At 70.7% G+C, this 55,375-nt stretch carries 52 protein-coding genes (2 of these 52 only partly in view); 25 read left to right on the top strand and 27 right to left on the bottom strand.

The genetic code is table 11. The features are described 5' to 3' along the window. Both ACTIF1_RS10180 and dctP read right to left on the bottom strand, forming a co-directional pair. Positions 1-204 carry the 5' end (the start) of a TRAP transporter small permease gene (locus tag ACTIF1_RS10180; RefSeq protein WP_439596293.1) on the bottom strand. It extends 276 nt beyond the left edge of the window, so only the first 204 of its 480 coding nucleotides appear in the window; the start codon lies at positions 202-204; the stop codon falls past the left edge of the window. Between the two features lie 4 nt (positions 205-208). After that, entirely contained in the window at positions 209-1,198 is a 990-nt protein-coding gene (gene dctP / locus ACTIF1_RS10175) for a TRAP transporter substrate-binding protein DctP (protein WP_439596292.1), read from the bottom strand. A gap of 159 nt (positions 1,199-1,357) precedes the next feature. Between dctP and ACTIF1_RS10170 the strand changes: the two genes are divergently transcribed. From ACTIF1_RS10170 to ACTIF1_RS10160, 3 genes are all read left to right on the top strand, one after another. Beyond that, positions 1,358-2,092 carry a GntR family transcriptional regulator gene (locus ACTIF1_RS10170; protein ID WP_439596291.1) on the top strand — a complete coding sequence of 245 codons (735 nt, stop codon included), beginning with the start codon at positions 1,358-1,360 and terminating at the stop codon, positions 2,090-2,092. After that, positions 2,089-2,754 (top strand): GntR family transcriptional regulator, encoded by a 666-nt coding sequence (locus ACTIF1_RS10165; RefSeq protein WP_439596290.1) that lies wholly within the window; start codon positions 2,089-2,091, stop codon positions 2,752-2,754. The genes ACTIF1_RS10170 and ACTIF1_RS10165 overlap by 4 nt, the downstream gene beginning before the upstream one ends. Positions 2,755-2,860: 106 nt before the next feature. Further along, positions 2,861-3,466: a TetR/AcrR family transcriptional regulator gene (locus tag ACTIF1_RS10160; protein WP_439596289.1), complete on the top strand. Its 606-nt coding sequence runs from the start codon at positions 2,861-2,863 to the stop codon at positions 3,464-3,466. 3 nt (positions 3,467-3,469) lie between these two features. On the opposite strand, the gene ACTIF1_RS10155 is transcribed toward ACTIF1_RS10160, so the two are convergent. Beyond that, positions 3,470-4,342: a shikimate dehydrogenase gene (locus ACTIF1_RS10155; protein WP_439596288.1), complete on the bottom strand. Its 873-nt coding sequence runs from the start codon at positions 4,340-4,342 to the stop codon at positions 3,470-3,472. 121 nt (positions 4,343-4,463) lie between these two features. Here ACTIF1_RS10155 and ACTIF1_RS10150 point away from each other — a divergent pair, with 121 nt between their 5' ends. Continuing rightward, positions 4,464-6,362 (top strand): bifunctional sugar phosphate isomerase/epimerase/4-hydroxyphenylpyruvate dioxygenase family protein, encoded by a 1,899-nt coding sequence (locus tag ACTIF1_RS10150; protein ID WP_439596287.1) that lies wholly within the window; start codon positions 4,464-4,466, stop codon positions 6,360-6,362. Between the two features lie 3 nt (positions 6,363-6,365). Here ACTIF1_RS10150 and putA read toward each other — a convergent pair whose 3' ends face one another. Beyond that, positions 6,366-9,968, bottom strand: a complete 3,603-nt coding sequence (gene putA, locus ACTIF1_RS10145) for a trifunctional transcriptional regulator/proline dehydrogenase/L-glutamate gamma-semialdehyde dehydrogenase (protein ID WP_439596286.1) — start codon at positions 9,966-9,968, stop codon at positions 6,366-6,368. A 126-nt stretch (positions 9,969-10,094) separates the two neighbouring features. Between putA and ACTIF1_RS10140 the strand changes: the two genes are divergently transcribed. Then, the gene (locus ACTIF1_RS10140; RefSeq protein WP_439596285.1) at positions 10,095-10,547 is read left to right on the top strand and encodes an Lrp/AsnC ligand binding domain-containing protein; all 453 of its coding nucleotides are present in this window, start codon (positions 10,095-10,097) and stop codon (positions 10,545-10,547) included. Positions 10,548-10,657: 110 nt separating this feature from the next. Here ACTIF1_RS10140 and ACTIF1_RS10135 read toward each other — a convergent pair whose 3' ends face one another. The 4 genes from ACTIF1_RS10135 to ACTIF1_RS10120 form a co-directional block, all read right to left on the bottom strand. Continuing rightward, positions 10,658-17,416, bottom strand: a complete 6,759-nt coding sequence (locus tag ACTIF1_RS10135; RefSeq protein ID WP_439596284.1) for a right-handed parallel beta-helix repeat-containing protein — start codon at positions 17,414-17,416, stop codon at positions 10,658-10,660. Positions 17,417-17,955: 539 nt separating this feature from the next. Next, positions 17,956-18,342 (bottom strand): helix-turn-helix domain-containing protein, encoded by a 387-nt coding sequence (locus tag ACTIF1_RS10130; protein WP_439596283.1) that lies wholly within the window; start codon positions 18,340-18,342, stop codon positions 17,956-17,958. A 347-nt stretch (positions 18,343-18,689) separates the two neighbouring features. After that, a complete protein-coding gene (locus ACTIF1_RS10125) occupies positions 18,690-19,733 on the bottom strand; it encodes a 5-methyltetrahydropteroyltriglutamate--homocysteine methyltransferase (RefSeq protein ID WP_439596282.1) in 1,044 nt (347 codons plus the stop codon). Between the two features lie 40 nt (positions 19,734-19,773). Next, a complete protein-coding gene (locus tag ACTIF1_RS10120; RefSeq protein ID WP_439596281.1) occupies positions 19,774-20,529 on the bottom strand; it encodes a GntR family transcriptional regulator in 756 nt (251 codons plus the stop codon). A gap of 104 nt (positions 20,530-20,633) precedes the next feature. On the opposite strand from ACTIF1_RS10120, the gene ACTIF1_RS10115 reads away from it, so the two are divergent. From ACTIF1_RS10115 to ACTIF1_RS10095, 5 genes are read left to right on the top strand one after another with little or no spacing between them, the layout of a single operon-like run. After that, complete coding sequence (locus ACTIF1_RS10115; RefSeq protein ID WP_439596280.1) at positions 20,634-21,491, top strand: fumarylacetoacetate hydrolase family protein; 858 nt, start codon at positions 20,634-20,636, stop codon at positions 21,489-21,491. Positions 21,492-21,495: 4 nt separating this feature from the next. Then, the gene (locus tag ACTIF1_RS10110) at positions 21,496-22,182 is read left to right on the top strand and encodes a polysaccharide deacetylase family protein (RefSeq protein WP_439596279.1); all 687 of its coding nucleotides are present in this window, start codon (positions 21,496-21,498) and stop codon (positions 22,180-22,182) included. After that, positions 22,167-23,147, top strand: coding sequence for a Bug family tripartite tricarboxylate transporter substrate binding protein (locus ACTIF1_RS10105; RefSeq protein ID WP_439596278.1), 981 nt, complete (start codon positions 22,167-22,169; stop codon positions 23,145-23,147). Before ACTIF1_RS10110 ends, ACTIF1_RS10105 begins: the two co-directional genes overlap by 16 nt. 40 nt (positions 23,148-23,187) lie before the next feature. Further along, a complete protein-coding gene (locus ACTIF1_RS10100) occupies positions 23,188-24,129 on the top strand; it encodes a dioxygenase (RefSeq protein ID WP_439596277.1) in 942 nt (313 codons plus the stop codon). A gap of 55 nt (positions 24,130-24,184) precedes the next feature. Beyond that, positions 24,185-25,153, top strand: a complete 969-nt coding sequence (locus tag ACTIF1_RS10095; protein WP_439596276.1) for a tripartite tricarboxylate transporter substrate binding protein — start codon at positions 24,185-24,187, stop codon at positions 25,151-25,153. Here the strand turns inward: ACTIF1_RS10095 and ACTIF1_RS10090 are convergent. The 9 genes from ACTIF1_RS10090 to ACTIF1_RS10050 form a co-directional block, all read right to left on the bottom strand. Next, positions 25,086-25,514 carry a DUF6525 family protein gene (locus ACTIF1_RS10090; protein WP_439596275.1) on the bottom strand — a complete coding sequence of 143 codons (429 nt, stop codon included), beginning with the start codon at positions 25,512-25,514 and terminating at the stop codon, positions 25,086-25,088. The two genes, ACTIF1_RS10095 and ACTIF1_RS10090, sit on opposite strands and share 68 nt — an antisense overlap. 64 nt (positions 25,515-25,578) lie before the next feature. After that, the gene (locus tag ACTIF1_RS10085) at positions 25,579-25,944 is read right to left on the bottom strand and encodes a HesB/IscA family protein (RefSeq protein ID WP_439596274.1); all 366 of its coding nucleotides are present in this window, start codon (positions 25,942-25,944) and stop codon (positions 25,579-25,581) included. A 14-nt stretch (positions 25,945-25,958) separates the two neighbouring features. Then, positions 25,959-26,354: an SUF system Fe-S cluster assembly protein gene (locus ACTIF1_RS10080; protein ID WP_439596273.1), complete on the bottom strand. Its 396-nt coding sequence runs from the start codon at positions 26,352-26,354 to the stop codon at positions 25,959-25,961. Beyond that, positions 26,323-26,802: a Fe-S cluster assembly sulfur transfer protein SufU gene (gene sufU / locus ACTIF1_RS10075; RefSeq protein WP_439596272.1), complete on the bottom strand. Its 480-nt coding sequence runs from the start codon at positions 26,800-26,802 to the stop codon at positions 26,323-26,325. Before sufU ends, ACTIF1_RS10080 begins: the two co-directional genes overlap by 32 nt. After that, the gene (locus ACTIF1_RS10070; protein ID WP_439596342.1) at positions 26,799-28,040 is read right to left on the bottom strand and encodes an aminotransferase class V-fold PLP-dependent enzyme; all 1,242 of its coding nucleotides are present in this window, start codon (positions 28,038-28,040) and stop codon (positions 26,799-26,801) included. Before ACTIF1_RS10070 ends, sufU begins: the two co-directional genes overlap by 4 nt. Beyond that, positions 28,040-29,362: a Fe-S cluster assembly protein SufD gene (gene sufD / locus ACTIF1_RS10065; RefSeq protein ID WP_439596271.1), complete on the bottom strand. Its 1,323-nt coding sequence runs from the start codon at positions 29,360-29,362 to the stop codon at positions 28,040-28,042. The genes ACTIF1_RS10070 and sufD overlap by 1 nt, the downstream gene beginning before the upstream one ends. After that, on the bottom strand, positions 29,359-30,108 hold the full coding sequence (gene sufC, locus ACTIF1_RS10060) for a Fe-S cluster assembly ATPase SufC (protein ID WP_439596270.1): 750 nt from the start codon (positions 30,106-30,108) through the stop codon (positions 29,359-29,361). Before sufC ends, sufD begins: the two co-directional genes overlap by 4 nt. 12 nt (positions 30,109-30,120) lie before the next feature. Beyond that, positions 30,121-31,617: a Fe-S cluster assembly protein SufB gene (gene sufB, locus ACTIF1_RS10055; protein WP_439596269.1), complete on the bottom strand. Its 1,497-nt coding sequence runs from the start codon at positions 31,615-31,617 to the stop codon at positions 30,121-30,123. An 11-nt stretch (positions 31,618-31,628) separates the two neighbouring features. Continuing rightward, positions 31,629-32,078: an SUF system Fe-S cluster assembly regulator gene (locus tag ACTIF1_RS10050; RefSeq protein ID WP_439596268.1), complete on the bottom strand. Its 450-nt coding sequence runs from the start codon at positions 32,076-32,078 to the stop codon at positions 31,629-31,631. Between the two features lie 153 nt (positions 32,079-32,231). On the opposite strand from ACTIF1_RS10050, the gene ACTIF1_RS10045 reads away from it, so the two are divergent. Beyond that, on the top strand, positions 32,232-33,116 hold the full coding sequence (locus tag ACTIF1_RS10045) for an alpha/beta fold hydrolase (RefSeq protein ID WP_439596267.1): 885 nt from the start codon (positions 32,232-32,234) through the stop codon (positions 33,114-33,116). On the opposite strand, the gene ACTIF1_RS10040 is transcribed toward ACTIF1_RS10045, so the two are convergent. Beyond that, entirely contained in the window at positions 33,097-33,912 is an 816-nt protein-coding gene (locus ACTIF1_RS10040; protein WP_439596266.1) for an alpha/beta fold hydrolase, read from the bottom strand. The genes ACTIF1_RS10045 and ACTIF1_RS10040 overlap by 20 nt on opposite strands. Positions 33,913-34,095: 183 nt before the next feature. Here ACTIF1_RS10040 and ACTIF1_RS10035 point away from each other — a divergent pair, with 183 nt between their 5' ends. From ACTIF1_RS10035 to ACTIF1_RS10025, 3 genes are all read left to right on the top strand, one after another. Then, positions 34,096-36,048 carry an FAD-dependent oxidoreductase gene (locus ACTIF1_RS10035; protein WP_439596265.1) on the top strand — a complete coding sequence of 651 codons (1,953 nt, stop codon included), beginning with the start codon at positions 34,096-34,098 and terminating at the stop codon, positions 36,046-36,048. 92 nt (positions 36,049-36,140) lie between these two features. Beyond that, positions 36,141-36,461: a c-type cytochrome gene (locus ACTIF1_RS10030; protein ID WP_439596264.1), complete on the top strand. Its 321-nt coding sequence runs from the start codon at positions 36,141-36,143 to the stop codon at positions 36,459-36,461. Between the two features lie 105 nt (positions 36,462-36,566). Continuing rightward, the gene (locus tag ACTIF1_RS10025) at positions 36,567-36,989 is read left to right on the top strand and encodes a CBS domain-containing protein (RefSeq protein ID WP_439596263.1); all 423 of its coding nucleotides are present in this window, start codon (positions 36,567-36,569) and stop codon (positions 36,987-36,989) included. Between the two features lie 2 nt (positions 36,990-36,991). On the opposite strand, the gene ACTIF1_RS10020 is transcribed toward ACTIF1_RS10025, so the two are convergent. After that, complete coding sequence (locus ACTIF1_RS10020) at positions 36,992-37,504, bottom strand: hypothetical protein (protein ID WP_439596262.1); 513 nt, start codon at positions 37,502-37,504, stop codon at positions 36,992-36,994. 93 nt (positions 37,505-37,597) lie between these two features. Here ACTIF1_RS10020 and mtgA point away from each other — a divergent pair, with 93 nt between their 5' ends. From mtgA to ACTIF1_RS09985, 7 genes are all read left to right on the top strand, one after another. After that, positions 37,598-38,317 (top strand): monofunctional biosynthetic peptidoglycan transglycosylase, encoded by a 720-nt coding sequence (mtgA, locus tag ACTIF1_RS10015; protein WP_439596261.1) that lies wholly within the window; start codon positions 37,598-37,600, stop codon positions 38,315-38,317. A gap of 116 nt (positions 38,318-38,433) precedes the next feature. Continuing rightward, positions 38,434-38,724 (top strand): acyl carrier protein, encoded by a 291-nt coding sequence (locus ACTIF1_RS10010; protein ID WP_439596260.1) that lies wholly within the window; start codon positions 38,434-38,436, stop codon positions 38,722-38,724. Positions 38,725-38,748: 24 nt separating this feature from the next. After that, the gene (locus tag ACTIF1_RS10005; RefSeq protein WP_439596259.1) at positions 38,749-39,204 is read left to right on the top strand and encodes a 3-hydroxyacyl-ACP dehydratase FabZ family protein; all 456 of its coding nucleotides are present in this window, start codon (positions 38,749-38,751) and stop codon (positions 39,202-39,204) included. Next, positions 39,204-40,391 (top strand): beta-ketoacyl-ACP synthase, encoded by a 1,188-nt coding sequence (locus ACTIF1_RS10000; protein ID WP_439596258.1) that lies wholly within the window; start codon positions 39,204-39,206, stop codon positions 40,389-40,391. The genes ACTIF1_RS10005 and ACTIF1_RS10000 overlap by 1 nt, the downstream gene beginning before the upstream one ends. Further along, positions 40,388-41,713, top strand: a complete 1,326-nt coding sequence (locus ACTIF1_RS09995) for a beta-ketoacyl synthase N-terminal-like domain-containing protein (protein ID WP_439596257.1) — start codon at positions 40,388-40,390, stop codon at positions 41,711-41,713. Before ACTIF1_RS10000 ends, ACTIF1_RS09995 begins: the two co-directional genes overlap by 4 nt. After that, positions 41,713-42,735 carry a zinc-binding dehydrogenase gene (locus tag ACTIF1_RS09990; RefSeq protein WP_439596256.1) on the top strand — a complete coding sequence of 341 codons (1,023 nt, stop codon included), beginning with the start codon at positions 41,713-41,715 and terminating at the stop codon, positions 42,733-42,735. The genes ACTIF1_RS09995 and ACTIF1_RS09990 overlap by 1 nt, the downstream gene beginning before the upstream one ends. A 1-nt stretch (position 42,736) precedes the next feature. Then, positions 42,737-43,639, top strand: a complete 903-nt coding sequence (locus ACTIF1_RS09985) for a lipid A biosynthesis lauroyl acyltransferase (protein ID WP_439596255.1) — start codon at positions 42,737-42,739, stop codon at positions 43,637-43,639. A gap of 146 nt (positions 43,640-43,785) precedes the next feature. On the opposite strand, the gene ACTIF1_RS09980 is transcribed toward ACTIF1_RS09985, so the two are convergent. From ACTIF1_RS09980 to ACTIF1_RS09945, 8 genes are all read right to left on the bottom strand, one after another. Beyond that, positions 43,786-44,892 carry a THUMP domain-containing class I SAM-dependent RNA methyltransferase gene (locus ACTIF1_RS09980; protein WP_439596254.1) on the bottom strand — a complete coding sequence of 369 codons (1,107 nt, stop codon included), beginning with the start codon at positions 44,890-44,892 and terminating at the stop codon, positions 43,786-43,788. Continuing rightward, positions 44,889-45,983, bottom strand: a complete 1,095-nt coding sequence (gene ychF, locus ACTIF1_RS09975; RefSeq protein WP_439596253.1) for a redox-regulated ATPase YchF — start codon at positions 45,981-45,983, stop codon at positions 44,889-44,891. Before ychF ends, ACTIF1_RS09980 begins: the two co-directional genes overlap by 4 nt. Positions 45,984-45,996: 13 nt before the next feature. Next, on the bottom strand, positions 45,997-46,476 hold the full coding sequence (locus ACTIF1_RS09970; RefSeq protein WP_439596252.1) for a hypothetical protein: 480 nt from the start codon (positions 46,474-46,476) through the stop codon (positions 45,997-45,999). A 4-nt stretch (positions 46,477-46,480) separates the two neighbouring features. Then, the gene (gene pth, locus ACTIF1_RS09965) at positions 46,481-47,050 is read right to left on the bottom strand and encodes an aminoacyl-tRNA hydrolase (RefSeq protein WP_439596341.1); all 570 of its coding nucleotides are present in this window, start codon (positions 47,048-47,050) and stop codon (positions 46,481-46,483) included. 141 nt (positions 47,051-47,191) lie between these two features. Then, a complete protein-coding gene (locus tag ACTIF1_RS09960; RefSeq protein WP_439596251.1) occupies positions 47,192-47,887 on the bottom strand; it encodes a 50S ribosomal protein L25/general stress protein Ctc in 696 nt (231 codons plus the stop codon). Between the two features lie 165 nt (positions 47,888-48,052). Continuing rightward, a complete protein-coding gene (locus ACTIF1_RS09955; protein WP_439596250.1) occupies positions 48,053-49,033 on the bottom strand; it encodes a Tim44 domain-containing protein in 981 nt (326 codons plus the stop codon). Between the two features lie 78 nt (positions 49,034-49,111). Further along, positions 49,112-50,338, bottom strand: a complete 1,227-nt coding sequence (locus ACTIF1_RS09950) for a histidine kinase dimerization/phospho-acceptor domain-containing protein (RefSeq protein ID WP_439596249.1) — start codon at positions 50,336-50,338, stop codon at positions 49,112-49,114. Positions 50,339-50,356: 18 nt separating this feature from the next. Then, complete coding sequence (locus tag ACTIF1_RS09945; protein ID WP_439596248.1) at positions 50,357-51,175, bottom strand: alpha/beta fold hydrolase; 819 nt, start codon at positions 51,173-51,175, stop codon at positions 50,357-50,359. A 186-nt stretch (positions 51,176-51,361) separates the two neighbouring features. Between ACTIF1_RS09945 and ACTIF1_RS09940 the strand changes: the two genes are divergently transcribed. The 4 genes from ACTIF1_RS09940 to ACTIF1_RS09925 all read left to right on the top strand — a co-directional run. Further along, entirely contained in the window at positions 51,362-53,005 is a 1,644-nt protein-coding gene (locus ACTIF1_RS09940; RefSeq protein WP_439596247.1) for an ABC transporter substrate-binding protein, read from the top strand. A 251-nt stretch (positions 53,006-53,256) separates the two neighbouring features. After that, positions 53,257-54,273 (top strand): Bug family tripartite tricarboxylate transporter substrate binding protein, encoded by a 1,017-nt coding sequence (locus ACTIF1_RS09935; RefSeq protein ID WP_439596246.1) that lies wholly within the window; start codon positions 53,257-53,259, stop codon positions 54,271-54,273. Between the two features lie 36 nt (positions 54,274-54,309). Then, positions 54,310-55,212: an MBL fold metallo-hydrolase gene (locus ACTIF1_RS09930; protein WP_439596245.1), complete on the top strand. Its 903-nt coding sequence runs from the start codon at positions 54,310-54,312 to the stop codon at positions 55,210-55,212. Between the two features lie 35 nt (positions 55,213-55,247). Continuing rightward, positions 55,248-55,375, top strand: the 5' end (the start) of a protein-coding gene (locus ACTIF1_RS09925) for a protocatechuate 3,4-dioxygenase subunit beta (protein ID WP_439596244.1). 589 nt of this gene lie beyond the right edge of the window; the window shows 128 of its 717 coding nt (coding positions 1-128); it begins with the start codon at positions 55,248-55,250; the stop codon falls past the right edge of the window.

The following is a 55,375-nucleotide window of genomic DNA, read 5'->3' as shown; positions in this document are numbered from 1 at the left end:
CCGCAGCACCAGGGCGGCGCCCCAGAGCACGCCCCAGACCCAGGTCAGTGTCGAGAGCTCCGCCGTCCAGCTCAGCGGCGCGTTCAGCACGTAGCGCGTGACGATCTGCAGCAGGAAGGCCACGAACATGGCGATCAGCAGCAGGGAGAGCAGGTTCTCGGCGCGCCGCCTGGCCCAGCCGAACAGGCGGCACGCCAATTCCATCGGCTCAGCGCACCGCGGCGACGCGATCGAGGATCCCGGCCGGCCAGCTCTGCGACTGCGCGGAGGCCAGGTAGCGGCGCTGCGCCTCGGCGCGGAAGGCATCCTGGTTCGGCGTATAGACCTCCAGCCCCTGGCCGCGGAAGAAGGCCAGCATCTCCTCCTCCTGCGCCACGTGGCGGCGCGTGCTCTCGTCGATCGCCTTGTCGGCGGCGGCCTGCACCGCCTGCTTCTGCGCCGGGGTCAGCGCATCCCAGACGCGGGCGGAGACGGAAAGCAGGTCATAGGCGACCAGGTGGCTGGTCAGCACGAATTGCGTCGTCACTTCATGAAAGCGCATGGTGCGGCTGGTGGGCAGCGGATTGTCCTGGCCATCGACGGTGCCGGATTGCAGCGCGGTGTAGAGCTCGGCGAAGGCCACCGGCGTCGGGTTCGCGCCCAGCGCCTCGCCCAGGAACTGCCAGGTCTCGCCCGGCGGCATGCGCAGCTTCAGCCCGCGCATATCGGCCGGCGTCGAGATGCGCGTGCGCGGCCGCAGGTTCACGTGCCGGGTGCCGAAATAGAGCGGGCCCAGGATATGCACGTTCAGCTGCTCGCGCGCCATGCGGTTGAACTCGGCGCCGATCGGGCCGGCGAAGACCTTGCGCATGTGGTCGGCGTCGCGGAACAGATAGGCCGAGGCCATGACCGACCAGGCCGGGATCTGCCGCGACAGGTCCTGCGGCGAGAGATTGGCCATCTCCACATTGCCGCGCTGGATCGCCACCAGCTCCGTGCCCTGGCGGAACAGCGTGGCGTTCAGGTGCAGCTCCACATCGAAGTCCGAGGCCAGGTCGCGCTGGAAGCCGCGCATGGCATCGGCGCGGATGTCCTGGTCGGAGAAGACGGCGGTGAAGCGCAGCCGGCGGCGCGACTGGGCGCGGGCGCCCGCCAGGGGTGCGGCGCCGAGCAGCGCGGCGCTGGCCAGCAGGGAACGGCGGCCGAGGGGCGATGACATGCGTGTTTCCTTCCCGGGAGACTGTTGGAAGGAACGCTATGTCGGCGGATCGGTGCTATCAAGAGCGAATTTACAGATCGTTGGATATTTGGCCGATCATCATGTGTTGCCCATGACGCCCGCCCGGGCTGATACTCCGCGCATGAGCGAGGTTGCAGCATGATCGCCGGGCCTGCCCGTGCCCCGGCTGGCCTTGGCGATACGCCGGGCGAGGTGGCCTATCGCCGCCTGCGCGCCGATGTCATCACCGGGCACCTCGCCCCCGGCCGCAAGCTGGGGCTGGAGGAATTGCGTCTGGCCTATGGCGCCGGCGTCTCCACGCTGCGGGAGGCGCTGACCCGCCTGGCCTCGGAGGAGCTGGTGGTGGCGGAAGGCCAGCGCGGCTTCCGCGTGGCGCCGGTCTCGGCCGAGGATTTCGCCGAGATCGCCGATCTCCGCCTGCTGCTGGAGCGCCACGCGATCCGTGAGTCCTTCGCCGCCGGCGACCTGGATTGGGAAGGACGCGTGGTGGGCGCGCATCACAAGCTGGCCACGCTGGAGCGGCGCCTGCTGGCCGGCCAGGCGGCGGATCCGGTGGTGTGGAAGCGCTACGACCTGGAATTCCACCAGGCGCTGATCGAGGCCTGCGGCTCCGCCGTGCTGCTGGAGACCTATGGCGCCGCCTATGACCGCTACCTGCGCTACCAGATGGTCGCCGTGGTGTTCCGCGGCGCCGTGGCGGCGGAGCAGCATGCGGCGCTGCTGGATTGCGCCCTGAAGCGCGACGCCGACCGCGCCTGTCGGGTGCTGGAGGCGCATGTGGCGAGCTGCGTCGAGCATGTGGCGCAGACCGGCGCGCTGCTGCCCTTCGCCCCGCGGCGGACCGCCGAGCCACGCCGGGCGATGGCCCGATGACCGGCATCACCGAGGCCGAGACCGCCGGCGAGCGGGCCTATCGGCAGATCCGCGGCGATATCCTGCGCAACGTCCTGGCCCCCGGGCAGAAGCTGAAGCTGGACGCGCTGCGCGACGCCTATGGCGCCGGCATCGGCACGCTGCGGGAGACGCTGAACCGGCTGGTGGCGGAACGCCTGGTGCTGGCCGAGGGCCAGCGCGGCTTCGAGGTGGCACCCTTCTCCGCGGCGGAGCTGCGCGAACTGGCCAATCTGCGCCTGCTGCTGGAAGGCCATGCGCTGGAGCAGGCCTTCCGCGCGGGCGATGTGGAATGGGAGGCGCATGTCGTCGCCGCCAACCACAAGCTGGCGCAGATGGAGGAAAGGCTGGGCGCGGGCGATGCCACGGCGCTGGATCCCTGGCGGCGCTTCGATTCGCAGTTCCACCAGACGCTGATCTCCGCCTGCGGCTCGCGCACGCTGATGGCAACCCATGCCGCCGTCTTCGACCGCTACCAGCGCTACCAGAACCGCGCACTCGGCTTCCGTGGCGAGATCGCGGTGCGGGAGCATGCGGCGCTCTGCGACTGCGCGCTGCGGCGGGACGCGGTGACGGCGCGGCAGGTGCTGGCGCGGCATATCCTGGGCGGCGTCGACCACGCGCTGGCGCAAGGCGGCCCCTGAGGCTGGGTGACGAGCGCTGCCGCATGCTATGGCATTGCGGTGAACCGCAGGGTCCACCCGCATGGTGCCTCCACCCGCAACGCCACCCCCTTCGCCCCGACCGCGCATGCCCGAACAGACGCGGCGCGAGATCCTGGAGGCCGCGACGGCCGAGTTCTCCGAAAAGGGATTTGCGGGCGGAAGGGTGGACCGCATCGCCGCACGCACCCGCACCACCAAGCGCATGATCTACTACTATTTCGGCGGCAAGCAGCAGCTCTATGCCGCGGTGCTGGAGCGCCTCTATGGCGGCATGCGCGATGCCGAGGCGGCGCTGGAGCTGGAGGCGCTGCCGCCGCGCGAGGCGCTGGAGCGCCTGGTCGGCGTCACCTTCGACCACCACGCGGCGCATCCCGAATTCGTCCGCCTGGTCAGCGTGGAGAATATCCATGGCGGCCGCATCGTGGAGCTTTCCGCCACCATCCGCGAACGCAATGCGGCGGTGATCGGCCTGCTTGAGGCGCTGCTGGCGCGCGGGGCGGCGGAGGGCGCCTTCCGGCCGGGGATCGATGCGCTGGACCTGCACATGCTGATCTCCGCCTTCTGCTTCCACCGCATCTCCAACCGCCACACGCTGCGCGCCATCTTCGGCCGCTGCACGACGCAGCCGGAGGTCGCGGGCGCGCAGCGGCGCATGATCACGGAAGCGGTGCTGCGCTACGTGAGGCCGTGAGGCTCAGGCGGCCTCCTCCGACATCGCCGCGAAGTGCCGCAGCATGCGGTCCGCATCCGGCTCCCGCCCCGTGAAAAGGCGGAAGGCGCCGACCGCCTGGAACACCGCCATGCCGCCGCCGTCCAGCGTGCGGCAGCCGAGCGCCCGCGCCGCGCGCAGCAGGGCGGTCTCCAGCGGGAAATAGACGATTTCCGCCACCCAGAGGCCGGGATGCAGCCATTCCACCGGCAGCGGCGTGCCCGGCAGCTTGGCCATGCCGACCGGCGTGCAGTTCACCAGCCCATCGGCCGCGGCCACTTCGCCTTGCAGGTCGTCACAGGCCTCGGCGCGGCCGGCGCCGAAGCGGGCCGCCAGGCTTTCGGCCAGCGCCGCCGCTCGCCCCGGATCGGTGTCGCTGATCGAAAGCCGCTGCACGCCCTGCTCCAGCAGCGCATGCGCCACCGCCGCCCCGGCCCCGCCGGCGCCCAGCTGCACCACCCGCGCCCGCGGCACATCCGGCAGGCCGCGGGCAAAACCCTCGGCGAAGCCGGAGCAGTCGGTATTGTGGCCGATGCGGCGCCCGTCACGCAGCACCACGGTGTTCACCGCCCCCAGCGCGCGGGCCTCGGGCGAGATCTCGTGCAGCAGGGGCAGCACCGCCTGCTTGCAGGGGAAGGTGATGTTCAGGCCCTGGAAGCCCATGCGCTCGGCCGCCGTCAGCAGCTCCGGCAGCGCCTGCGGCCCCAGCCGCAGGGGGTCCAGGTCGATCAGCCGGTAGATCAGGCGCAGCCCCTGCTCCGCCCCTTCCCGCTCATGCATCGCGGGCGTGCGGGAGGCCTGGATGCCCTGGCCGATCAGCCCGGCGAGGATGGCGGGGCGCTGGTCCCAGGTGGTCATCGGCATGCTCCTCCGCGCGGCGGCTTGATCGGCTTTTGAACCAACTGGTACATTGGCTTCAAGTGGGCCATTTGACCGGGGGGCGCATGCCAGCACCGCACCCGGGATTGCGGAGGACGCCGTGACGCCGCGCGAGCATCTGCCGACCTCCATCGCCACCGTCTGCCTCTCGGGCACCCTGCCCGACAAGCTGGAGGCCGCCGCCGCCGCCGGCTTCGACGGCGTGGAGATCTTCGAGAACGACCTGCTGACCTTCGACGGCACCCCCGCCGAGGTGCGGCGGATGTGCGAGGAGCTGGGCCTCGCCATCACCATCTTCCAGCCCTTCCGCGACTTCGAGGCGATGCCGGAGCCGCAGCGAGCGCGCAACCTGGACCGCGCCGAGCGCAAGTTCGACATCATGCAGGCGCTGGGGACGGAGCTGATCCTGGTCTGCTCCAATACCCAGCCCGCCACGCTGGACGACCCGGCCCGCGCCGCGGCCGACCTGCGCGAGATGGCCGAGCGGGCCGGGCGGCGCGGCCTGCGCATCTGCTACGAAGCCCTGGCCTGGGGGCGCCACGTGAACCGATGGCGGCAGGCCTGGGACATCGTGCAGCGCGCCGGGCATCCGGCGCTGGGCCTCTGCCTCGACAGCTTCCATACGCTGTCGCTGGGCGACGACCTGGCCGGGCTGGCCGAGGCGGTGCCGGCGGAAAAGCTCTTCTTCCTGCAGCTGGCCGATGCGCCCCGGCTGTCCATGGATGTGCTGTCCTGGAGCCGGCATCACCGGCTGTTTCCCGGCCAGGGCGAGCTGCCCGTCGCCCCCTTCCTGGCGGAGGTCCTGCGCGCCGGCTATGCCGGGCCGCTCTCGCTCGAGATCTTCAACGACGAGTTCCGCGCGGCACCCTCCCGCCGCATCGCGCGCGATGCGCGGCGCAGCCTGACCTGGCTGCGGGACCAGATGGCCCAGGGGCAGGGTGGCGGCGTGCTGCCGGCGCTGCCGCGGCTGAGCGGGCTGGAATTCGTCGAATTCGCGCTGGACCATGCGGCGCGGGCGGAGCTCGGCGGCATGCTCGGCACGCTGGGCTTCCGCCGCGCCGGCACGCATCGCTCGAAGGATGTCGAGCTGTGGCGCAATGGCGGCGCGAACCTGGTGCTGAATGCGGAGCCGGACAGCGCCGCCGCCGAGCGCTTCGAGCAGCTGGGCCCCGCGGTCTGCGCCATGGCGATCCGCGTCGACGATCCCGCGCGCCTCGTCGCCCGCGCCCAGGCGCTGCAATACCCGGTCTGGCGCGAGCGGACGGGGGCGGGCGAGCGCGCCATCCCGGCGATCCGCGCGCCGGACGGCACGCTGATCTACCTGGTGGAGGACCCGGCCCTCGGCGCCCGGCCGATCTGGGAGGACGACTTCCACCTCTCGCCCGCGGCGCAGGAGGCGGGGCATTTCCTGGGCCTGGACCATGCGGCGCAGGCCGTGGCGCCGGGGATGATGGACAGTTTCGTGCTGTTCTACCGCGCCCTGTTCGGCCTGGTGCCGGAGACACTGTGGGAATTGCCGGATCCCTATGGCCTGGTCCGCTCCCGCGCCTTCGTGGCGCCGGATGGCAGCCTGCGCCTGCCGCTGAATGTCTCGGAAAGCACCCGCACCGGCACCGGGCGCTTCGTCTCCGGTCTGGCCGGGGCCGGCGTGCATCATGTGGCGCTGGCCACCGCCGATGCCGCGGCGGTGGTGGACCAGGCCGCGGCGCGCCAGGCGCCGCTGCTCGATATCCCGGAGAACTACTACGAGGATCTCGGCGCCCGCTTCGGCGTGACGGATGCGGAGCTGGCGTCGCTGCGGCAGCGGCACCTGCTCTATGACCGCGACCCGGCCGGCGGGGTCTTCCGCCACGCCTATACCGCCGCCTTCCGCGAGGGTGTCTTCCTGGAGATCGCCGAGCGCAGCGGCGGCTATGCCGGCTTCGGCGCGGCCAATGCGCCGGCCCGCATGGCCGCCCAGCGCCGCAGCGCGCGGGGTGTGCCGCCCGAGATCGGCTAGGGTTCAGCCGAGCATCATCAGGCTCGCATTGCCGCCGGCCGCCGCCAGGTTGGTGCTGACGCTGCGTTCCCGCAGCAGCAGGTCCAGCGGATAGGCGCCCGCGGCATCGGGGACGACCAGCGGCAGGATCGGGCCGGGGCGCGCCGCCAGCGCGGCCTGGATCGGCGCGAGCCGCGCCACATTGCCCTCCGCCAGCACCGCCGCGGCCTCCTCCCCCGCCGCGGCCGGGCGGACCCGCTCGGACAGCGCCGGCGGCAGGCGCTCCGGCACCGCGATGCCGGGGCCGAGGAGCGCGATATTGCCGGCCAGCAGCGCCGCATCCAGCTGCGCCCAGATCGCGCCCGGCTCCGTCCCGCCCAGGCAGAGGACGCGGCCGCGCGGCAGCAGCGTGTAGAGATTGCGCTCCCCCACCGGTCCCGGCAGGTCGATGGCGGCCGGCGGGGCGGCGTGCAGCCGGACCAGGCGCGCGGCGGCGGCGGCATCCCGCGCGGCGAGCCAGTCCCGCCAGGCCTGTGCGGCGGCCGGCACCTCGCCCGGCGCCAGGCCGAGCGGCTGCGGGCAGCGGGCGAGCAGCCGGCGCAGATAGAGCGGCCCGCCCGCCTTCGGCCCGGTGCCGGAGAGGCCATGCCCGCCGAAGGGCTGCACCCCCACCACGGCGCCGACCATGTTGCGGTTCACATAGACATTGCCGGCCGCCGATTGGCGCGTGAGCTGGGCGATGGTCTCGTCGATGCGGCTGTGGGTGCCGAAGGTCAGCGCATAGCCGGTGGCGTTGATTGCCTGCATCAGCCGCGCCTGGTCCTGCCGCCGCCAGCGCAGCACATGCAGCACCGGTCCGAAGATCTCGCCCGTCAGGCGGGAGAGGTCGTCCAGTTCGATGATGGTCGGCGGCACGAAGCTGCCGGTCTCGCAGCCGGGCGGCAGGGCGGCCTGGTGCACGGCGCAGCCGGCGTCGCGCATCGCCGCGACATGGGCGAGGATGCCGTCACGCGCCGCGGCGGTGATGACAGGGCCGATATCGGTGGCGAGCCGATCCGGATTGCCGATGGTGAGCTCCGCCATCGCGCCGCGCAGTATGGCCAGGACCCGGTCGGCCACCTCCTCCTGCAAACACAGCACGCGCAGCGCGGAGCAGCGCTGGCCGGCGCTGTCGAAGGCGGAGGCGATGACATCGCCCACCACCTGCTCGGCCAGGGCGGAGGAATCCACCACCATGGCATTCTGGCCGCCGGTCTCGGCGATCAGCGGCACCGGCCTGCCATCCGGGTTCAGGCGCTGCGCCAGCTGCCGCGCGATGAGCCGCGCCACCTCGGTGGAGCCGGTGAAGACCACGCCGTGGATCCGCGCATCGCCGACCAGCTGCGCGCCCACCGCGCCATCGCCGGGCAGCAGTTGCAGGGCATCCGGCGGCACGCCGGCCTCGTGCAGCAGGGCGACGGCCTGGGCGGCGATCAGCGGCGTTTCCTCCGCCGGCTTGGCCAGCACCGGATTGCCGGCAGCGAGCGCGGCAGCGACCTGGCCGGTGAAGATGGCGAGGGGGAAGTTCCAGGGCGAGATGCAGGCCACCGGGCCGAGGGCGACATGCGTGGCATTGTCGAAGTCCCGCGCCGCCTGGCTGGCGTAGTAGCGCAGGAAGTCCACCGCCTCCCGCAGCTCGGCCACGGCATTGCCCAGGGTCTTGCCGGCCTCGCGCACCAGCAGGCCGAGCAGCGGCACGCGGCGCGCCTCCATCAGCGCGGCGGCGCGTTGCAGGCAGGCGGCGCGGGCGGCGGGGGGCGTGGCCTGCCAGGGGGCGGCGGCGGCGCGAGCCAGGGCGGCCTCCACCTCGGCCGGCGTGGCCCAGGCGGCCTGGCCGACCAGGTCGCGCGCATCGGCCGGGTTGCGGCCGGGCTGCCAGGGGCCGGCGGCGGGGCCCGGCGGTGCGGCGCGCCAGTCCTGGGTCGCGCTGTCGCGCAGCGCCTCCGCCAGGCTGGCCAGCGTGGCCTCGTCCGCCAGGTCGTGCCCGGTGGAATTCTGCCGGTCGGGCGCGAAGAGCTCGGGCGGGCGGGCGATGCGCGGATGCGGCGCGCCGGGCGTTGGCATGGCCGCGACCTGCTCGGCAGGGTCCGCCGCAAGCTCCGCCACCGCCACCTTCGGGTCCTGCACCCGGTTGACGAAGGAGGAATTGGCGCCGTTTTCCAGCAGCCGGCGCACCAGATACGCCAGCAGCGTCTCATGCGTGCCGACGGGAGCGTAGATGCGGCAGGGGCGGTCCAGCTTCGCCGGGCCGACCACCTCCTCATACAGCGGCTCCCCCATGCCGTGCAGGCACTGGAACTCGTACTGGCCGGGGTGGAAGTCCGGGCCCGCCAGGCTGTGGATGGCGGCGAGGGTGGCGGCATTGTGCGTGGCGAATTGCGGGAAGACCGCATCCGGCGCCGCCAGCAGTTTGTTGGCGCAGGCCAGGTAGGAGACATCGGTATGCGGCTTGCGGGTGAAGACCGGGAAATCCGCCAGCCCGTCCAGCTGCGCCCGCTTGATCTCGCTGTCCCAATAGGCGCCCTTCACCAGCCGGACCATCAGCCGGTGCCCGGTGCGGCGGGCGAGGTCCACCAGCCAGTCCAGCACATGCGGCGCGCGCTTCTGGTAGGCCTGCACGACGAAGCCGATGCCGTTCCAGCCGGCCAGCTGGGGGTCCAGGCACAGCGCCTCCAGCAGGTCGAGCGACAACTCCAGCCGGTCCGCCTCCTCCGCATCGATGTTGAGGCCGATGTCGTGGCGGCGCGCCAGCCGCGCGAGGCCGAGCAGGCGCGGCAGCAGCTCGTTCATCACGCGGTCCTGCTGCGCGCGGCTGTAGCGCGGATGCAGGGCGGAGAGCTTGATGGAGATGCCGGGCCCCTCGTAGGGGCCGCGCCCCGCGGCGGCCTGGCCGATGGCCCGGATCGCGGCCTCATAGGCCGCGGCGTAGCGGGTGGCGTCCTCGGCCGTGGTCGCGGCCTCGCCCAGCATATCGTAGGAATAGCGGAAGCCGCGCGCCTCCAGCGGGCGCGCCCGGGCCAGTGCCTCCGCGATGGTCTGGCCGGTGACGAATTGCTCGCCCAGCAGCCGCATCGCCATGTCGATGCCCTTGCGGATCAGCGGCTCCCCGCCCTTGGCCAGCAGGCGGGTCAGCGCCTGGGCCAGGCCGGTCTCATCCGCGGTGCCGACCAGCTTGCCGGTGACCACCAGGCCCCAGGTGGCGGCATTGACGAAGAGCGAGGGGGATTGCCCGACATGGCGGCGCCAGTCGCCGCTGCCGACCTTGTCGCGGATCAGCGCATCCCGCGTCGCGCTGTCCGGGATGCGCAGCAGCGCCTCCGCCAGGCACATCAGCGCGACGCCTTCCTGGGAGGAGAGCGCGTATTCCTGCACCAGCCCCTCCACCGCGCCGCGCTGGCCCTTGGCGCGCAGCGCGGTGACCAGCCGGGTGGCCAGGGCGCTGGCCTGGCGGCTGGTCTCGGGCGGCAGGGTGGCGACGGGCAGCAGGCCGGCGAGGCATGCGGCCTCGGGCTGGCGGCAGGCGGCGGTGATCCGGGCCCGCAGGGCGGAGCGGGGCGGCAGCGGGGTGAGGCAGGCGAAGGGGGGCATGGGCGGCGCCTCCGGCAGTGGCGATCCCTGCTGTAGAGCGACTGCTGCCGAAGGGGCTTCGTATTTTCGGACCAGATGCCGAATCATTCCTGGCCAAGGGCCGCGGACTGCGCAAATGCTTCGGTCATGGATGATACCGACCGACGCCTCCTCCGCCTGCTGCAACGCGATGGCCGCATGTCCAATGTGGAACTGGCGAAGCAGGCGAATCTCAGCCAGGCCGCGACCTCGGAGCGCATCCGGCGGCTGCAGCGGGACGGCGTGATCGAGGGCTATTCGGTGCGGCTGAACCCGAGCCGGCTGGACCGCGCGCTGCTGGTCTTCGTCGAGATCACGCTGGACCGCACCAGCACCACCGTCTTCGACGATTTCGCCGCCGCGGTGCGCCGCATGCCCGAGATCATGGAATGCCACATGCTGGCCGGCGGCTTCGATTACCTGATCAAGGTGCGGGTGCGCGACATGGTCGCCTATCGCCGCTTCCTGGGCGAGAGCCTGGTGGCGCTGCCGGGCATCCGCCAGACGCACACCTATACGGTGATGGAGGAGGTGAAGAGCACCGGCGACCTGCCGATCTGACCCGCCCCGCCTTCCGCCGCATCAAACGAAAACGGCTTCGCCCTCCGCGAGGAGGACGAAGCCGCCTGTCGTGATGGACGGGCGCCGCATCCGGCGCCCGTCCCGTCGGATCAGAGCACGAAGTCGCTGGCGCTCAGCGTCTTCAGCCCGGTGAGCTCGATCGTCATGTCGCGGACATTGTCCCCGTCCAGGCCGATATTGATGAAGGTATTGCCGTTGTACTGGTGATAGCTCACCTGGCCTGCCCCCATCGCTGCCCCCGCCGAGCTCGAGACCTGGCCCAGGAAGACGAAGTCCTGCAGCCCCTCCAGGTCCAGATTCGCATCCAGACCCGACAGGTCGATCAGGTCCCCCGCGCCGAAGTCCGTCACCACGTCGCGGCTGCTGGTGACCGCGCCGCAATCCGCCTCGCAGCTCCACACGAAGCGGTCGTTCCCCGCGCCGCCGGTCAGCATGTCCTTCCCCGCGCCGCCCGTCAGCACATCGTCGCCACCCGCGCCCGACAGCGTGTCGTTCATCGACCCGCCCGTCAGCACATCGGCCCCGGCGCCGCCCACCAGGTTCGCCCGCACGCCCGCGAAGCTCGCCCCGCTCAGCACCTGCGATCCGGTGATCTCCACCATGAAGTCGCGCACGCCATCCCCATCCACGCCGCCAATCAGGAAGGTGTCGCCGCCGAATTGGAAGACCCACAGCTCACCCGCATTCGCCGCCGTGTTGCTCGTCGTCACGCCGCGGAACACGAAGCTCTGCGTCCCCGACACCGTCGTATTGGCATCGAAGCCGCTCAGGTCGATCACATCGCCCTCGCTCCAATCCGTGATGACATCGCGCCCCGCCGCCGTCGCCGCGCTCTCGCTCGCCGAGGTGAAGACGAAGGTGTCCGCACCCTCGCCGCCCGTCAGCTGGTCCTTGCCCGCGCCGCCGATCAGCGTATCCTCGCCCGCCGCGCCCTGCAGCGTGTCGTTGCCCGCGCCGCCCGACATCCAGTCGTCGCCCACCCGGCTGCGCAGCAGGTTCGCCCCGCCATTGCCCACCAGGATATCGTCATAGGCCGAGCCTTCCAGGTTCTCGATGCTGAGGAAGGTATCCCCCAACGCCTCGCCCGTATTCTCGCGCACCCCGCTGAGGTCCACCGTCACCCCGATGCTGGAGGAGCGGTAGCTCGCGAAGTCGTTGCCCGTGCCGCCGATCAGCTCGTCCGCCCCGAGCCCGCCTTCCAGCGTGTCGTTGCCTTCGAAACCCTGCAGCGAGTCATCGCCCAGGCCGCCGACCAGCTGGTTCGTGCTCGTGTTGCCGCGGATGAAGTCGTCGCCGTCGGTGCCGATGACATTCTCGATGCTCTGCAGCGTATCGCCCTGCGCATCGCCGAGCGCCTGCGCCTGGTCCTTCAGGTTGACGGAGATCGCCTCCAGCCCGCCGGCATAACTCACCCAGTCATTGCCATCGCCGCCGATCAGCATATCGGCGCCGACCCCGCCTTCCAACGTATCGGCCAGCGTGCCGCCGGTCAGCGTATCCGCGCCGTCGCCGCCGATCAGCAGGTTCTCGCCCTCGTCATTGCCGGTCAGCGCATTGGCGCCGGCATTGCCGACGAGGGTGATGCCCACGCCCGCAGCAAGGCCAGTGGCATTGATGTTCAGCGCCGTCGTGCCAGCGGTCGCCTGGACTTCCTCCACGCCGGTCACGCCCTCGGTCAGCACCAGCGTCTCGGCCGTGACGCTGGTGAAAAGGATGACGTCGTTGCCTTCGCCGCCGTCGATCACCTCGCCCGTGGCATGCTGTGCCGCCGTGCCGATCCGGAACAGGTCGTTGCCCAGCCCGCCCAGCAGCGTATCCGCGCCACTATCCCCTGCCAGCGTGTCGTCGCCCGCCCCGCCGGTGAGGATATTGTCCCCCGCATCGCCATGCAGCGTGTCGTTGTGGTCCGAGCCGATGATATTCTCGATCCCGCTCAGCACGTCGCCCGCGGCATCGCCACCGGCACCGACCGCCGACCCGGCCGAGAGGTAGAACTGCACCGCATCGGTCGAGGCCGAATAGTCGGCCGTATCGAGACCCGTGCCGCCATCCAGCGTATCGGCACCCGCGCCGCCCGCCAGCGTGTCGTCGCCCGCGTCGCCCATGAGCGAGTCATTGCCGAGGCCGCCCAGGAGCGCATCGGCGCCGTCATTGCCCGACAGGATATTGTCGGCGTCGGAGCCGGTGATCGCATCATCCAGCGCGCCGCCCTCGGCTTGCTCGAAGCCCGTCACCGTCATGCTTTGCGCAGTGCCGCCGGCGGCCACCAGGGTCTCGGCGCCGAGATCGATCGTGAAACTGCGAACGGTCTCGCCCGAGGCATCGATCAGATCCGCAAGTCCCGTGGTGCCCACCAGCGTCTCGATCGAGGAGAGCGAATCCGTGCCGCAGAGGCCAACATCGTTGTAGCGCGCAAGCTCATTGGCCAGCGTCCCGAAGACCACCCGCGAATCCACTGCCGCGCTGTAGTCCACAACGTCGAGGCCATCGCCGCCGAGGAGGCGGTTCGAGCCAGAGCCGCCCTCCAGCGTGTCGTTGCCGGCGCCGCCCTGCAGCAGGTCATCGCCGCCAGCGCCCTGCAAGAGATCGTCGCCGTCGTTGCCGTTCAGCGTGTCGTCGTTGGAACCGCCGTTCAGCCGGTTCGCCCCCGCATTGCCCTGGATGAGGTCCATGCCGGAACCACCGACCGCGTGCTCGAAGCCGATGACGCTGTCGGTGCCGCCTACATAGTTGGCCTCCCCCGTATCAAGATAGAGCGCAACGCCGGTGCTGTCCCACTCGTAGCTGACGGTGTCGTTGCCCTCGCCGCCGATCAGCGTATCGCCGCCCGCCATCGTGTCGCCCGCATTGCCGCGGCCGCTGATGAAGTCGTCGCCCGAACCGCCATCCAGGATGTTAGAGAAGCTGTCGCCCAGGAGCGTGTCGTTGCCCGAACCACCGGTCACGTATTCGATCGAGATCAGCGTGTCGCCCGCCGCATCCCCGGTCGCGGCACTCGGATCCTGCAGGTCTACCACCAGCCCCGTCGTCGCGGTGGCGTAGGAGACCAGGTCGTAGCCCTCCCCGCCATCCAGCGTGTCGGCGCCCGCGCCGCCCACCAGCGTGTCGTCGCCCGCCCCGCCCATCAGCAGGTTGTCGGCGGCATCGCCGGTCAAGGTATCGCCGAAGGCGGAGCCCAAGACCGCCTCGATGTCCTGGAGATTATCGCCCTCCGCATGCCCGCCCTCGCCGCTCTGCGTCGAGAGGTCGACGCGCACCGCCGCATCGGAGCTCGCATAGCTGGCCAGGTCGAAGCCCTCGCCACCCGTCAGCCCGTCAGCGCCCGCGCCGCCTTCCAGCGTATCGTCGCCGTCCCCGGCGATCAGCAGATCGGCCTCATCCAGGCCCTGCAACAGATTGGCCGTCGCATTGCCATACAGCGTATCGGCATGCTGCGAGCCGCGCAGACCCTCGATGGAGACGTAGGCATCGCGCTGCGCCTCGTTGTTGGTGCCGGTCAGCGTATTGCGGAAGCCCTCCAGCGTGGCCTGGACGCCTGCGGCCGCATTCTCATAGGTCGCGATGTCGAAGCCATCGCCGCCATTCATCGCATCGGCGCCGAGCCCGCCCTCCAGCGTGTCGTTGCCCGCGCCGCCATAGAGCGCGTCGGCACCCGCCAGGCCGCGCAGCACATTGTCCTGCTCGTCGCCATAGAGCGCATCGGCGAAGGCCGAGCCCTCCAGGTTCTCGATCGAGACATAGCTGTCATAGGCAGCGTCACCCGTATTGGGCGATTCGTAATAGAGGGGACCGAAGCCGGGCGCGACCTGCTCCAGCACGGCCGTGACGCCCGTGGTGGCATTGGCGTAGCTCGCCGTATCGATGCCGTCGCCGCCATCCAGCAGGTCGCCGCCGGCGCCGCCGACCAGCGTGTCGTTGCCGCTCGCGCCGGCCAGGTCATTCTCCTCGGCATCGCCGACCAGCAGGTCGTCGAACTGGCTGCCGACCGCCGCCTCGATCGAGACCAGCTCGTCCACATTGTCGCCGTGCATGGCGAGGCCGAGGTCGAGCCGGACCTCCACCGCCGTCTCACGTGCGATATAGAGCGCCGTGTCGAAGCCCGAGCCGCCGAGCAGCAGGTCGTTGCCGTCGCCGCCGGCCAGCACGTCATCCCCGTAGCCGCCATCCAGGATATCGTCACCCGCCAGGCCGAGCAGGATGTTGTCGACGTAGCCCCCCGCCCCGCTGACATCGCCGATGATCCAGTCATCCGCCATCGTGCCGATGACGCCCTCGATATCCACCAGCACCTGGCCGCTCGCCGCCAGTCCGCTCTGCTGCGTCGGGTCGAGCGAGACCACCACGCCGTCCTCGAACTCCTCACCGAGGTAGACGACCCAGTCGGTGCCGCAGCCGCCGATCAGCGTGTCCGCACCCAGGGAGGCGATGAAGATATCGGTAGATCCGCCGCCATCGAGCAGATTGGCCTGCGCATCGCCGCGCAGGAGGTCGGTCTCATCGGTGCCGATCACGCCCTCGACCGCCTCCAGCGTATCCTCGCCGCTGCCGTGATCTCCGCGCGATTCCGACAGGTCGACGCGGATGCCCGACTCGTGATCGCTGTAGTCGGCAATGTCGAAGCCCTCGCCGCCCTGCAGCAGGTTGGAACCCTCGCCACCCGACAGCAGGTCGTCACCCGCTCCGCTGTCCAGCGTATCGTTGCCCTCGCCACCGGCCAGGCTATCCGCGCCGGAACCGGAGACGATGGAATCGTCGCCATCGCCCGCATCCAGAAGCGTCGCCGCGGCGCCGGTGTCGAGGAAGCTGTCATCGCCGCCGAACAGCGCGTATTCGAGGAAGCCGCGACCATTGGTGACGGTGGCCGCGGAGTCGACCGTGATGGTCAGGGCATTCTGCGCCATCCCGTCGAATTCGTTGTTGTTGTTGTTCTGGCTGTCATAGACGCCGATATAGGCATTCTCGAAGCTGTTGCCGCTCAGCACATGTGGCGCGTCATAGGTGTCGAGCGGCCCCCAGGGCGCCTCGATGAAGACGCCGATCGTCAACTGGCCGAAGTCATTGTCCGAGACGGTCACCGCCGTGCCGGCCTCATAGAGGCCAACGCCGACCGAGCCCATCGTCTCGATCGGCGCGGAGAGATCCGCGGGCCCGGAGATCGTATTGCCGGTGATCTCGAGCGTGCCGGACTGGCGGACCAGGATGCCGGTTGCCGAATAGCCCGGGCTGCCGGGGGCGATGTCGCTGATGGTATTGTTGCGGATGATGCCAGTGGTGCCATCGCGCCCGTTGCCGGCCGCGGAGCCGATCTGCATCCCGTTCTGGTTCGACTTGCCCCGCTCGCCGCTGGCGATGATGGTATTGTCCTCGATCAGGACGTCCAGCTTCGGACCCCAGGCGATGATGCCCGTCTTCTGGAAGTCGGTGATGGTGCTGTCGCGCACCTCCAGCGTCACCACCTCCTCCAGCGCGCCGCTGCCTTCGGCCAGGATGCCGTAGTTGGTCGAGAAGCCGGAGAGGCTGCCATCCTGCTCCAGCGGCTCGCGGATGCCGGTGATGGTCACCTCCTCGATCACCGCGGAGGAATTGGTGACTGCGATCCCCACCATGGAGTCGTCCGAGGAGGCCGCCGCCTGGCCGCGCCCGTCGATGGTGATGCCGCGCACCGTCACCGCGCCCTCCGCCGGGTCGGCAACGCTCAGCTGCAGGATCGCATAGGTCGCCCAGCCGTTGATCGTCGTGCTCGTCTGCACCAGCCCGGCGGTGTCCGGCGCTTCCAGGGTGATGTCGTGGCCTTCCGCCGCCTCGATGGTGATTCCGCCCCTGGTGACGGTGAATTGGCCGCGGTAGAATTCGGGATCGGCATCCTCGAAGAGGCGGATGGTATCACCGGGCCTGGCGGCATCCAGGGCCTCCTGCAGGCTGGCGAAGCCGCCATTGCCGACGAGCAGCAAGGCGGTGCCGCCGGCATCGACAATGCGCTCCAGGCCCTGGATGGTCTGGGTGCCGTTGGGGCCGGTCACGGTGAAGCCGCCGCCATCCAGCGCCACCACCGTGACGTCCAGCACCGGGCTGTTGTCGATGTTGAGCGAATCGATCCCGGCGCCGCCGATCATCAGGTCGCCGTCGTCTTCAAAGAAGCTGTCATTGCCGGCGCCACCATCCAAGGTATCGGCGCCTGCCCCGCCTTCGAGGAAATCGTCGCCCGAGGCACCCTGGATGAAATTGTCCGCTGCATTGCCCGTGAGCAACTGGCCGGCGTCCGAAGTGCCCTCCAAGTCCTCGAGATGGTCGCCGAGCGTATAGGTCTCGATGGCCGTATGAACCTGGTCGCGCCCGCCATCGGCCGCCTCGTCGATGGTATCGCCCGCCTCGACATCCATGTAGACGTCGTCGCCCGCACCGCCGTCCAGCGTGTCGTTCCCGTCGCCTCCGGTCAGCGTGTCGTTGCCTGCACCGCCATCCAGCGTGTCGTTGCCGCCCAGGCCGGACAGCGCGTCGTCGCCATCGCCACCCTGCAGCGATTCATCGCCATCGGTACCGCGGATCTCATCGTCGTAGACGCTGCCGATCACAGCCTCGATGCTGGAGAAGGCGTCGCCCGCGGCATCGCCGCCGGCGCCACCGAAAGATTCGAGATCGATGGTGACAGCCTCGCCGGACCCCGAATAATCCGCAGTGTCGAAGCCTTCGCCGCCATTCAGCAGGTCGGCGCCGAGGCCGCCGATCAGCGTGTCATCGCCACCCAGACCCTCCAGGGTATCGTCACCCTCCAGGCCGAAGATGCTTTCCGCGGCCTCGGTGCCGGGCAGCGAATCGGCGCCGTTCAGGCCGGTGATCGAGTTGCTCATGGTCCGTTTCCCCGCTTGGTGGCTCGTGATCTGGCGTCGGACGACGTCGTGAAGAATCTGAGGGAGGCACGCCTGGCGGATGACGCGCAGCCGCTGCCGTCCGTGACGGCGGCCGGCCCGGGCGGCCCGGTGGGCCTGCCTTCGCGGAACATCAACACCCAGGCAGGAGCCCTGCCTTCACGGGTATCGTAACAGCCGCATTCAACCGGGTTCAGCCTCCGCTCGGTCAGGTCTTGTAGGCGGAGGTAGACCGGCCCAGCCCCGCAGCAGGGATGGGAGCCGCAACTTATGGTTGCGGAATCTCATCCAAGGCACGGGGAGCAGCGGCCGGGCCGGGCTTGGCGCCTGGGCCGATGGCCGGAGCTGCAAGCCAAAAGCCGGTTCGCAAGCGAACCGCTTGTCTCACGCGCCGCATTTTGATGGGCGCACGACGCCGAAATGGAACGCGCGCGGGTGAGGGTCCGGCTGTGGCAGCCGTGGACCTTCGCCTACATTTTTCTACAATTGCCCGGCTTGCCGGATCAGGGGAGCAAGGCGGCTCAGCCGCCGCGCCGGCTCGCGGCGCTGAGCAGTTCCAGAAGTTCGAGCACCCGGCCGCGCCAGACCGGATCGTCGATCGAGACGAACAGTTCCGTCAGTTGCAGCTGCTCGGCGAACATCTTCGGCGAGAGGCTGTCCGCGCTGCTGCAGAGGCCGAGCGACCCGCCCGGCAGCGTATCGCCCAGCAGGGCCTCGGGCCGGACCTTCAAGGCATGTGCGATCTGCAACAGCGTGCTGACCGCGATGCGGTTCGTGCCCTGCTCGTATTTCTGCACCTGCTGGAAGGTAACGCCCAGTTCGCGCGCGAGCTCGGACTGGTTCATCTGCCGCAGCCGGCGCAGTTCACGGATGCGCTGGCCAAGCATGACGTTGACCTGCTCCGCCATGACCCGCAGCGGATTCCGAACTGCCCCGACTGGCTCTGCGTGCAATCTGCTCAACTCACCGCCTCTGACGATTGCCTGCCTCGACCATATGCCGCGCATTCGGCCGACAGGTATGGCGCGCTGGAAGCCTGTACATGGTGAGGCGGAGGTCACCTCACGCGACGCGGCATTCCGGCCCGGCCGAAACGCCGGCGCATCTGCCATGCCGGACACGCAGCGAATTCTCTGCCGGATCATTATCCGTGGCGGCGAAGAAATCCCGTTCAAATTTGTCGATCAATGTAAAGATCGCGCATCGGCGCGGCACGGCGGGCGCACGCGGACTGTGCCGCGCGCGCATTGGCGGTTCAGCCGGCGAGTTCGCGGCGGACGATCGCAGCACCCTCGGCCAGCGCCTTCAGCTTCGCGAAGGCACGGCTGCGGGGAATATACTTCATGCCGCAATCCGGCGCGGGCACCAGCCGCTCCGCCGCCACATGCCGAAGGCCGGCGCGGATGCGGGCCGCCACCGTCTCCGCCGTCTCAACCTCCTCCGTGCCGAGATCGAGCACACCCAGCATGATGCTCTTGTTCGACAATTCCGAAAGGATGCCGAGGTCGAGCTTCGGCTGCGCCGCCTCGATCGAGATCTGCCCGGCGATGGAATCGGACAGCTGCGGCAGGAAGGAATAGCCGGAGGGCTTTTCCGAGACGACCGCCGCATAGCCGAAGCAGAGATGCACCACCGTCGTGCCCGGCACGCCTTCCAGGGCGCGGTTGATCGCCTTGACGCCGTAGCGCTTGGCCTGTTCGGGCCGCGCCTGCAGCCAGGGCTCGTCGAGCTGGATCACATCGGCCCCGGCGGCGACGAGGTCCTTGGCCTCGGCATTCACCACCTCCGCATAGGCCATGGCGAGCGCTTCCTCGTCCTTGTAGTGCTCGTCATGCGCCTGCATGGACAGGGTGAAGGGGCCGGGCAGCGTGATCTTGGCGCCGCGGTCGGTATTGGCGCGCAGGAACTGCATGTCCCGCACCTCCACCGGGTGGCGGCGGCGCAGCGCGCCGACCACACGCGGCACCGGCGTGGGCTTGCCCATGCGCCCGGTCACCATGGCCGGGGTATCCACATCGACGCCCTCCAGCGCCAGGGCGAAGCGGTTGGAATAGCTTTCGCGTCGCATCTCGCCATCGGTGATGATGTCGATGCCGGCGCGTTCCATGTCGCGGATCGCGATCAGCGTCGCATCGTCCTGCCCCTGCTCCAGCGCATCCTCCGCCACGCGCCAGATCTCCTTCAGCCGCACGCGGGGCACCACGTTGTTCTTCCGCAGCACGGCCTGGTCCACCAGCCATGCGGGTTGCGGGTAGCTGCCGACGACGGTGGTCGGCAGCAGGATCTTGGCCTCGGCCATGGCGTTCTCTCCCTTTGGGCGTGGATTTTCGGACGCACGCCTAGCTGGCGGCGCCGGCAGCTTCGGCTTCGGCACGCCGACCGCCGCGCGAAGCGGGCTGCCGGGCCTGCCGCTTCTCCAGCGCGACGCGCACGAATTCGCCGGTGGCGGCCAGATGCGTGGAAAGCAGCGCCGCCGCGCGGTCCGCATCGCGGTCCAGCGCCGCCTCCGCGATCGCGGCATGCTCGGCGGCGACATCCCGGCCCGGATAGGCCACGGCATTGGCCAGCGCGCGGTAGCGGTCCGCCTCCTCCCGCAGCCGGTCGCAGAAGGCGAGCAGCGGGGGCGCCGCGCAGGCGGCGATCAGCGCGTGGTGGAAGGCGCGATGCGCGACTTCCCAGGCCGGGTTGCTGACGAAGCGCGCCGTCTCGATGGACCGCGGCAGCCGCGCCAGGCGGCGTTCGGCGGCCGCCACCGAATCCTCCCAGGCCGCATCGCCCAGCGCGATGGATTCGCGCAGCGCCATGGACTCGGCCAGGCAGCGGCTGCGGATCAGCCCGGCAAAGCCCGCCGGGTCGGCATCCGCCACACGGAAGCCGCGCTGCTCGATCCGCCGCGCCAGCCCCTCCGCCGCCAGCTGGGCCAGGGCCTCCCGCAGCGGCGCCGGACCGGCGCCGTAGCTGGCGGCCAGTTCCTGCACCTTCAGCCGCTGGCCGGGCGCCAGGCGCCCCTCCAATATGTCCGAACGCAGCCGCCGATGGACGGCGGTGGCCTGGGTATCCGGCGATGCGGGCGGGCTGGCGGGTGCGAAGGACATTTTGGCGCAGGATGGCGTCTGGCGCGGCGCGGGGCAAGACCGTTAAAACACGTTGACTTTCCCATTTTATCGGGAAAACCTGCCCCACCCGGAGGAAGTGATTCATGCGGCTTTTGACGTTCGAGGATGCGGGCAAGGCCCGTCTCGGCCTGCGCCTTGGCGCGGATGTGGTGGCGCTCGATGCGCTCGGCAGCGATGTGCCGGCCGATATGCCGGCGCTGCTGGCCAAGGGGGCTGATTTCCTCGCGGCGCTCGCCGCCCGCGCGGAAGGCGCGCCGCGGCTGAAGCTCGCAGGCCTTACCCTGCTGCCGCCGGTGCCCACGCCCGGCAAGATGATCTGCATCGGGCTGAACTACGCGCTGCATGCCAAGGAAGGCGGCAACCCGATCCCGGACTATCCGGCGGTCTTCATGCGCGGCGCCACCTCCCTCGTCGCGCACGACCAGCCGATGCTGCGCCCGCGCGCCAGCCAGAAGCTGGACTGGGAGGCGGAGCTCGCCATCGTCATCGGCCGCCGCGCCAAGAATGTCAGCGAGGCCGATGCGCTTTCCGTCATCGCCGGCTATGCCTGCTTCAACGAAGGCAGCGTGCGCGACTTCCAGCGCAAGTCCACGCAATGGACCGTCGGCAAGAACTTCGACCGCACCGGCGCCTTCGGGCCGGAGATCGTGACGGCGGATGAGGTCTCGCCCGGCGCCGACAACCTGCGGATCATGACGCGCCTGAACGGGGAGGTGATGCAGGACAGCACCACCGGCGACATGATCTTCAAGGTGCCGCGCCTGATCGCCATCCTCTCCGAAGTGATGACGCTGGAGCCGGGCGACGTGATCGCCACCGGCACCCCTTCCGGCGTCGGCTATGCCCGCACCCCGCCGCGCTTCCTCGCCCCCGGCGATGTGGTGGAGGTGGAGATCGAGAGCCTCGGCGTGCTGCGCAACACGATCGAGGACGAGGCCTGACCTCATGGCGGGCCCCGTTGTCACGCTGAGCTTCGACAACGGGCCCGACCCCGAGGCGACGCCGCTTGTGCTGGAGGTGCTGCGGCGCCACGGCATCCTTTCAACGTTTTTCGTCATCGGCAGCAAGCTGGCGGATCCCGCGCGGCGCAGGCTGGCGGAGCGCGCCCATGCCGAGGGCCATTGGATCGGCAACCACACCTTCACCCATTCCACCCCGCTGGGCGAAAGGCAGGATGCCGGCCATGCGGCGGCCGAGATCGGCGCCACGCAGGCGCTGATCGGGCGGCTCGCGCATCCGGACCTTCTGTTCCGCCCGGTCGGCGGCGGAGGCAGGCTCGGCCCGCATCTGCTGAGCGCGGAGGCGCGCGACCACCTGGCGGCGCAGCGCCACAGCGTGGTGCTGTGGTCTGCCGTGCCGGGCGACTGGCGCGACCCCGATGGCTGGCCCGACATTGCCCTGGCGCAGTGCCTGGCGCAGCAGCGGCCGCTGCTGGTGCTGCACGATCTGCCGGGCGGCGCCATGCGCCACCTGGATGGCTTCCTGCACCGCCTGGCCGAGTTGGGCGCCAGCTTCCGGCAGGAATTTCCGGAAAGCGCGCTACCGATGCAGCGCGGCGTGGCGACAGCCGGCCTCGACGCCTATGTCATGCCGACACCGGCAGAAGGAAGAATTGCATGGACCGCAGCATGATCGGCCGCCGAGGCCTCGCCGCAGGGGCGCTGCTGCTGGCCGGCGCGGGGGCTGCGCGTGCCCAGGCCTGGCCGGCACGGCCGCTGCGGCTGGTGGTGCCCTTCGCGGGCGGCACGACCACGGACCTGTTTGGCCGCGCCATCGCCAACCACCTCACCCAGGCCCTGGGCCAGACCGTGGTGGTGGACAATCGCAGCGGCGCCGGCGGCAATATCGCCTCCGCCGCCGTCGCCCGCGAACGACCGGATGGCTATACGCTGATCCTCGGCACCAGCGGCACGCATGGCGTGAATGCCAGCCTCTACCGCGACCCCGGTTTCGATGCGGTGCGCGACTTCACGCCCGTGGTGCCCTTCGTCACGGCACCTGTCGTGCTGGCGGTGCGGCCGGAGCTCGGCGCACAGGATTTCGCGGGGCTTGTGGAGCTGGCGAAGCGCCGCGGCCGGCCGCTGACCTTCGCCTCCGCCGGCAATGGCACCACCGGGCACCTGTCCCAGGCATTGCTCGACCTGCGGGCGGGTGTGCAGACCGTGCATGTGCCCTATCGCAGCGGCGCCCAGGCGGTGACGGACCTGCTCTCGGGCCAGGTGGACGCCATGTTCTACCACTACCTGCCGCTGATGCAGCATGTGCAGGAAGGCAAGCTGCGCGTGCTGGGCAGCACCGGCGCGAGGCGCACCGCCAACCTGCCGGATGTGGCGACGATGCAGGAACTCGGCCTGCGCGATTTCGTGGTGGAAGGCTGGTGGGCCATCTACCTGCCGGCCGGCGCGCCGCGGGAGATCGTGGACCGGCTGAACGCCGCGACGAATGAATGGCTGCGCAAGCCGGAAGCGCTGGAGACGCTGCGCAACCAGGGCGTGGAGCCGCTGGGCGGCACGCCGGAGGATCTGGCCGCGCGCACCACGGCCGAGGTGGCCAAGTGGCGCGACATCATCCGCGATGCGCGGATCGAGCCCGGCTGAGCATGCATGCCGCCCAGATGGCGGCCACAGGAGAGAAACGATGCAGGACATCGACGCCAAGGGAATCACCGATACCGTCATCGAGCAGATGGCGACCACCCCCGATCCGCGCCTGCGCGAGATCATGGAAGCCGCCGTGCGCCACCTGCACGCCTTCGCGCGGGAGACCAACCTGACTCCCGATGAATGGCTGAAGGGCATCGCCTTCATGACCGCGGTCGGCCAGGCCTGCACGCCCTATCGGCAGGAATTCATCCTGCTGTCGGACGTCATCGGCCTGTCGCGCCTGGTGAACGTGATGCACGACGCCAAGGGGCGCGAGGCCGCGGGCACCGAGACCAGCCTGCTCGGCCCCTTCTTCCGCGAGGGCGCGCCGCAGATCGAGCTGGGCGGCAGCCTGGTGAAGATCGCCCATGCGCCGGAGATCATGATCTACGGCCAGGTGACGGATACCGCCGGCCGTGGCGTGCCGCATGCGCAGATGGATGTCTGGCAGACCAATGCCGAAGGGCATTACGACCTGCAGGCGCATGACCCGAGCGTGATGGATATGCGCGGCCAGCTGCGCACGGACGAGAACGGCCGCTTCCATTTCCGCACGGTCAAGCCGCTCGGCTATTCCATCCCGATGGACGGGCCGGTGGGCGACCTGGTGAAGCGCCAGGCCCGCCACGGCTACCGCCCCGCGCATATCCATGTGCTGATCTCGGCGCCCGAGCACCGGGAGCTGGTGACGGCGCTGTATTTCGCCGGCGATGCGCATGTGGACAGCGACACGGTCTTCGGCGTCTCGCAGTCCCTGGTGATTTCGCCGCGCGACGACCTGCCGGATGCGCCGGTCCCCGGCATGCCGAGCATCCGCTACGACTTCACCCTGTCGCGCGACACGGATGGGGCGGGCGGGCGCGTCGGCTCCGATCCGTCGAAGCTGGTGCCGGGCCGCGTCGGCTCCGACCCTTCCAAGCTGATGCCGGCGGGCTGACCGCCGGATCTCGAGACGTCCAAGACTCAATCAAGAACACCTGGGAGAAAGTTCCATGACCACCCGTCGCGCCCTTGTTGCGGCTGCCGCCGCGCTGGCGCTTGCCGTGCCTGCCCTGCCTTCCCCTGCGCTGGCGCAGGAGGCCTTCCCCGCCCGCCCCGTGCAGGTCGTGCTGCCCTATCCGCCGGGCAATGCGATCGACCTGCTGGTGCGGTCGCTCGCCGCGGCCATGACGCCGCAGCTGGGCCAGTCCGTCGTCGTCATCAACCGCGACGGCGCGGCGGGCGCGGTGGGCTCGGCCTCCGTCGCGCGATCGCCGGCGGATGGCTATACGCTGCTCTTCGTGCCGGCGCTGGTCGCCTCCGTCCTGCCGGTGATCCAGCCGACCTCCGGCCTGCAGGCCAATTCCTTCCGGCCGATCTGCCAGGTCTTCAACAATTCCATGGCCCTGGTGGTGAAGCCGGACAGTCCCTTCCGCACGCTGGGCGACCTGCAGGCCGCGGCGCGCGCGCGGCCGAGCCAGGTGACCTATGGCACGCTGGGCGTCACCTCCATCCCGCACCTCGCCATGGTGCAATGGGCGCAGGCGGCGAATGTGCAGGTGGAGCACGTGCCCTATCGCGCCGATGCCGCGGTGATGACGGAGGTGCTGGCCGGGCGCATCGATGTCGGCTCCATCGTGCTGGGCTCGGCCGCGGGGCGCAACGACCTGCGCGTGCTGGCAGTCTTCGACAGCCAGCGGCATCCCGACTTCCCGGATGCGCCGACGGCCGTGGAACAGGGCTTCGAGGTGCTGCCCGCGAGCTTCGGCGGGCTCTTCGCGCCGGCCGGGACGCCGGAGGATCGCCTGGCCCGGATCGAGGCCGCCTGCACCACGGCGGCGGCCAGCGAGAGCTACCGCGCCGCCGCGCGCACCGGCTCCCAGCCCAACAACTTCTTCCTGAACCGGGCCGACTTCACGCGCCGGGTGCAGCAGGATGTGGAGCAGAAGGCCGGGCTGCTGCGCGGGCTGACGCTGAACTGAGCGAAGGTGCCACGGTGCTGCGCCCATAGCGCAGCACCGTGGCCCGCGCCGCCGCATGCGGCAGCGGTCCCTTGAGGCGGGCCTGGGCGAAAGCCTCGCGCTCCAGCGCCTCGCATTCATCGAGGTAGCGCAGCAGGCGGCGCTCCGCCCGCGCGGAACAGCCGAGCTTGCGCCGGAAGCTGCGCCAGAGAATCAGCGCATTCACCGCCCAGGGGTCATAGGCATGTTCCTGCATGCGGCGCCGGATGGCGGGCGGCAGGGCATCGAAGGCCGCCCAGTCGTCGCCCGCGAAACGCCGCCAGATGGCGTCCCGCACCGTGCCGTCATTGGTGACGTCCTGCATCGTCTTTCGCTCGTCCATCGGGACGTATGTTATAACATCTCATTTGTAGGACAAGACATCGGCCGGCGCCACCGCGCCGCCCTCAGACGTGGAAACTCTCGCCGCAGCCGCAGCGACCCTTCTCGTTCGGATTGGTGAAGGTGAAGCCGGCGGACATGGCCTTCACCTCGTAGTCCATGACGGTGCCGATCAGGAACAGCGTCGCCTTGCGGTCGACCACGACGGTGACGCCCTTGTCGGTCACGACCTCATCCCCCGGCCCCGGACCATCGACCCAGGACAGGTCGTAGGCCATGCCGGAGCAGCCCTTGGTCTTCACCGCGATGCGCAGCGTCTTGCCCTCTTCGCCCGTGGCGTAAAGCGCGCGCAGGCGCTCCGCCGCCGCATCCGACAGCGTCATCAGCGGCGGCAGGGTGCGGCGCGGGCGGGCTTCGGTGGTGGTGCTCATCGCCTGGGCCTCCCTCAATACATGTTCAACGCAAGGCGGGCGTCTTCGCTCATCCGGCTCTGGTCCCAGGGCGGGTCCCAGACGACCTCGACAGTCACATCCGTGACGCCCGGCACGGCGCGCACCGCTTCCTCCGCCTGCACCGGCAGTTCCTGCGCCGAGGGGCAGGAAGGGGTGGTCAGCGTCATCTCCACCTTCACATGGCCATCATCGCCGATCTCGACGGCGTAGATCAGGCCAAGTTCGTAGATATCGACCGGGATCTCGGGGTCGAAGACCGTCTTGAGGACGGAAATCACGGCATCCTCGTTCACCCGCACCGGCGGCTCCGTGCCACCTTCTGGGGTCCAGGCACCATGCACCGGCGCATTCGGCGTCTCACTCACTGCTCGCCTCCTTCGCGCCGCCATCCAGCGCCGCGTTGAGCGTGTGCCAGGCCAGCGTCGCGCATTTCACGCGGCTCGGAAAGTCATGCACCCCGGAGAGCGGCGCCAGGCGCTCCATCTCCTCGGCGATGTCGCCGCCGCAATCCGGGCAGGTGCCGGTCATGGCCAGGGCGCGGAAATTCTCGCCCATCTGCCGCGCCTGCGCCTGGGTCTTGCCCTTGACCGTATCTGTCATCAGCGAGGCGCTGGCCATGGAGATGGCGCAGCCACGGCCCTGGAAGGCCGCATCCTCGATATGGCCATCCGGGGCCAGCTTGACGAACAATTCCATGCGGTCGCCGCACATGGGATTGTCCCCGCGCGCCGTGCGGTTGGCATCATCCAGCCGCCGAAAGTTCCGCGGCTTGCGGCCGTGGTCCAGGATGACCTCCTGGTACAGGTCGCGCAGGTCGTCGAACAAGCCGCCGCTCATCGGAAGAACTCCCGCGCCTGGCTCAGCGCATCGGCCAGCAGATCGACCTCCGCGGGCGTGGTGTAGAGGCCGAAGGAGGCGCGGCAGGTGCTCTCCACCTCGAAGCGCGCATGCAGCGGCTCCGCGCAATGGCGGCCCGACCGCACGGCGATGCCGGCGCGGTCCAGCAGCGTCGCCACGTCATGCGCATGGGCCGTATCGATCGCGAAGGCGAAGACGCCGCCGCGATCCTGCGCCCGGCCGAGCAGGGTCACGCCCTCGATCTGCGGCAGGCGGGCCATGGCGCGATCGACCAGCGCGCGCTCATGCGCCTCGATCGCCGGCATGCCGATGGCGGTGACATAGTCGATCGCCGCATGCAGCCCGATCGCCTCGACGATCGGCGGCGTCCCCGCCTCGAACTTTCCCGGGATCGGCGCCCAGATGCTGCGTTCGAAGGAGACTTCCGCGATCATGTCGCCGCCGCCGAGGAAGGGCGGCATCGCCTCCAGCAGCGCGGCCTTGGCATAGAGCACGCCGATGCCCGTCGGGCCGTAGAGCTTGTGACCCGTGAAGACATAGAAATCCGCGTCGATCTCACGCACATCGACCCGCCGATGCACCGCCGCCTGGCTGCCATCGAACAGCACCTTGGCACCGGCCTCATGCGCCATGCGCGCGATCTGCGCGGCCGGCGTGACGGTGCCGAGGACGTTGGACATATGCGTGACGGCCACCAGCCCGACCTTGCCGTCCGCGAGCTTGGCGGCGAGGTCATCCAGGTCCAGCTCGCCGCTGTCGGTGATCCGGCACACGCGCAGCTCGATGCCTGCGGCATCGCGCGCCATCTGCCAGGGCACGATATTGGCGTGATGCTCCATCTCGGAGATCACCACCGCCTGCCCCGGCTTCATCACCCCGCGCGCGTAGCTATGCGCAACGAGGTTGATCGCGTTGGTGCTGCTGCCGGTGAAGACGATTTCGCGCTCATGCGCCGCGTTCAGGAACGTCGCCACGGCAACCCGGGCCAGCTCATAGGCCTCGGTCGCCTGCTCGCTCATGTGGTAGGCGCCGCGATGGACATTGGCATAGGCCGTCTCCATCATCCGCACCATGGCGCCGATCACCTGCCGCGGCTTCTGGGCCGAGGCGCCGCTGTCGAGGAAGGTGAAGGCCTTGCCCCGCACCTTCTCCGACAGGATGGGGAAATCCGCGCGGATCGCGTCCAGGTTCAGCGGCGGCGCCATGTGCCCGTCCATCACGCGGTCTCGATCCCGCCCTGCATGCCGCCCTGGATCCCCTGGCGCTGCCACCAGCCGGCCACGGCGCCCGACAGAGCCTCCCGGATCGCCTCATCCGCCACGGCGTCCACCGCCTCCGTCAGGAATGCCTCCACCAGCATGGCCTTGGCCTGCTCCGCCGGAATGCCGCGGGAGCGCAGGAAGAAGATCTGCTCCGCATCCAGCTCCCCGACCGTCGCGCCATGGCTGCACTTCACATCGTCGGCGTAGATTTCCAGCTGCGGCTTGCTGTCGATCTCGGCTTCCGGCGAGAGCAGCAGCGCCTGGTTCATCTGGTAGCCGTCGGTCTTCTGCGCGATCTGCCGCACCAGGATCTTGCCCTGGAACACGCCGCGCGATTTTCCCGAGAGCACCGTCTTGTAGGTCTGGCGGGAGGAGCAATCCGGCGCGGCATGATCCAGCGCCGTCGTCGTATCGGCATGCTGCCCATCGGCCAGCAGCTGTACGCCGTTCATGTGGCACTCGGCCTTGGGGCCACACAGCGCGACATGGATCTCGTTGCGCGCCAGCCGGCTGCCGGCATTCAGCGTGAAGTTGTCGTAGGTGCCGCCCTCCTGCACCCGGGCATAGACGGTGGACAGGAAGAAGGCCTCGCGCCCTTCCTGCTGCAGCCGGCCGTGGTTCAGCCGCGCGCCGGCGGCCACCTCGATCTCGAAGACCGGGTTGTGCAGATAGCGGGCATGGGCGGGGCCGGCCGCGGTCTCGATCAGCGTCAGCGACGCGCCGGCACCGAGCCGCACCAGGTGGCGTGGATGGAAGGCGGGCGCGCGCTCGCTCTCGGTGGCGAAGGAGACGAGATGCAGGACGCCAGCCTGCACGCCTTCCGGCACCGTCACTACCAGCCCATCCTCGAAGAGCATCCCGTTCAGCGCAGCGAGCGCCTGCTCCTCCGGCCGCACCAGCGCGCCGAGGCGGTCTTCCAGCGTCGGCATCGCCCAGGCCAGATTCTCGACCGTATAGGGCAGGCCCTCCAGGTTCGACAGATCGGCGCGGAAGCGGCCATCGATGAAGACGGCGCGCGGGCCGGTCGTCGGCGGCAGGGCCAGCGCATCATCCACGCCGGTCAGCGGTTCCCCGAAGACGCCGGCATTCACGGCGGCCAGGTCGGTGTACTTCCAGGCCTCCACGCGCCGCGTCGGAAAACCCTGCGCGCGGAAGGCCGCGGCGCTGCGGTCGCGCAGCGCCTCCACCCAGGGCAGGGATGCACCGGGCAGCCGCCCGCGCAGCCCCTCATGCCGGCCGAGAAAAGCGGCCGGGCCGGTTCCGGTCACCGCCGTCATGCCGCGGCCGCCTGGATCGCGCCGTAGCCGGAGGCCTCCAGCTCCTGCGCCAGCTCGGGGCCACCCGACTTCACGATCCGCCCGGCCGAGAGCACATGCACCCGGTCCGGCACGATGTGGTTCAGCAGCCGCTGGTAGTGGGTGATGACCAGCGCCGAGAAGTCGGGGCCGCGCAGGCTGTTCACGGTATCCGAGACCAGCTTCAGCGCATCGATGTCGAGGCCGCTGTCGGTCTCGTCCAGCAGCGCCAGCCTGGGCGAGAGCAGCGCCATCTGCAGCATCTCGTTGCGCTTCTTCTCGCCGCCGGAGAAGCCGACATTCACCGGACGCTTCAACATGTCCTCGGGCATGTTCAGCACCTTCATGCGGGCGCGCGCCAGCTTCAGGAACTGGATGGCGTCGATCTCCGCCTCGCCCTTGGCGCGCCGCACCGCATTCAGCGCCGTGCGCAGGAAATTGGCATTGCCCACACCCGGCAGCTCCACCGGCGCCTGGAAGGCGAGGAAGACGCCGGCGACCGCGCGCTCCTCCGGCTCCATCGCCAGCAGGTCGAGGCCGCCGAAGGTGACGGAGCCTTCCGTCACCTCATAGCCCTCGCGCCCCGCCAGCACATAGGACAGCGTGGACTTGCCGGAGCCGTTCGGCCCCATGATGGCATGGATCTCGCCCGCCGGAATCTCCAGCGTCAGCCCGTTCAGGATCTGCTTGCCGTCGACATTGGCGTGCAGGTTCTCGATCTTCAGCATATCCGTCTGTCCTTAACCGACCGAGCCTTCGAGGCTGATCTGCAGCAGCTTCTGCGCTTCCACGGCGAATTCCATCGGCAGCTCCTTCAGCACCTCGCGGCAGAAGCCGTTGACGATCATGCCGACCGCATCTTCCTGGCTGAGGCCGCGGGAGCGGCAGTAGAAAAGCTGGTCCTCGGCAATCCGACTGGTGGTCGCCTCGTGCTCCACCTTCGCCGTCATGCAGCGGTTCTCGATGTACGGCACCGTATGCGCACCGCACTGGTCGCCGATCAGCAGGCTGTCGCACTGGGTGAAGTTGCGCGCCCCGCTCGCCTTCGGGCTGATTTTCACCAATCCACGATAGGTGTTCTGGCCACGCCCGGCACTGATGCCCTTGCTGACAATGGTCGAGCGCGTGCGCTGCCCGATGTGGAACATCTTGGTGCCGGTATCGGCCTGCTGGCGGTTGTTGGTGATCGCCACCGAATAGAACTCGCCCACGCTGTCATCGCCGATCAGCAGGCAGGACGGGTACTTCCAGGTGATCGCGCTGCCGGTCTCCACCTGCGTCCAGGACACCTTGCTGCGCTTGCCCCGGCAGGCGGCGCGCTTGGTGACGAAGTTGTAGATGCCACCACGGCCCTCGGCATCGCCGGGGTACCAGTTCTGCACCGTGCTGTACTTGATGCTGGCATCGTCCAGCGCCACCAGCTCGACCACTGCCGCATGCAGCTGGTTCTCGTCGCGCATCGGCGCGGTGCAGCCTTCCAGGTAGCTGACCGTGCTGCCCTCATCCGCGATGATCAGCGTGCGCTCGAACTGCCCCGTGCTCTTCGCATTGATGCGGAAATAGGTGGACAGCTCCATCGGGCACTTCACGCCCTTCGGGATGTAGACGAAGCTGCCATCGGTGAAGACGGCGCTGTTCAGCGCGGCGTAGAAGTTGTCGCCCTGCGGCACGACGGAGCCGAGATACTGCCGCACCAGATCGGGATGCGTCTGCACCGCCTCGCTGATCGCGCAGAAGATGATGCCGTCCTTCGCCAGCCGCTCCTTGTAGGAGGTGGCGACGGAGACGCTGTCGAAGACCGCATCCACGGCGACCGGCATGCGCCCTTCCGCCGGCGTCTCGCCCGCGCCCTCGACGCCGGCCAGGATCGCCTGCTCCTTCAGCGGGATGCCGAGCTTGGCATAGGTCTTCAGCAGCTCCGGATCGACCTCGTCCAGCGACTTCGGCCCGGCCTTCTGCTTCGGCGCGGCGTAGTAATAGGCATCCTGGAAGTCGATCGGCGGATGGCTGACCGCCGCCCAGGTCGGAACCTCCATGGTCAGCCAGTGCCGATAGGCCTTCAGCCGCCATTCCAGCAGCCACTCCGGCTCCTGCTTCTTGGCGCTGATGAAGCGCACGATGTCCTCGCTGAGCCCCTTGGGCGCGAAGTCCATCTCGATATCGGTCTCGAAGCCCCACTTGTACCCGCCATCGGTGACGGACTGGACGGCTTCGATGGTCTCAATGACGGCGGCCATAGCGGCTGATCCTACTCGGCGACGAGGGCGGGCTGCAGGGCGGCAGCGCGACGGGGGGCGGGTGGGGAGGCGATCTCGCTGACCATGATGGCGGAGAGCGCACCGCGGATGGCGGAATTCACCGGGTCCCAGCGGCCGCGGACGGGGCAGGTATGCTCCGCCTCGCAGAGGCCGAAGCCGCCATCGACGCAGGCGGTCAACGCGATCGGGCCGTCGATGGCCACGATCACCTCCGAGAGCCCGAGGGAGGCCAGCGGCCGCAGCAGCCGATAGCCGCCGCGCGCCCCGCGCAACCCCTCGACAATCCCGGCCTGGGACAGCATCTTCAGCACCTTGGCGACCGTGGGCTCGGCTATGCCGGTGCCGGCGGCCAGGCCAGGCGCGGTCTGCACGCCGCCCTCGGCCTCCAGCCGGGACAGCACCACCACGGCATAGTCGGTGAATTTCGAGACCCGCAGCACCCGGCGGAAGCTCCCTTTCCCGTGTTCAAAGGGGACCCGATCGGTCCGGATTGCAGATGCGCTCGCCCCCCCTTGGAGTCAAGGCTCGGGCGGCTTGCGGCCCAGGGATTCCGGCGCCACCATCCGCCAGCAAAAATCTGGGATACCAACACCATGCCGATGCTGAAGACCGATGACGGGGTGAGCCTGCATTACGAGGAGGCCGGCAGCGGCACGCCCATGGTCTTCGTGCATGAATATGCCGGCGACCATCGCGCCTGGGAGATGCAGCTGCGCTTCTTCTCCCGCCGCTACCGCTGCATCGCCTATGCCGCCCGCGGCTATCCGCCCTCCGAGGTGCCGAGCGACCCGAACAAGTACAGCCAGGACCGCGCGACGGACGACATCGCCGCCGTCATCAAGGGCCTGGGCCTCGGCCCGACCCATGTGGTGGGCCTGTCCATGGGCGCCTTCGCCACCCTGCATCTCGGCCTGCGCCATCCCGGCCTGGCCCGCAGCCTGGTCGCCGCGGGCGTCGGCTATGGCGCCGCCCCGGGCAAGCAGGAGCAGTTCCGGGCGGAGGTCGATGCCTCCATCGCCCGCATCCGGGCCGAGACCATGGGCGAATTCGGCAAGACCTATAGCCGCGGCCCCACCCGCCTGATCTTCGCGCAGAAGGACCCGCGCGGCTTCGCCGAATTCCAGCAGCAGCTCTGCGAGCACTCGACGGAGGGCTCGGCCCTGACCATGCAGGGCGTGCAGCGGGAAAGGCCGAGCCTCTTCGATCTCAGGGACGGATTTGCGAAGATGACGGTGCCGACGCTGGTCATCGCCGGCGACGAGGATGATCCGACGCTGGAGGCCAGCATCTACCTGAAGCGCACCATCCCCTCCTCGGCCCTGCTGGTGATGCCGAAATGCGGCCACACCATGAACCTGGAGGATCCGGACGCCTTCAACCGCGCCGTGCTGGACTTCGTCACCCAGGTGGATTGCGGCCGCTGGGAGAACCGCATTCCTGAAAGCCTGGCCGGCGGCATCATCGCGGCGAAGAAGTAGCCGCCAGGAAGGCCAGCACCTTCGCATTGAAGCCCTGAGGATCTTCCCAGGCGATGGCGTGGCCGGCCTCGGGCAGCACGTCCCACTGATGGCCCTTCAGATGCGCCGCCCAGAGCTTCATCAGCCCGGGCGGCGCATAGAGATCGGCGCCCGCCGCCAGCACCAGCGAAGGGCATTCGATGGCGGCGATCTTGGCGTAGGTATTGGGGGTGCGCAGCGGCTGGGCCACGGCATCGGGCTGGCGCGCATGATGCTCGATCTCGACCCAGCGCGCGGTCCCCTCGGGGTCCGTGCCGCGATAGGTCGGGCCGACCTCCCGCAGCACGCCGGGCTGGCGCTGGAAGTCCGGGGTGGCGATGCGGGTGAAGAAGGTCTGGATCTCGGGGTCCATGAACTGCCCGTAGCTGGCGCCGACCACCAGGCTCAGCACCCGCCCGGGCTGCCAGCTGGCATAGTCCAGCGCCACGAACCCCCCGCCGGCGACGCCCAGCAGATGAAAGCGCCCGAGGCCGAGATGATCCGCCAGCGCCTCCAGATCCTCCGCCACGCTGCCCGGCTGCGGGCCGGTGGCGGGGTCCGGGATGCTGCGGCCCCAACCGCGGCGGTCGAAGGTGATCACGCGATAGCCGGCGGCGGCGAAGGCCGGCACCTGCTTCTCCCACACCTGGCCGGTGCCGGTATTGGGGTGCAGCAGCACCAGCGGCGGCCCCTCGCCCCCCGTATCCGTCACCCAGAGCGTGACGCCGGGCAGGGCCACAGGCCGCCCCGCCTGGTAGAATCCGCCGCCCGGGTCCATGCCCTGTCTCCCCTGCCTGCCAGGGCTTCTATGGCCGGCGGCGCGGAGGCGGAAGCCCGGCCCGGAAGGGTCTTGGGATTTCGGCCGCGCCGGGGCACCATCTGCCGCACAAGTCGTATCCGAGATGGAGGAAGCGGGATGATCGCAGAGGGCGCATGGGCCAGCGGCAGGGCGGCCGGCTGAATGGCGCCGGACCTGCCGCATCTGTTCAGCCCGCTCACCCTGGCCGGGCGCACCCTGCGCAACCGCATCGCCTTCGCCGCCATGACCAGCCGCATGCCGCGGGAGGGGGCGGTGACGCCCCTGCTGATCGCCCATCTCGCGGCGCGCGCTGCCGGCGGCGCGGGCATGGTGGTGACGGAGGCGCTGGCCGCCTGCCGCTCCGCCGCCGTGCCCGCCCGCGTCGCCGCCTGGGACGAGGCGCAAAGGCCCGGCCTGGCGCGGCTGGCGGAGGCCGTGGAGGGCCAGGGCGCGGCGCTCATCGGCCAGCTCTGGCATGCCGGCAATGCGCATCGGGATGCCCGCGCGCTGAATGCGGTCGGCCCCTCCGCCGTGGTGGATGCGGCCTCCTGGACCGTGCCGCGGGCGCTGACCTCGGCGGAGGTGGAGGGGCTGGTCGAGGAATATGCGGATAGCGCGCACCGCCTGCAGCGGGCGGGTTTCGCGGGGGCGGAGATCTCGGCCGCGCATGGCTTCCTGCCGCTGCAATTCCTCTCGCCGGTCACCAACCAGCGGCAGGACCGCTGGGGCGGCGATGCCAAGGGGCGCAGCGCCTTCCTGCGCGCCATCCTGGCCGCGGTCCGCGCCCGCTGCGGCGCCGGCTTCATCCTGGGCGTGAAGCTGCCGGCGGATGACGGCGTGCCGGGCTCGATCGACCCGGCGGAGGCGGCCCGCCTGGTGGCCGCCGTGGTGGCGGAGACGCCGCCGGACTACCTGTGTTTCAGCCAGGGCAGCCACGGGCCGAGCCTCTGGATGCATGCGCCGGATATGCATGAGCCGCCGATGCCGTTCCGCGACGCCTGGGCGCCGCTGCGATCCGCCGCCGGCGGCGTGACGCTGGCCGCGGTGGGGCGCATCACGGGGCCGGCCATGGCGGAGGCCCTGCTCGAAGCCGGCGATGCCGACCTCGTCATGCTCGCCCGGCCCCTGCTGGCGGATCCGGACTGGCCGCGAAAGGCGGGCCAGGGCCGGGCGGCGGAAATCCGCCCCTGCATCTATTGCAATGCCTGCTGGGGCGAGATCGACCGCGCCAATACGGTCGCCTGCAGCGTCAATGCCAAGGCCGGCAGCCTGGCCGAGGCCGACCCGCCGCCGCCGCCCGCCGCGCCGCCGCGGCATGTGGTGGTGGTGGGCGATGGCGTGGCCGGGCTGCAGGCGGCGGCGGTGGCGGCGGAGCGTGGGCATCGGGTGACCCTGCTCGGCCGCGGCGCCCAGCCGGGCGGCGCGGCGCGGCTGCATGCGCGCCTGCCCGGCTGTGCCGATATCGGCCGCTTCCTGGACCATCTGGTGGCCCGTGCCGCGGCCGCCGGCGTCATCCGCCAGAGGGGCGAGACGGCGGAGGCGGTGCTGGCGCTGGCGCCGGACCAGGTGGTGCTGGCGACCGGCGCGGAGATGGTGCCGCCGCGCAGCCCCTGCCCCGGCGCGCTGGACCTGCGCCGGGCGGTGGCCCTGCTGCTGGAGGAGGCGGCGCCGCGCGGCGGCCTGGCCGTGCTCTTCGACCACGACCACACCGCCGCCACCTATGCCGCCGCCGAATTCCTGCTGACCCGCTTCGACCGGCTGCTGCTGCTGACGCCGCGGGATGCCATCGCGCGGGACGTGCCGGCCCTCTATGCCCAGGGCGTGCACCGCCGCCTGGCCGCCCATGGCGAGCGGGTGGAGGTGCTGATCCATCGCGAACCGGCCGGGCTGGAGGATGGCAGCCTGCGCATCCGCCATCTGCTGACGGGGGCGGAGACGATGCGCCCCGGCGTCGCCCTGCTCACCCACGCCACGCCACGCCGGCCGGGGGCAGAGGCGCTGGAGGCGGCGCTGCGGGCCCAGGGCCTGCCGGTGCTGCGCGCCGGGGATGCGGTGGCACCGCGGCTGATGATGTCCGCCGTGCGGGACGGGCAATGGGTGGGAGAGGCGGTGTAGCGGGCGCGGCTTGACCCGGATCAAGGCCCGCGGCGGGCGGGCGCGGCAGCATCGCCCCCGCGCCGCCTGCATCCGCGCCGGAGGTCCCACCCATGCCCGCTTCCCGCGCCCTGCGCTGGCTTGCGATCCTGCCCCTGCTGCTGCCCCCCGCTGCCCTGAAGGCGCAGCCGCTGCCGGGCGATCCGGCGGCGGGCGAAAGGCTGGCGCAGGACTGGTGCGGCAGCTGTCATCCCGCCGCGCCCGGCCGTGCCTCGGATGCCGTGCTGGCGCTGCGTGCCATCGGCGCCCGCCCGGGCACCACCCCGGCCTCGCTGCGCGCCGCGCTGCTGGCCTCGCATGCGCCGATGCCGCCGCTGGGCCTGTCGCGCGCGCAGATGGACGACCTGATCGCCTTTATCCTGTCATCGCCTTGACATGAAGCAAGGCGGCCGGGCGGGCCTGCGCGCCAGGATGCCCCGCCGACCCGGAAGCCTGGGACCCCGAAGCCTGGGAGAAGGACGGGCGCAGGAGGATACGACATGCAGGATCGACGGATCGCCGAGATCATCCGGGACCAGCATCCGCTCATGCTCGGCCCAGAGGCCAGCCTGGCCGAGGCCTGCCGCGCCATGCACCAGCGCCGCGTCGGCGCCGTGCTGGTGGTGGAGGAGCCGGACTGGCTGCTGGGCATCTTCACCGGCCGCGATGCGGTGCGCTGCCTGGCGGAGGGCCAGGAGGCACGGAGCACGCCGCTGCACCAGGTCATGACGCGGCGGCCGGAGACGCTGGCCCCCACCCAGCGGGCCAGCGAGGCGTTGCGCCTGATGGACAATGGCGGCTTCCGCCACCTGCCGGTCTGCGAGGCGGGCCATGTGCGCGGCATCGTCTCCCGCTACGATTTCCGCAGCCAGGAGCATGCCCGGCTGGACGAGGAGACCGGCTTTTTCGAGAGGCTGCGCTAGCTTCAGTGCAGGGTGCGCGGGCCGAGGCTGGCCGCGGATGCGCTGGCGAAGGGCATGGCGCAGCCGAAAGGCGGCAGCGCGGCACGGGCGCGGTGCAGCGCCGCCGCAAAATCCCGCGCCGCAGCCAGGGCCGGCATCAGCGCGGGCTCGGGCAGCCAGTCCGTCAGCACCTCCAGCGCGGCGAAGGACTGGCCGGCCTGCAGCGCGGCGACCAGCTGCAGCAGGGCGGCCTCGTCCGGGCTCAGGCCGGGGCAGCGGCAGCAGCGCACATCCAGGCTGCGTCGGGCCGCATGCGCGACCAGCCGCATCAGCCGGTCGAAGGCCGCCAGCCCCTCCGCCGCCAGGCCGCCCAGGCCCAGGTAGCGGCGCCAGTCCGGATGCCGCTCGGCCGGCGCCATCAGCGGCGCGACCCAGGCGCGCAGCGCGCCGGCCACCAGCAGTTCCCCCGCATCCAGCTCCCGCATCGGCCGCTCGCCGGGGGCGGGCAGGGGGTGGTCGCATTCATAGCCGGGCATGGCGCGCCTTCCTTAATTGCGAATGATTCGCATTATCATATTTGGCGCCTGCCGCCCTGTCGATGCCGGCGGCGGGCGGCTAGGCTGGGCCGCATGATGCGCCTCCGCAGATCACCTCCCGGCCCGGCCAGGGGCGCCGGGCGCCTGCGCGGCTGGCTGCGGCGCCTGCTTCTGGTGCTGCTGCTGGCCCCGCCGGCGCTGATCTTGGCCTACCGCGTCATCCCGCCCCCCGTGACGCCGCTGATGCTGATCCGTGCCGCCCAGGGACATGGCATGCAGCGCGACTGGGTGCCGCTCGCGGCCATGGCGCCCGCCCTCGCCCAGTCCGTCATCGCCTCCGAGGACAATCTCTTCTGCCGCCAGGCGCTCGGCTTCGATTTCGGCGCGCTGCGGGCCGAGCTGCAGGCCTGGTGGGCGGGGGAGCGGCCGCGCGGGGCCAGCACCCTCACCATGCAGACGGCGAAGAACCTGCTGCTCTGGCCGGGGCGCGATCCGGTCCGCAAGCTGATCGAGGCCTGGCTGACGCCGCAGGTCGCGCTGCTCTGGCCCCGCCAGCGGGTGCTGGAGGTCTATCTGAACATCGTCGAATTCGGCCCCGGCCTCTATGGCGCGGAGGCCGCGGCCCGAAGCTTCTTCGACAAGCCGGCGGCGCGCCTGACGCCGCGGGAGGCGGCGCTGCTGGCCGCGGTGCTGCCGAGCCCGCTGAACTGGTCCGCCGCCGCCCCCTCTGCCGCCACCCAGCGCCGCGCCGCCGCGATCGAGCGCCGCGTGGCGCAGCTCGGCCCGCTGCTGGACTGCGCGCCCGCGGACTGAAAACGAACCGTGCCAGGAACGACGCCTCGTTGCGCCCCCGCGCTGGACAAGCCGGCCGGTTCGGGCGAAGAGGCGCGTTCACCTGAACGCCCCTCTCGGCCCGGAGCCTGTTCCCCATGACGTCCCCGGTTTTCGACCGTATCGCCGACATCATCGCCGAGAACAGCGAAGTGGCGCGTGAATCCATCACGCCGGGCGCGCATGTCATCAACGACCTGGGCATCGACAGCCTGGACTTCCTCGACATCGTCTTCGCCATCGACAAGGCCTTCGGCATCAAGGTGCCGGTCGAGAGCTGGACCCAGGAAGTGAATGCCGGCACCGCGCCGGCCGAACAGTATTTCGTGATGGGCAACCTGGCCCAGCGGATCGAGGAGCTGGTGGCGGCCAAGCAGGCCAAGGCCTGACGCCAGGCGCGCGGGGCGGCAGCCATGCGGCTGGAATACTTCCAGATGGTCGACCGCGTGGTCACGCTGGGTGCGGACCACATCACGGTCGAAAGCCAGGTGCCGGAGGCCAGCCCGGTCTTCGAGGGGCATTTCCCCGGCTATCCCATCGTCCCCGGCGTGCTGCTGGTGGAGACCATGGCGCAGACCGCCGGCTGGCTGCTGCTGGCGATCGAGAAGCTGGAGCGCATGCCCTTCCTGCTGAAGGTGAATGGCGCCAATTTCCGCGGCTTCGTCGCCCCGGGTGCCAAGCTGGTGGTGGAGGCGAAGCGCAGCCATGACGGATCCGGCTATGCGGTGGCCGAGGCCCGCATCCTCTCCGAGGGCAAGCGCATCGCCGATGCCGAGATCACCTTTCGCATCATGCCCTTCCCCGCCGAGGCGCTGCGCGACGCGATGACCGAGACGGCGCAGCGCATCGGCCTGCCGGGCCATAGCTGATGGAGATCTGGATCACCGGCATCGGCCTGGTCTCGGCGGCCGGCGAGGGCCGGGCCGCGCATCTGGCGGCGCTGGGCGCGAAGACCCCGGCGCCGGTGGATGCCGCAAGCCACGCCCCCTTCCCGCTGCACCCCGCGCCCCCGCTGGAGCTGGACCGGCAGATCCCGAAGAAGGGCGACCAGCGGCAGATGGAGCCCTGGCAGCGCCTCGGCACCTATGCCGCCGGCCTGGCGCTGGACGATGCCGGCGCCCGCGCCCTGGTGGCCGAGATGGACCTGATCGTCGCCGCCGGCGGGGGCGAGCGGGACCTGGCGCTGGATGAGAGCGTGCTGGCCGCGCTCGCCGCCCTGCCGCCGGCCGAGGCCGCCTTGCAGCTGAACGCGCTGCTGGCCGGCGGACTGCGGCCGACGCTGTTCCTGGCCCAGCTGTCCAACCTGCTGGCCGGCAATATCTCGATCGTCCATGGCGTCACCGGCGCCTCCCGCACCTTCATGGGGGAGGAACAGGCCGGGGCGGATGCGGTGCGCATCGCGGCCGCGCGCCTGGCGGAGGGCCGCGGCCAGGCGGCGCTGGTCGGCGGCGGCTTCGTCGCGGCGCGCTGGGACCTGATGGTGCTCTACCACTCGGCCGGACTGCTGCGGCAGGGCGGTTTTGCTCCCGTCTTTGCCCGGGACGACGCGCCGGGCGCCATTCCCGGCACGCTCGGCGCCTTCCTGGTGCTGGAAACGGCGGAGAGCGCCCGCGCCCGCGGCGCGCGTGGCCTCGCGCGGATCATGGGCGTGGCCTGCGAACAGGCGCGGCGCGACGGGGCGGATGGCAGCGCCGCCGCCGCCGCCCGCGCCTTCGCGCGGCTGGCCCTGCCGGAGGGGCCGCTGGCCGTCCTTTCCGGCGCCACGGGCGTCGCCGGCCCCACCGCGGCCGAGCGCGAATTCCTGGGCAGCCTTCGCCGGGACATCACGCTGCGCGCCGCCGGCAGCCGGCTCGGCTGGGGCGTGGAGGCGACCTTCCCGGCCAGCCTGGCGCTGGGCGCGCTGATGCTCTCCGAGGGCGTGCTGCCGCCCGCGCTGGAGGCGGCCGAGGCGCCCATGACCGCGCCGCCGACAGACCTTCTGGTGACCGGCTTCGGCGCCTGGCGCGGCGAGGCCCTGGCCCATCTGCAGGCGATTCCGGCGGAGGAGCAGCCGTGACAGCGTCCGATGGTCGGAGGGGCGAAGGCCCCGGAGAGCTGAACCGGTCGCGGCCAGCGGACCTGGACTCCAAGGGCCGGCCCATCGTTGCCGTCACCGGAATCGGCCTCGTTACCCCGCTCGGCTTCGGCGTTGCCAGGAACTGGGCGGCACTGCTGGCCGGCACCTCCGGCATCCGCCGCATCACCCGCTTCCCCACCAACGACCTGCGCACCACCATCGCTGGCACCGTCGACCTGCCCGAGGAAGCGGATGGCGCGGTGCTGACCGCCACCCCCCGCGTCGCCCGCATGGCCGCGATGGCGGCGGAGGAAGCGCTGGCCGAGGCCGGCCTCGGTGGGGGAAGATTCCCCGGCCCGCTGATGCTCGGCATGCCGCCGGTCGAGGTGGAATGGCCGCACCGCTTCGAACTCGCCCGGCGCGTGGCGCCGGATGCGGCCACCTATCCCGCGCTGACCCTGGCCGCGACCGGCTGGCCGGAGCTCTACCAGACCGCCGCCTTCCAGACGGTCGGCGAGACCTTGGCCGCCCGCTTCGGCACGCGCGGATCGCCCGTGGCCGTCACCACCGCCTGCGCCACCGGCGCCTCCGCCATCCAGCTTGGCGTCGAGGCGATCCAGCGCGGGGAGACCGAGGCCGCGCTGGCCATCGGCGCGGATGGCACGGTGCAGCCGGAGGCGCTGATCCGCTTCTCCCTTCTCTCCGCGCTGTCCACCCGCAACGAAGACCCCACCGGCGCCTCCCGCCCCTTCGAGAAGAACCGCGGTGGCTTCGTGATGAGCGAGGGCGCCGCCTGCCTGGTGCTCGAAAGCCTTTCGCACGCCCGTGCCCGCGGCGCGCGCATCCTCGGCCTGGTGCGCGGCGCCGGCGAGAAGTCGGACAGTTTCCACCGCACCCGCTCCAACCCCGATGGCAGCGCGGTGATCCGGGCCATGCGCAATGCCATCGAGGATGCGGGGCTGCAGCCCGCCGATATCTCCTACGTCAATGCCCATGGCACCGGCACGCCGGAGAACGACAAGATGGAGAACCTCGCCATGCGCGCGGTCTTCGGGGAGGCCGCGCCGCCGATCTCCTCCAACAAGTCGATGATCGGCCATACGCTCTCGGCCTCCGGCGCCATCGAGGCCGCCTTCAGCCTGCTGGCGATCCGCGACCAGATGCTGCCGCCCACCATCAACCATGTGGAGCCGGACCCGGCCATCACGCTCGACGTGGTGCCCAACGTGGCCCGCGCGGCAAAAGTCCAGAACGTGCTGTCCAACAGCTTCGGCTTCGGCGGCCAGAACGTCTGCCTCGTTCTCAGTGGAGCACCGACCTGATGCGCGCCCTGCGCCTGCATGGCGACCGCGACCTGCGGCTGGAAGAGATCGAGGCCCCGCCGCCGCCCGGCGAGGGCGAGGTGCAGCTGCGCATCCGCGCCGTCTCCCTGAACCACATCGATGTCTGGGGCTGGCGCGGCATGGCCTTCGCGCAGCGCACGCTGCCGCTGGCGGTGGGCGCGGAGGCTTCGGGCGAAGTGGTGGCGGTGGGTGCCGGCGTCACCGGCTGGAAGGCCGGCGACCGCGCCGTGCCCTATGGCGCCCGCACCTGCGGCCATTGCGCCGCCTGCCGCGAGGGCCGCGACAATTTCTGCGAGAACGTCTCGGGCGTTGCCGGCTTCCACATCGACGGTTTTGCGCGCGAACTGGCCAATGTGCCGGCGCGGCTGCTGGTGCGCGTGCCCGAGAAGGTGCCCTTCGAGGAAGCGGCCTGCGCCACCGTCACCTTCGGCACGGTCGAGCATATGCTCTTCGACAATGCCCAGCTGAAGCCGGGCGAGACCATCCTGATCCAGGCGGCGGGCTCCGGCATCGGATCCGTCGCCATCCGCGTCGCCAAGGCCCTGGGCTGCACCGTCATCGCCACCGCCGGCGATGACGAGAAATGCGCCAAGGCCCAGGCACTCGGCGCCGATCATGTGGTGAACTACACGGACAAGAACTTCTCGACGGTTGCCCGGCGCGTGACGGGAAAGCGCGGCGTGGATGTGGTCTTCGAACATGTGGGCGCCACCACCTGGGCGGGCTCCCTGCTTTCGCTGCGCCCGGGCGGGCGCCTGGTGACCTGCGGCAGCACCTCCGGCGTCTCGGCCGAGACCAACCTGATGATGATCTTCCAGCGCCAGCTCCGCATTTTTGGGAGTTTCGGCTGCGCCATCCGCAACGTCGGCGACGCCTTGGGCAAGATGTCGGCGGGCATCCTGCCGGTGCTGGATACCGTGGTGCCGCTGGAGCGATTCACGGAAGGGCTGGAACGCCTGGAATCGCGCCGCGTCTTCGGCAAGATCGTGGTGAAGTTCTGACTTGAAGGCGGCCCTGAAACGCGCCGGCGAGGAAACGCTGGCTGCCCTGATCCGGGGCGGCTTCGCCATGGTGCGCGCCCTGGGTCCGGATCGCGCCGGGCGCATCGGTGCGGCGGTGGCCCGCACCCTTGGCCCGCTCACTTCGGCCAACCGCATCGCGCGCGAAAACATCGACGCGGCCTTCCCGGACAAGACCGCCGCCGAACGCGCCACGATCCTGCGCGAGAGCTGGGAGAATCTCGGCCGTACCGCCAGCGAATATGTCCATCTCGGCGATCTCTGGGATTTCGACCCGGAGCGCCCCAATACCGGCCGCATCGAGCTGGATGCCGAGAGCATGGCGCGCTTCGAGGCGCTGCGGGATGACGGCAAGCCCGCCATCATCTTCGCGGCCCACCTGGCCAATTGGGAACTGCCCGCCGTTGCCGCGCTGCGCCATGGCCTGCCGGCCGCCGCGCTGTATCGCACGCCGAACAATGCCGCGGTGGCGCGGGACATCCTGGCGCTGCGCAAGGGGGTGATGGGCACATTGATCCCGGCCGGACCCGCCGCGCCGATCCGGATGATGGAGGCGCTGGATGAGGGCCTCCATCTCGGCATGCTGGTCGACCAGCGCTTCGGCCGCGGCCCCAGGATCCGGTTCTTCGGGCGGGAGGCGACGGCGATTCCGATCCTCGCCCGCCTGGCACGGCGCTTCGACTGCCCGATCCACGGCGCCCGCGCCATCCGCCTGCCCGGCGGCCGCTTCCGGCTGGAGCTGACGGAGGCCGTGACCCTGGCGCGCGATGCCAAGGGCCAGGTGGATGTGCAGGCCGCGACCCAGCAGGTGAACGACATCGTCGAGGGCTGGGTGCGCGAATATCCCGGCCAATGGCTCTGGCAGCACCGCCGCTGGCGGATGTAGCCCGAAGCCCTCCCCCGCCTGCGGGGGAGGGTTGGGTGGGGGGGACGCGCAGGACGTGAATTCGGTCCAATGCCGTCCCAGCCCCCCTCACCCAACCGTTGAACGCATGCGTTCAACCCCCCCGCTGGGTGGAGAGGGCTTCCCCCTCAGCTCAACGGCAGGGTCCGGTACAAGGCCACCCGCAGCCCGCCATGCGGCACCGGCGCGGTATTGGGCAGGAAGGGCAGGCGCGTCGCATGCGCCAGCTTCGGCTCGCTGGTCACCAGCCCCACCCGCCAGCCGGCGAAGCGGCGCAGCATCACCTGGCCGAAGGCGGCGTAGAGGGGTGCGAGGTCCTTCCCCTCCCCCATCCGGCTGCCATAGGGCGGATTGACGATGACGAGTCCCGGCGGGCCCTCGGGTGGCGTCAGCTCGCTGATCGGCGCCTGGGCGAAGTCCGTGGTCTCCGCGACACCGGCGCGCTCCGCATTGGCGCGGCTCATGGCGATCGCCCCCGCGTCGCGGTCCCGCCCGTAGCAGCGCGCGGTGGAGGCCGGGGGGCGGCGCACCGCGCGCATCGCCTGCCAGGCGGCCTCATCGAAGCCGGCGAGACGCTCGAAGGCGAAGGCGCGGGCGCGGCCGGGGTTCAGCCGCGCGGTGATCTCCGCCGCCTCGATCACGAAGGTGCCGGCGCCGCACATCGGGTCCACCACCGGCGCCGTGCCGTCATGGCCGCAGGCCTGCAGGAAGAGCGCAGCCATGGTCTCGCGCAGCGGGGCCGGGTTCACCGCCTGCTTGGCGCCCCGCTTGTGCAGCGGCTCGCCCGAGGTATCGAGGCTGATGGTGCACTGGTCATTCTCCAGCCGCACCATGACCAGCACGCCGTCATCCGACGGCTTCGCGCCGAGCGTCTCCCGGATCGCTGTCTCGACCCGCTGCGCGGCGGCTCCGGAGTGGTAGATGCGCGACCCGGCGCAGCTGGCCTCCACCCGGAAGGGCACGTCCGGGCGCAGCACGCTGGCCCAGTCGACGCGCCGCGCCTTGGCATCCAGCTGCGCCAGGTGCACGGCCCGAAAACTGTCGATCCGCGCCAGCACGCGCCCGGCGCCGCGCAGCCAGAGATTGGCGCGCCAGACATCCGGCCAGCCGCCCTGGATGGCCACGCCGCCCGGCACCGCCTTGGGGCGCCGAAAGCCCTTGCCCCGCACCTCCTCGAACAGCAGGGGCTCCAGCCCCGGCGCGGTGGCGAGGAAGATCTCGAAGCTGTCGGTCACACGTTGAACCGGAACAACAGGACGTCGCCGTCCTTCACCACGTATTCCTTGCCCTCGATGCGCATCTTGCCGGCTTCCTTGGCGCCCTGCTCGCCGCCGAGGCTGGTATAGTCGTCATAGGCGGTGGTCTCGCAGGCGATGAAGCCACGCTCGAAATCGCCATGGATGACGCCTGCCGCGCCGGGTGCCTTGGTGCCGCGGGTGATGGTCCAGGCCCGGGTTTCCTTCGGCCCCACGGTGAAATAGGTGATCAGGCCCAGCAGCTCGTAGCCCGCGCGGATGATGCGATCGAGCCCGCTATCGGCCAGGCCCAGGGAGTCGAGGAAGTCGGTGCGATCGGCTTCCGGCATCTGGCTGATCTCGGCCTCGATGGCGGCGGAGACGATCACCGCCTTGGCGCCCTGCGCCTTCGCCATCGCGAAGACTTTTTCGCTGTGCGCATTGCCGGTGGCGGCGGAGGATTCCTCGACGTTGCAGACGTAGAGCACGGGCTTGCTGGTCATCAGCTGCAGCCGGCGCACCGCCTCCTCCTCCCCCTTCGGGATGGCGGTGCGGGCGGGCTTGCCATTGGCCAGCGCCGCCATGATCGGCTCGATCAGCGAAAGCTGCGCCGTCGCCTCCTTGTCGCCGCCACGGGCGCGCTTGGTCAGGCCGAGGCTGCGCTTCTCCAGGCTGTCGAGGTCGGCGAGCATCAGCTCCGTCTCCACCGTCTCGGCATCCCGCACCGGGTCGACATTGCCCTCCACATGGGTGACGTCGTCATCCTCGAAGCAGCGCAGCACATGGACGATGGCATCCACCTCCCGGATATTCGCCAGGAACTGGTTGCCCAGCCCCTCGCCCTTGGAGGCGCCGCGCACCAGGCCGGCGATATCGACGAATTCCAGGCTGGTCGGCACGATTTTTTGCGATTTTCCCACCTTCGCCAGTACGGCCAGGCGCGGGTCCGGCACCGCGACCCGACCCACGTTCGGCTCGATCGTGCAGAAGGGGTAGTTGGCCGCCTGGGCGCTGGCGGTGGCCGTCAGCGCGTTGAAAAGCGTGGACTTGCCGACATTGGGCAGGCCGACGATGCCGCAGTTGAAACCCATGGGAGCGATCCGTTCAGCTGGAAGCGGCGTCGAGCAACGCGCAGAGATCGGTGGCGAGCGTGGAGGCGGCGATGCGGGCGGCCGCGTCGTCGGTGCGGAAATCCAGCGCGGCACTGCGCAGGAAGGGGGCGAGGGTGGCGGGCGGCAGGCCCACCTTCTTCGCCGCCTCCGCGATGCGCGCCGCCTGTTCGGCCGGCGCGCGGGATTCGGCCAGCAACGCCGCGGCATCCAGCGCCAGGGCGGCACGCAGCGCGGCCTCGCCGGCCGTGTGCAGCACCATGCGCTGGCGGCGGATGTCGGAGACCGGCTCCCCGCCCGGCACGCCCGGGGGGTTTGGCGCGGCGGTGGCGCGCAGGGCGGCGGCGGCCTGCGCCAGCCCCTGCGCCTCCCGGATCAGCCCGGCGGCCAGCGCCGCGGCGCCATTGGCAAAATCCTCGGGGCCGGGGCCGCCGAAGCCGCCGTCGAAGACGCTGTCGTCGTCCAATCCGCTCATCGGGTCATTTCTCCTGCGTCAGCAGCGCCACGCGGGTCATGAAGGCCTCGTGCTGGCCCTCCGCCAGCAGGTGCGCGGCATCCGCCACGGCGTCCAGCAGCGGCTCCACCCAGGTCTCGACCTTGGCGAAATTGCCGAGCACATGGCCGGTGACGCGGTCCTTGTGGCCGGGATGGCCGATGCCGAGGCGCACGCGCCAGAAATCCGCATTGCCGAAGGCGCGCTGCATGTCGCGCAGCCCATTATGGCCGGCGGTGCCGCCGCCCTTCTTCACCTTCAGCTTGCCGGGCGCCAGGTCCAGCTCGTCATGGAAGGCCCAGATATCGGGCGTGCCGAGCTTCAGGAAGGCGGCCGCCTGCTGCACCGCGTCGCCACTGGCATTCATATAGGTCTCGGGCTTGAGGGCCATGATCTTCTGGCCCCCGAGCACGCCCTCCGCCACCTGGCCCTTGAAGCGCTTGCGCCAGCTCGAAAAACCGTGGCGGCGGGCGATGGCGTCCAGCGCCATGAAGCCGATGTTGTGGCGCTGCCGCGCATGTTCCTGCCCCGGATTGCCGAGGCCGACCCAGAGCAGCGCCACCGCAACGGACCCCTTTTTTCGAACAAGTCGGTGTGGCGAAGGGGGGTCTGCTTCTGCCTGAAGCCAGGCCTGGCCTTGCAGGCCCCCTCACCCAACCCTCTCCCCCATCGAGGGGAGAGGGCTTATGGAAGAAAATTACTTCTTCTTGGCGGGCGCGGCGGGGGCCGCGGCGGCCGGCTTGGCGGCGCCCTTGGCCGGGGCCTTGCCCTTGCCCTTGGCGGGTTCCGGCGCCGCCACGGCGACGGGGGCCAGGTCCTCATCCACCGTCGGCGCGGCGATGGAGGCGATCATGAAGTCGCGGCCGACGATGCCCGGACGCGCGCCGAAATGGTCCTTGATGGAGGACCAGCGCAGGCTGTCGCCGATCTTCGCCTCGGCCAGGTCGATCTCGAAGTGGTCCGGCACCTTGTCGGTCTCGGCCAGCACCTCGACCTCGCGGCGGACCACGTTCAGCACGCCGCCGGCCTTGATGCCGACGGAGGTGTCCTCATGCAGGAACACCACCGGCACGCGGACGCGGATACGCGCACCGGGGGCCACGCGCTGGAAATCGATGTGGATGGGGCGATCCGTCACCGGGTGGAACTGCACCTCGCGCATGATGGTGCGCTCGGTCGGGCCGTCCTTCACGACGACCTCGTAAAGGTGCGACTGCCAGCCGCCCTTGGTGAGTTCCTTCATGATGTCGCGCGGGTCGAAGGCCACCAGCGTCGCCGCCTGCTTCGCACCATACACCACACCGGGGACCAGCCCCTCCCGCCGGGTCGCGCGCGCTGCCCCCTTACCTGCATCTGCGCGCGCCACGGCTTCGATCCGCACTGTCTGGACCATTGCCAGGCTCCTTCAAATGGAATGCGCCTGGACCCTGCTTCCGCCGGGCCGGGCGCAAAGAAAATGCGCCGGCCTCCAGGGGTGCCGACGCAGCGGGGACGCCTAGCCGATGCAAGGGCCGGAAGCAAGGGCGAAGGGGGGTTTCGCCCCCTTCGCCCCGCGCCGTCAGCCGGTCTGCTGGATGGCCGAGAGGCGCCAGGCCTCGCCCGGGAAGCGGGTATAGGTCAGCAGCTCCGTCACCACCTGCGGCTCCGAGGGATGACCCTCCACCACCTTGCCGGTGGCATCGGTGGTCACGTCCACGATGGAATAGCGCATCGCGACCGTGGCGAAGTGCTGGCCATTCTCCTGCCAGGCCTCGGAGAGGTCGCCGGCCAGAAGACGGGTGCCGCTGGTCGCATTGGTCCAGCCCCGGGCGCGCAGGTCCTTCAGGTCGTTGGCGAAGTAGTTGGTCATCTCCGGGGTCGAGAGGCGGCGCAGCGCCTCAAGGTCCTGCCGGGTCCAGGCCTCGTTCACGGCATGCAGGTTGCGCTCGAACTCCTGGTAGTCGGCCTCGGCGATCTGCAGCGGCGCGGTGGCCACCTCCGGCGCGGCGGCCGCTGCCATCGGGCCACGGGGCGCGCCCATGGCGCCGCCCATCATCGGGCGCGGATTGCCGCCCGACTGCATGTCGCGGGCATAGGCGTTCGGCGGGCCGCCGGCCGTCGCCTCGCGCCGGCCGCGGATCATGCGCATGACCAGCCAGATCACGCCGCCGATCAGCGCCACCTGCAGCAGCAGGCCGAGGATCGAGGCGAAGCCGCCGATGCCGCCGAAGAGGCCGGCGCCCAGGATCATGCCGAACAGGCCGGCGCCGAGCAGGCCGCCCATCAGCCCGCCGCGCATGCCGGTGCGTGCAGCAGCGGCACCGGCCGCGGCCGTGCCGGCGGTGGCGGCACCGGCCGTGGCGGCGGGGGGCGCCGTCTGGGTGCGCTGCATCTGCGTCGCGCCACCCGGGGCGGTGGTGGTGGGCGGGGGCGCCTGGTAGGTGCGGGTGCCCCGGCTGCCGGAGGAGAATCCCCCGCCGCGGCGCGCTTCCGCCAGGGCGGGGGCCAGCGCCAGGGCCACGACGGCGATGGCGGCCATGAAGGATGCTTTGCGGCGCATGAGGGGGTCCGTGACTCCGATCTGGGTTTCCTGGATGTAATATAGGGATGCCCGGGCCGGATTGCGAAGGCCCGACGGTCAAGCCCCGGCTGAAGCCGCCGCGAGGGGCAGGCAGAGCGCGATGCGCAGCCCCGCGGCGACAAGGGCGGTGTCCGCCGCCCCCGCTTCCGGCCGCTCCTCGGGAAGCCCCGCCTGGTCGATATCCAGCCGCCCCGCATGCAATTCGGCGATGCGCTGGGCCACCGCGATGCCCAGCCCCGCCCCTTCCAGCCCCCGCGACAGCACCGCGGCGGGGTCGAGCGGCGCGCGCAGGTTTTCCAGCGCGGCGGGGGTCAGGTGCAGGCTCGGGCAGGCCAGGCTGAGGCAGCCCATGCCCGCCCGCAGCTCGCAAACCAACGTGATGGCAGCGCCCGCGGGGGCCAGCCGCGCCATCTCCCGCAGGGCGCAGGCCACCGCCTCCGCCGCCAGCCCGGCATCGGCCTGCATCGGCGGCAGGCCCCTGGCCGGCGCCAGGCGCGCGGTGACGCCGGCCTTGTCCAGCGCCGGCTGGGCGATCTGCAGGCCGGCGCCTGCGATGCGCTGCGGCGCCACCGGCTGCAGCGCCGGCCGGCGGCCATCCAGCCGGGCGAAAAGGGTCGCATCCTCCAGCAGCGCCAGCAGGTGGTGGGCGGCCGAATCGATGTCGCGCAGCCAGTCCATCCGGAGGCCGATGTCGCGCCCTGCCGCCGCCTCCTGCAGCAGCAGGCCGGCGAAGCCGGAGACGATGCCGATCGGGGTACGGAATTCGTGGTTCATGGCCGAGAGGAAGCGCGTCTTGGCCCGGTCCGCCGCCTCCGCTGCCGCCTGGGCCCGCCGCGCCTCCGCCTCCGCCAGTTCGGCGCGCTGGCGGGCCTCGACCAGGCCCTGTTCGTAGCGGCGATAGACGGTCGCATCGAACAGGGTGGTGCGGACCAGCCGCGGCGCGCCCGTCGCATCCCGCAGCACCGTGGAATTGACCAGCACGGGCAGGCGGCGGCCCTGGGCGCAGGCCAATTCCAGCGCCACCGCCTCCGCCGCGCCACCGGCGCGCAGCTGGGGCAGGTGGCGCGTCTCGTGGATGATGCGGCCGGGTGGGGTCAGCAGGTCGCGGAAGCGGAGGCCCTGCACCGGCTCGGCCGCGTCCCTTTCCAGCCAGCGGGCCAGGGTGCGGTTGGCGCGGACCACGGCGCCATCCTCGACGAACCAGGACAGATAGCCGCAGGGCGCATCCTCGTAGAGCTCCTCCAGGCTCTCGGGCCAGGCCTCGGCCAAGGCGTCAGCACCCAAGGCTGGAATCCCGGCGCATCAGGCCGCCTCCGGCAGCAGGTCCGCCAGATAGCGGCGGATCGCGGCGGCGGTCTCGGCCGGCGCCGCCATATGCGGGCAATGGCCGGAAGTCTCGAGCGTGACCAGCGCGCTGCCCGCCAGGTGCCGATGCATATAAGCGCCGACCGAGGGCGGCGCGATCGCATCCTCCCGGCTCTGCAGGATCAGGCTGGGCGTATGGACGCGGGCGAGATCGGCGCGATTGTCCGCAGTGAAGGTGGCCCGGGCGAAGCCGAGCGCCTGCTGCGGGTCCATCCGGCAGAAGCTGCCTGCCAGCTCCGCGGCCAGGTCCGGCCGGTCGGGGTGGCCCATGATGGTGGGCGCCATGGCGGCCGCCCAGCCATTGTGGTCGGCCTGCAGCAGGGCGAGCAGCGCCTCGATATCCTCCGCCGAGAAGCCGCCGATATAGTCGCCATCGTCGATATAGCGGGGCGAGGGGCTGACCAGCACCAGCCGGGCGAAGCATTCCGGCGCCATGCCCGCGGCGAGGAGGCCGATGCTGGCACTGGCGGAATGGCCGATGAAGACCACGGGCTCCGGCCCCAGCGCGCGGCAGATCGCCAGCACATCCTCGGCATAGCCGGCCAGGCTGGCGTGGCGGGCAGGGTCGTAGGGGGCGGTGGCACCGCCGGCGCCGACGTGGTCGAAGAGAAGGATCTCGAAGTCCCTGGCCAAGACGGGGGCGACCAGGCGCCACATGGACTGGTCGCAGCCATAGCCATGCGCGAAGAGAAGCCGCACCCGCCCGCCGCCCAGGCGGCGCAGGTTGTGCAGCGAAAGCAGCTGCTGCGGTTGCAAGGCTGGAACTCCCATCACGGCGGGTGACCACCGCGGCCGCGGTGGCTCAGGCCGGATGATGGCTTGGCTTATGTTAACACAGCCCCATCGCGCTTGTGCCCCGGGTTGATTCATCACCTCTGCGTTGCGCTTGCGTCACCAGGGCCCAGCGGGTCACCCTGTGGGCCGCGCAATCGGGAGTGCATCATGCGGCGACGGGAACGGGATCTGGGGCGGGCTGGGGCCGCCTGGGGGCTGGCGGTGGGCTGCGTGCTGGCGGCCCAGCTGGCGGCGGCACCGGCCATCGCGCAAGGGACGGGCCAAGGCGGCGCCCAGGCGAATGCGCCGCGGCTGTTCCGCATGGCCACCAGCGTGGATGCCGCGACGCTGGACCCGCATGCGACCAATGCGCTGTTCACCTATCTGGTGGTCAGCCAGGTCTATGAGACGCTGACGCATCGGGCCGACGACCTGAAGGTGCAGCCCGGCCTCGCCCTGAGCTGGGCCCAGGTGGAGCCCACCCGCTGGCGCTTCCAGCTGCGCCCGAATGTCCGCTTCGCCGGCGGCGAGACCTTCAACGCCGACGACGTGGTCTTCAGCATCACCCGGGCGCTGGCACCGACCTCCAACTACGGCATCTATGTGGATACCGTGGCCTCCGTCGTCGCGGTGGACGACCTCACCGTCGATATCATCACCCGGGTGCCGGACCCGGTGGTGCCGGACAAGCTGACCCGCGTGCTGATGATGGACCGTGGCTGGTCCGAGGCGAACCGCGCCGCCGTGCCGCAGAATTTCGCGCAGCGGGAGGAAAGCTTCACCGTCCGCAACAGCAATGGCACCGGCCCCTATGTCATCCGGACGCGGGAGGTGGACCAGCGCACGGTCATGGTGCGGAACCCCAACTGGTGGGGCACCGGCGAGACCCGCGGCAACGTCACCGAATACCACCATGTCACGCTGAATTCCGATGCTACCCGCGTCGCCGCCCTGCTCTCGGGCGAGGTCGACATGGTGCATGTGGTGCCGGTGCAGGATGTGGCGCGCATCCAGCGCGACCCGCGGCTGCGCATCCTGGAGGGGCAGGAGAACCGGACGGTCTGGCTCGGCCTGCGCCAGGATGTGGAGGAGCTGGCCGGATCCGACGTGCGCGGCCGCAACCCCTTCAAGGACCTGCGGGTGCGGCAGGCCATCGCCCATGCGCTGGACATGGAGGCGATGCGCCGCACCACGCTGCGCGGCCAGGGCGTGCCGACCGCCAGCATGTGGACGCAGTTCGTCAATGGCTGGTCGCAGGATGCGGATCGCCGCCTGCCCTACGACCCGGCGAAGTCCCGCGCCCTGCTGGCCGAGGCCGGCTATCCGAACGGCTTCTCCGTGCCCTTCGAATGCCCGACCGGCACCTATGACGAGGCCTGCCAGGCGGTGGCCGGCATGCTGGCCCGCGTCGGCATCCGGGCGCAGCTGAACATCCAGCCCAATGCCCAGTTCAGCCAGCGCATCCGGCGGCAGGAGCCGATGATGTATGCGCTGTCCTGGGGCGTGCCGACCTTCGATGCCAGCTACACGATCCGCGCCGTCATGGCCTCCCGCGCCGTGGGCGGGGCGGCGACCTGGAATGCCGGCGGATGGTCCAATGCGGAATTCGACGCGCTGATCCCGCGCATCGATGCCGAACAGGACCCGGAGGCGCGGCGCGGCCTGATCCGGCAGGCGCATGCGCTGCACAATGCCGATCTGGGGCATATCCCGATGTACCACATGATGATCCCCTGGGCGCATCGGGCCGGGGTGGCGGTGACGCACCGGGCGGACAACCAGGTGCAGGTGCGGGAGATCCGGGTGGATTGAGCCGCCCGGTCGTGGCGCGGCAGGGGCGCTTCGGCGCGCCTGGCCGCGGGCTCACGGACTTTCCGGCCCCAATAGGTCATATAACCGAACATTTGACTTTTATTCTGCCGCATGATTGCCTTTGCCCAGTCCCCGCACGCCCGAAGGCAAGGTTGCGTGACGGCGGACCAAGGCGCGGAAAGCGCCCCGGGTCGCCGCTGCGCTGAGGCCATCAGACGCAGGGATCGACCCTTCAAGTGGAAGGGGCAGGGATGACGGTCATCCAAGGGCAGGATGCGCCGCGGACACGCCGGGCGGTGCTGGGGGCGGCGCTGCTCGCAAGCCCGGCCCTGCTGGCGGCATCGCGCAGCGCGCGGGCGCAGGGCGCCTGGCCGCAACGGCCGGTCCGCATCCTGGCGCCCTTCGCCGCCGGCGGCGCGCCCGATGTGGCCATCCGCCTCCTCCTGCCGCAGTTGAGCCAGGCCTTCGGCCAGCCCTTCGTGGTGGAAAACCGCCCCGGCGCGAGCGGCGCGGTGGCGGCGGAGGCCGTGGCGCGGGCGGCGCCAGATGGGCATACGCTGCTGCTGGCCTCCAATTCCGTCATGGTCATCAATCCGGCGCTCTTCGGCGACCGGCTGCCCTATGCGCCGCTGCGGGATTTCCGGCCGGTGGCGCGGGTCGCGCGGCTGCCCTTCTTCCTCTTCGTCCCCGCCACCTCCCCGGCGCGGGACCTGCCCGGGCTGATCGCGCAGGCCCGCGCGGCGCGGGAGCCGCTGACCTATGCAACCAATGGCAATGGCACCGTCGGCCATGTCTCCACGGAGCAGTTCCGGCGGGCCGCGGGGATCGACCTCATCCATGTGCCCTACCGCGCCTATCCGGCCGCGATGGGCGACCTGATCGCCGGCCGCGTCGCCATGGCAATGGCGGATCTGACGGTCTTCGGCTCGGCGCTCGCCGGTGGCCAGCTGCGGGCGCTGGCGGCGATCGCGCCGGAGCGCTCGCCCTTCCTGCCGGATGTGCCGGCGCTGCCGGAGCATGGCCTGCCCGCGCTGGACGGCAGCGTCTGGTTCGGGCTCTTCGCGCCCGCCGCCACGCCGGACGAACCGGTCGCGCGGCTGGATGCCGAGGTGCGGTCCTGGCTCGCGACACCGGAGGCCGTGCAGGGGCTCGCGCGGATCAGCCAGCAGCCGGCCGCGCTCGACCGCACCGCCCTCGCCGCGCTGCTGCGCGAGGACACGGCCCGCTACGCCGCGCTCATCGCCGAGGCCGGCATCCGGCCGGATTGAGGACCGGCCTTCGGACGGGAAGGACGAGGAGGATAGATGGACGATGGCGACGGTCGCCTGGTGGTGACGCTGCTGGGCACAGGCACGCCCAACCCCAATCCGCGCCGCTTCGGCCCGGCCACCCTGGTCCAGGCCGGCGGGCTCGACCTGCTCTTCGATGCCGGGCGGGGCTGCCCGGTCCGCCTGGCGCAATGCGGCGTGCCGCTGGGGCGGGTCGCCGCCCTCTTCCTCACGCATTTCCATTCGGACCATGTGAACGGCCTGGCCGATGTCTGGATGAGCTCCTACATCCCGCCGGCCTGGGGCGGCCGCCGCGTGCCGCTGCGGCTGTATGGCCCACCCGGCACGGCGCGCATGGCGCATCACCTGCGGGAGGCCTTCGCGGATGACATCCGCATCCGCATGGCCGACGAGGCGGTGCCGGAGGAGGCCACGCGGATCGCGGCGCAGGACTTCCCCGTGACCGGCGGCGTGGTCTTCGAGGAGGCCGGCGTGCGGGTCACGGCCTTCGAGGTGGATCACGGCCAGCACATCCGCCCCGCCGTGGGTTTTCGGATCGAGCATGCCGGGCGATCCGTGCTGCTCTCCGGCGACACCAGGCCGCATCCGAACGTGCTGGCGCATGGCGCGGGCGTGGACCTGCTGGTGCATGAGGTCTGCGCGCTGCCGGCGGCACTCGCCGGCCGGCCCGGCCCGCAGGCGATCGCGGACCACCACACCTCGCCCGCCGAGGCCGGCGCGATCTTCGCCGCCACAAGGCCGCGGCTGGCCGCCTTCACCCATATCGTGCAGATCGCAGCCCCCGGCACCGCGCCGGTGCCGTTGGAGGCGATCGAGGCCGAGACCCGCGGCGCCTATGACGGCCCCCTGGTCCTGGGCGAGGATCTGATGCGCTTCACCATCACCGCCCAGGGCGTCATGGTGGACCATGCTGGTTGAGGCCGGGCGGATGACGGAATCTTCGGGGGGCAACGATGACAAGGAATGACGTGCCGGATCGCTTCGATCCCTGGCCGCCGGGCATCGAGCCCGATGTGCCGGTGCCCGGCTATCCGAACACCTTTCTCTTCACGCCGAGCCAGCCGCTGCACCGCCGGCCGCC

This window comes from Falsiroseomonas sp., from assembly GCF_051860665.1.
Taxonomy (GTDB): domain Bacteria; phylum Pseudomonadota; class Alphaproteobacteria; order Acetobacterales; family Acetobacteraceae; genus Falsiroseomonas.
This window is presented reverse-complemented; position numbering and strand designations above follow the sequence as displayed.

Excerpts from the sequence above, each read along its gene's own strand:
- dctP (WP_439596292.1), bottom strand. The coding sequence starts at position 1,198 with ATGTCATCGCCCCTCGGCCGCCGTTCCCTGCTGGCCAGCGCCGCGCTG.
- ACTIF1_RS10170 (WP_439596291.1), top strand. The coding sequence starts at position 1,358 with ATGATCGCCGGGCCTGCCCGTGCCCCGGCTGGCCTTGGCGATACGCCG.
- ACTIF1_RS10165 (WP_439596290.1), top strand. The coding sequence starts at position 2,089 with ATGACCGGCATCACCGAGGCCGAGACCGCCGGCGAGCGGGCCTATCGG.
- ACTIF1_RS10160 (WP_439596289.1), top strand. The coding sequence starts at position 2,861 with ATGCCCGAACAGACGCGGCGCGAGATCCTGGAGGCCGCGACGGCCGAG.
- ACTIF1_RS10155 (WP_439596288.1), bottom strand. The coding sequence starts at position 4,342 with ATGACCACCTGGGACCAGCGCCCCGCCATCCTCGCCGGGCTGATCGGC.
- putA (WP_439596286.1), bottom strand. The coding sequence starts at position 9,968 with ATGCCCCCCTTCGCCTGCCTCACCCCGCTGCCGCCCCGCTCCGCCCTG.
- ACTIF1_RS10140 (WP_439596285.1), top strand. The coding sequence starts at position 10,095 with ATGGATGATACCGACCGACGCCTCCTCCGCCTGCTGCAACGCGATGGC.
- ACTIF1_RS10135 (WP_439596284.1), bottom strand. The coding sequence starts at position 17,416 with ATGAGCAACTCGATCACCGGCCTGAACGGCGCCGATTCGCTGCCCGGC.
- ACTIF1_RS10130 (WP_439596283.1), bottom strand. The coding sequence starts at position 18,342 with ATGGCGGAGCAGGTCAACGTCATGCTTGGCCAGCGCATCCGTGAACTG.
- ACTIF1_RS10125 (WP_439596282.1), bottom strand. The coding sequence starts at position 19,733 with ATGGCCGAGGCCAAGATCCTGCTGCCGACCACCGTCGTCGGCAGCTAC.
- ACTIF1_RS10120 (WP_439596281.1), bottom strand. The coding sequence starts at position 20,529 with ATGTCCTTCGCACCCGCCAGCCCGCCCGCATCGCCGGATACCCAGGCC.
- ACTIF1_RS10115 (WP_439596280.1), top strand. The coding sequence starts at position 20,634 with ATGCGGCTTTTGACGTTCGAGGATGCGGGCAAGGCCCGTCTCGGCCTG.
- ACTIF1_RS10110 (WP_439596279.1), top strand. The coding sequence starts at position 21,496 with ATGGCGGGCCCCGTTGTCACGCTGAGCTTCGACAACGGGCCCGACCCC.
- ACTIF1_RS10105 (WP_439596278.1), top strand. The coding sequence starts at position 22,167 with ATGGACCGCAGCATGATCGGCCGCCGAGGCCTCGCCGCAGGGGCGCTG.
- ACTIF1_RS10100 (WP_439596277.1), top strand. The coding sequence starts at position 23,188 with ATGCAGGACATCGACGCCAAGGGAATCACCGATACCGTCATCGAGCAG.
- ACTIF1_RS10095 (WP_439596276.1), top strand. The coding sequence starts at position 24,185 with ATGACCACCCGTCGCGCCCTTGTTGCGGCTGCCGCCGCGCTGGCGCTT.
- ACTIF1_RS10090 (WP_439596275.1), bottom strand. The coding sequence starts at position 25,514 with ATGGACGAGCGAAAGACGATGCAGGACGTCACCAATGACGGCACGGTG.
- ACTIF1_RS10085 (WP_439596274.1), bottom strand. The coding sequence starts at position 25,944 with ATGAGCACCACCACCGAAGCCCGCCCGCGCCGCACCCTGCCGCCGCTG.
- ACTIF1_RS10080 (WP_439596273.1), bottom strand. The coding sequence starts at position 26,354 with ATGGCGGCGCGAAGGAGGCGAGCAGTGAGTGAGACGCCGAATGCGCCG.
- sufU (WP_439596272.1), bottom strand. The coding sequence starts at position 26,802 with ATGAGCGGCGGCTTGTTCGACGACCTGCGCGACCTGTACCAGGAGGTC.
- ACTIF1_RS10070 (WP_439596342.1), bottom strand. The coding sequence starts at position 28,040 with ATGGACGGGCACATGGCGCCGCCGCTGAACCTGGACGCGATCCGCGCG.
- sufD (WP_439596271.1), bottom strand. The coding sequence starts at position 29,362 with ATGACGGCGGTGACCGGAACCGGCCCGGCCGCTTTTCTCGGCCGGCAT.
- sufC (WP_439596270.1), bottom strand. The coding sequence starts at position 30,108 with ATGCTGAAGATCGAGAACCTGCACGCCAATGTCGACGGCAAGCAGATC.
- sufB (WP_439596269.1), bottom strand. The coding sequence starts at position 31,617 with ATGGCCGCCGTCATTGAGACCATCGAAGCCGTCCAGTCCGTCACCGAT.
- ACTIF1_RS10045 (WP_439596267.1), top strand. The coding sequence starts at position 32,232 with ATGCCGATGCTGAAGACCGATGACGGGGTGAGCCTGCATTACGAGGAG.
- ACTIF1_RS10040 (WP_439596266.1), bottom strand. The coding sequence starts at position 33,912 with ATGGACCCGGGCGGCGGATTCTACCAGGCGGGGCGGCCTGTGGCCCTG.
- ACTIF1_RS10035 (WP_439596265.1), top strand. The coding sequence starts at position 34,096 with ATGGCGCCGGACCTGCCGCATCTGTTCAGCCCGCTCACCCTGGCCGGG.
- ACTIF1_RS10030 (WP_439596264.1), top strand. The coding sequence starts at position 36,141 with ATGCCCGCTTCCCGCGCCCTGCGCTGGCTTGCGATCCTGCCCCTGCTG.
- ACTIF1_RS10025 (WP_439596263.1), top strand. The coding sequence starts at position 36,567 with ATGCAGGATCGACGGATCGCCGAGATCATCCGGGACCAGCATCCGCTC.
- ACTIF1_RS10020 (WP_439596262.1), bottom strand. The coding sequence starts at position 37,504 with ATGCCCGGCTATGAATGCGACCACCCCCTGCCCGCCCCCGGCGAGCGG.
- mtgA (WP_439596261.1), top strand. The coding sequence starts at position 37,598 with ATGATGCGCCTCCGCAGATCACCTCCCGGCCCGGCCAGGGGCGCCGGG.
- ACTIF1_RS10010 (WP_439596260.1), top strand. The coding sequence starts at position 38,434 with ATGACGTCCCCGGTTTTCGACCGTATCGCCGACATCATCGCCGAGAAC.
- ACTIF1_RS10005 (WP_439596259.1), top strand. The coding sequence starts at position 38,749 with ATGCGGCTGGAATACTTCCAGATGGTCGACCGCGTGGTCACGCTGGGT.
- ACTIF1_RS10000 (WP_439596258.1), top strand. The coding sequence starts at position 39,204 with ATGGAGATCTGGATCACCGGCATCGGCCTGGTCTCGGCGGCCGGCGAG.
- ACTIF1_RS09990 (WP_439596256.1), top strand. The coding sequence starts at position 41,713 with ATGCGCGCCCTGCGCCTGCATGGCGACCGCGACCTGCGGCTGGAAGAG.
- ychF (WP_439596253.1), bottom strand. The coding sequence starts at position 45,983 with ATGGGTTTCAACTGCGGCATCGTCGGCCTGCCCAATGTCGGCAAGTCC.
- ACTIF1_RS09970 (WP_439596252.1), bottom strand. The coding sequence starts at position 46,476 with ATGAGCGGATTGGACGACGACAGCGTCTTCGACGGCGGCTTCGGCGGC.
- ACTIF1_RS09960 (WP_439596251.1), bottom strand. The coding sequence starts at position 47,887 with ATGGTCCAGACAGTGCGGATCGAAGCCGTGGCGCGCGCAGATGCAGGT.
- ACTIF1_RS09955 (WP_439596250.1), bottom strand. The coding sequence starts at position 49,033 with ATGCGCCGCAAAGCATCCTTCATGGCCGCCATCGCCGTCGTGGCCCTG.
- ACTIF1_RS09940 (WP_439596247.1), top strand. The coding sequence starts at position 51,362 with ATGCGGCGACGGGAACGGGATCTGGGGCGGGCTGGGGCCGCCTGGGGG.
- ACTIF1_RS09935 (WP_439596246.1), top strand. The coding sequence starts at position 53,257 with ATGACGGTCATCCAAGGGCAGGATGCGCCGCGGACACGCCGGGCGGTG.
- ACTIF1_RS09930 (WP_439596245.1), top strand. The coding sequence starts at position 54,310 with ATGGACGATGGCGACGGTCGCCTGGTGGTGACGCTGCTGGGCACAGGC.